The sequence below is a fragment of the Hyunsoonleella flava genome (genome assembly GCF_004310325.1).
Lineage (GTDB): Bacteria > Bacteroidota > Bacteroidia > Flavobacteriales > Flavobacteriaceae > Jejuia > Jejuia flava.
This window is the reverse complement of sequence record NZ_SIRT01000007.1, coordinates 115,344-172,329: the sequence shown is the minus strand read 5'-3', so window position 1 is coordinate 172,329 and position 56,986 is coordinate 115,344. Positions and strand designations below refer to the sequence as shown.

63 protein-coding genes (2 of these 63 only partly in view) are annotated in these 56,986 nt (G+C 34.8%); 29 read left to right on the top strand and 34 right to left on the bottom strand.

Annotated features, from left to right (window positions below):
- Nucleotides 1-342, bottom strand: the 5' portion of a protein-coding gene (locus EYD45_RS10120) for a glycerate kinase (RefSeq protein ID WP_130964422.1). 786 nt of this gene lie to the left of the window's left edge; the window shows 342 of its 1,128 coding nt (coding positions 1-342); it begins with the start codon at nt 340-342; its stop codon lies beyond the left edge, outside the window.
- 79 nt (nt 343-421) lie between these two features.
- Here EYD45_RS10120 and EYD45_RS10115 point away from each other — a divergent pair, with 79 nt between their 5' ends.
- From EYD45_RS10115 to EYD45_RS10105, 3 genes are all read left to right on the top strand, one after another.
- On the top strand, nt 422-1,216 hold the full coding sequence (locus EYD45_RS10115; protein WP_130964421.1) for an undecaprenyl-diphosphate phosphatase: 795 nt from the start codon (nt 422-424) through the stop codon (nt 1,214-1,216).
- Between the two features lie 2 nt (nt 1,217-1,218).
- Nucleotides 1,219-1,908 (top strand): tRNA pseudouridine(55) synthase TruB, encoded by a 690-nt coding sequence (gene truB, locus EYD45_RS10110; protein WP_130964420.1) that lies wholly within the window; start codon nt 1,219-1,221, stop codon nt 1,906-1,908.
- A 157-nt stretch (nt 1,909-2,065) separates the two neighbouring features.
- On the top strand, nt 2,066-2,683 hold the full coding sequence (locus EYD45_RS10105) for a hypothetical protein (protein ID WP_130964419.1): 618 nt from the start codon (nt 2,066-2,068) through the stop codon (nt 2,681-2,683).
- Here the strand turns inward: EYD45_RS10105 and EYD45_RS10100 are convergent.
- The gene (locus tag EYD45_RS10100) at nt 2,667-3,287 is read right to left on the bottom strand and encodes a thioredoxin family protein (RefSeq protein WP_130964418.1); all 621 of its coding nucleotides are present in this window, start codon (nt 3,285-3,287) and stop codon (nt 2,667-2,669) included. The two genes, EYD45_RS10105 and EYD45_RS10100, sit on opposite strands and share 17 nt — an antisense overlap.
- Nucleotides 3,288-3,440: 153 nt before the next feature.
- Nucleotides 3,441-4,061: a thioredoxin family protein gene (locus EYD45_RS10095; protein ID WP_165453920.1), complete on the bottom strand. Its 621-nt coding sequence runs from the start codon at nt 4,059-4,061 to the stop codon at nt 3,441-3,443.
- 198 nt (nt 4,062-4,259) lie between these two features.
- Here EYD45_RS10095 and EYD45_RS10090 point away from each other — a divergent pair, with 198 nt between their 5' ends.
- Genes EYD45_RS10090 through EYD45_RS10080 form a run of 3 tightly spaced genes read left to right on the top strand, consistent with a single transcriptional unit; the run spans nt 4,260 to nt 6,058 of the window.
- Nucleotides 4,260-4,826: a DNA-3-methyladenine glycosylase I gene (locus tag EYD45_RS10090; protein WP_130964417.1), complete on the top strand. Its 567-nt coding sequence runs from the start codon at nt 4,260-4,262 to the stop codon at nt 4,824-4,826.
- Nucleotides 4,816-5,391, top strand: coding sequence for a hypothetical protein (locus EYD45_RS10085; RefSeq protein ID WP_130964416.1), 576 nt, complete (start codon nt 4,816-4,818; stop codon nt 5,389-5,391). The genes EYD45_RS10090 and EYD45_RS10085 overlap by 11 nt, the downstream gene beginning before the upstream one ends.
- Nucleotides 5,378-6,058, top strand: a complete 681-nt coding sequence (locus tag EYD45_RS10080) for a DUF2490 domain-containing protein (RefSeq protein WP_130964415.1) — start codon at nt 5,378-5,380, stop codon at nt 6,056-6,058. Before EYD45_RS10085 ends, EYD45_RS10080 begins: the two co-directional genes overlap by 14 nt.
- A 9-nt stretch (nt 6,059-6,067) precedes the next feature.
- On the opposite strand, the gene EYD45_RS10075 is transcribed toward EYD45_RS10080, so the two are convergent.
- From EYD45_RS10075 to EYD45_RS10060, 4 genes are all read right to left on the bottom strand, one after another.
- Nucleotides 6,068-6,538: a hypothetical protein gene (locus tag EYD45_RS10075; protein ID WP_130964414.1), complete on the bottom strand. Its 471-nt coding sequence runs from the start codon at nt 6,536-6,538 to the stop codon at nt 6,068-6,070.
- A 68-nt stretch (nt 6,539-6,606) separates the two neighbouring features.
- Entirely contained in the window at nt 6,607-7,236 is a 630-nt protein-coding gene (gene aat / locus EYD45_RS10070; protein WP_130964413.1) for a leucyl/phenylalanyl-tRNA--protein transferase, read from the bottom strand.
- Nucleotides 7,237-7,375: 139 nt separating this feature from the next.
- A complete protein-coding gene (locus EYD45_RS10065) occupies nt 7,376-7,753 on the bottom strand; it encodes a DUF3127 domain-containing protein (protein WP_130964412.1) in 378 nt (125 codons plus the stop codon).
- 42 nt (nt 7,754-7,795) lie between these two features.
- Complete coding sequence (locus tag EYD45_RS10060) at nt 7,796-8,665, bottom strand: flavin reductase family protein (RefSeq protein WP_130964411.1); 870 nt, start codon at nt 8,663-8,665, stop codon at nt 7,796-7,798.
- Between the two features lie 122 nt (nt 8,666-8,787).
- On the opposite strand from EYD45_RS10060, the gene EYD45_RS10055 reads away from it, so the two are divergent.
- Both EYD45_RS10055 and EYD45_RS10050 read left to right on the top strand, forming a co-directional pair.
- Nucleotides 8,788-9,945, top strand: coding sequence for a sensor histidine kinase (locus tag EYD45_RS10055; RefSeq protein ID WP_130964410.1), 1,158 nt, complete (start codon nt 8,788-8,790; stop codon nt 9,943-9,945).
- Nucleotides 9,942-10,301, top strand: a complete 360-nt coding sequence (locus tag EYD45_RS10050) for a hypothetical protein (RefSeq protein WP_130964409.1) — start codon at nt 9,942-9,944, stop codon at nt 10,299-10,301. The genes EYD45_RS10055 and EYD45_RS10050 overlap by 4 nt, the downstream gene beginning before the upstream one ends.
- A 2-nt stretch (nt 10,302-10,303) precedes the next feature.
- Here the strand turns inward: EYD45_RS10050 and EYD45_RS10045 are convergent, their stop codons facing one another.
- Together EYD45_RS10045 and greA are read right to left on the bottom strand one after the other, a co-directional pair.
- The gene (locus EYD45_RS10045; RefSeq protein ID WP_130964408.1) at nt 10,304-10,693 is read right to left on the bottom strand and encodes an HIT family protein; all 390 of its coding nucleotides are present in this window, start codon (nt 10,691-10,693) and stop codon (nt 10,304-10,306) included.
- A gap of 6 nt (nt 10,694-10,699) precedes the next feature.
- On the bottom strand, nt 10,700-11,173 hold the full coding sequence (gene greA / locus EYD45_RS10040) for a transcription elongation factor GreA (protein ID WP_130937308.1): 474 nt from the start codon (nt 11,171-11,173) through the stop codon (nt 10,700-10,702).
- 147 nt (nt 11,174-11,320) lie between these two features.
- Here greA and EYD45_RS10035 point away from each other — a divergent pair, with 147 nt between their 5' ends.
- Nucleotides 11,321-11,749, top strand: coding sequence for a Rieske (2Fe-2S) protein (locus tag EYD45_RS10035; RefSeq protein ID WP_130964407.1), 429 nt, complete (start codon nt 11,321-11,323; stop codon nt 11,747-11,749).
- Between the two features lie 136 nt (nt 11,750-11,885).
- On the opposite strand, the gene EYD45_RS10030 is transcribed toward EYD45_RS10035, so the two are convergent.
- From EYD45_RS10030 to EYD45_RS09990, 9 genes are all read right to left on the bottom strand, one after another.
- A complete protein-coding gene (locus tag EYD45_RS10030; protein WP_233702609.1) occupies nt 11,886-13,334 on the bottom strand; it encodes an arylsulfatase in 1,449 nt (482 codons plus the stop codon).
- Nucleotides 13,335-13,514: 180 nt separating this feature from the next.
- Nucleotides 13,515-16,022: a TonB-dependent receptor gene (locus EYD45_RS10025; protein WP_130964406.1), complete on the bottom strand. Its 2,508-nt coding sequence runs from the start codon at nt 16,020-16,022 to the stop codon at nt 13,515-13,517.
- A 324-nt stretch (nt 16,023-16,346) separates the two neighbouring features.
- On the bottom strand, nt 16,347-16,757 hold the full coding sequence (gene arfB, locus EYD45_RS10020; RefSeq protein ID WP_317127936.1) for an alternative ribosome rescue aminoacyl-tRNA hydrolase ArfB: 411 nt from the start codon (nt 16,755-16,757) through the stop codon (nt 16,347-16,349).
- On the bottom strand, nt 16,757-18,304 hold the full coding sequence (locus EYD45_RS10015; RefSeq protein WP_130964405.1) for a DUF4301 family protein: 1,548 nt from the start codon (nt 18,302-18,304) through the stop codon (nt 16,757-16,759). The genes arfB and EYD45_RS10015 overlap by 1 nt, the downstream gene beginning before the upstream one ends.
- A gap of 5 nt (nt 18,305-18,309) precedes the next feature.
- On the bottom strand, nt 18,310-18,873 hold the full coding sequence (locus tag EYD45_RS10010) for an AAA family ATPase (RefSeq protein ID WP_130964404.1): 564 nt from the start codon (nt 18,871-18,873) through the stop codon (nt 18,310-18,312).
- The gene (gene pnuC / locus EYD45_RS10005) at nt 18,834-19,466 is read right to left on the bottom strand and encodes a nicotinamide riboside transporter PnuC (protein ID WP_130964403.1); all 633 of its coding nucleotides are present in this window, start codon (nt 19,464-19,466) and stop codon (nt 18,834-18,836) included. The genes EYD45_RS10010 and pnuC overlap by 40 nt, the downstream gene beginning before the upstream one ends.
- Nucleotides 19,450-19,710, bottom strand: a complete 261-nt coding sequence (locus EYD45_RS10000; protein ID WP_130964402.1) for a thiamine-binding protein — start codon at nt 19,708-19,710, stop codon at nt 19,450-19,452. The genes pnuC and EYD45_RS10000 overlap by 17 nt, the downstream gene beginning before the upstream one ends.
- Nucleotides 19,694-20,434, bottom strand: a complete 741-nt coding sequence (locus EYD45_RS09995; protein WP_130964401.1) for a geranylgeranylglyceryl/heptaprenylglyceryl phosphate synthase — start codon at nt 20,432-20,434, stop codon at nt 19,694-19,696. The genes EYD45_RS10000 and EYD45_RS09995 overlap by 17 nt, the downstream gene beginning before the upstream one ends.
- A complete protein-coding gene (locus tag EYD45_RS09990) occupies nt 20,434-21,060 on the bottom strand; it encodes a 4'-phosphopantetheinyl transferase family protein (protein ID WP_130964400.1) in 627 nt (208 codons plus the stop codon). The genes EYD45_RS09995 and EYD45_RS09990 overlap by 1 nt, the downstream gene beginning before the upstream one ends.
- A 133-nt stretch (nt 21,061-21,193) precedes the next feature.
- On the opposite strand from EYD45_RS09990, the gene ahcY reads away from it, so the two are divergent.
- The 3 genes from ahcY to EYD45_RS09975 all read left to right on the top strand — a co-directional run bounded on the left by ahcY (nt 21,194) and on the right by EYD45_RS09975 (nt 24,289).
- Nucleotides 21,194-22,510, top strand: coding sequence for an adenosylhomocysteinase (gene ahcY / locus EYD45_RS09985; RefSeq protein ID WP_130964399.1), 1,317 nt, complete (start codon nt 21,194-21,196; stop codon nt 22,508-22,510).
- A gap of 273 nt (nt 22,511-22,783) precedes the next feature.
- Nucleotides 22,784-23,821 (top strand): aldo/keto reductase, encoded by a 1,038-nt coding sequence (locus EYD45_RS09980; protein WP_130964398.1) that lies wholly within the window; start codon nt 22,784-22,786, stop codon nt 23,819-23,821.
- A 99-nt stretch (nt 23,822-23,920) separates the two neighbouring features.
- Nucleotides 23,921-24,289: a hypothetical protein gene (locus EYD45_RS09975; RefSeq protein ID WP_130964397.1), complete on the top strand. Its 369-nt coding sequence runs from the start codon at nt 23,921-23,923 to the stop codon at nt 24,287-24,289.
- A 171-nt stretch (nt 24,290-24,460) separates the two neighbouring features.
- Here EYD45_RS09975 and EYD45_RS09970 read toward each other — a convergent pair whose 3' ends face one another.
- The gene (locus EYD45_RS09970) at nt 24,461-26,005 is read right to left on the bottom strand and encodes an Rne/Rng family ribonuclease (RefSeq protein WP_130964396.1); all 1,545 of its coding nucleotides are present in this window, start codon (nt 26,003-26,005) and stop codon (nt 24,461-24,463) included.
- A 316-nt stretch (nt 26,006-26,321) separates the two neighbouring features.
- Complete coding sequence (locus EYD45_RS09965) at nt 26,322-26,612, bottom strand: HU family DNA-binding protein (RefSeq protein WP_116039361.1); 291 nt, start codon at nt 26,610-26,612, stop codon at nt 26,322-26,324.
- Between the two features lie 143 nt (nt 26,613-26,755).
- Between EYD45_RS09965 and mutY the strand changes: the two genes are divergently transcribed.
- Nucleotides 26,756-27,796, top strand: coding sequence for an A/G-specific adenine glycosylase (gene mutY / locus EYD45_RS09960; RefSeq protein WP_130964395.1), 1,041 nt, complete (start codon nt 26,756-26,758; stop codon nt 27,794-27,796).
- Nucleotides 27,797-27,820: 24 nt separating this feature from the next.
- Here mutY and EYD45_RS09955 read toward each other — a convergent pair whose 3' ends face one another.
- Nucleotides 27,821-28,465, bottom strand: coding sequence for a hypothetical protein (locus EYD45_RS09955; protein ID WP_130964394.1), 645 nt, complete (start codon nt 28,463-28,465; stop codon nt 27,821-27,823).
- Between the two features lie 332 nt (nt 28,466-28,797).
- Between EYD45_RS09955 and EYD45_RS09950 the strand changes: the two genes are divergently transcribed.
- Genes EYD45_RS09950 through gldD form a run of 3 tightly spaced genes read left to right on the top strand, consistent with a single transcriptional unit; the run spans nt 28,798 to nt 31,164 of the window.
- Nucleotides 28,798-29,241, top strand: a complete 444-nt coding sequence (locus EYD45_RS09950; protein ID WP_130964393.1) for a single-stranded DNA-binding protein — start codon at nt 28,798-28,800, stop codon at nt 29,239-29,241.
- A gap of 26 nt (nt 29,242-29,267) precedes the next feature.
- Nucleotides 29,268-30,572 (top strand): gliding motility-associated protein GldE, encoded by a 1,305-nt coding sequence (locus tag EYD45_RS09945; protein WP_130964392.1) that lies wholly within the window; start codon nt 29,268-29,270, stop codon nt 30,570-30,572.
- Between the two features lies 1 nt (nt 30,573).
- Nucleotides 30,574-31,164, top strand: a complete 591-nt coding sequence (gene gldD, locus EYD45_RS09940) for a gliding motility lipoprotein GldD (protein WP_130964391.1) — start codon at nt 30,574-30,576, stop codon at nt 31,162-31,164.
- Between the two features lie 127 nt (nt 31,165-31,291).
- Here the strand turns inward: gldD and EYD45_RS09935 are convergent, their stop codons facing one another.
- Entirely contained in the window at nt 31,292-31,798 is a 507-nt protein-coding gene (locus EYD45_RS09935) for a heavy-metal-associated domain-containing protein (RefSeq protein WP_130964390.1), read from the bottom strand.
- Nucleotides 31,799-31,900: 102 nt separating this feature from the next.
- Between EYD45_RS09935 and EYD45_RS09930 the strand changes: the two genes are divergently transcribed.
- The 5 genes from EYD45_RS09930 to EYD45_RS09910 all read left to right on the top strand — a co-directional run bounded on the left by EYD45_RS09930 (nt 31,901) and on the right by EYD45_RS09910 (nt 35,211).
- Complete coding sequence (locus EYD45_RS09930) at nt 31,901-32,776, top strand: DMT family transporter (protein WP_130964441.1); 876 nt, start codon at nt 31,901-31,903, stop codon at nt 32,774-32,776.
- 161 nt (nt 32,777-32,937) lie between these two features.
- Complete coding sequence (locus EYD45_RS09925; RefSeq protein ID WP_130964389.1) at nt 32,938-33,390, top strand: DUF4199 domain-containing protein; 453 nt, start codon at nt 32,938-32,940, stop codon at nt 33,388-33,390.
- 97 nt (nt 33,391-33,487) lie between these two features.
- Nucleotides 33,488-34,180, top strand: coding sequence for a 50S ribosomal protein L21 (gene rplU / locus EYD45_RS09920; RefSeq protein WP_130964388.1), 693 nt, complete (start codon nt 33,488-33,490; stop codon nt 34,178-34,180).
- 37 nt (nt 34,181-34,217) lie between these two features.
- Nucleotides 34,218-34,478 (top strand): 50S ribosomal protein L27, encoded by a 261-nt coding sequence (gene rpmA / locus EYD45_RS09915; protein WP_076698461.1) that lies wholly within the window; start codon nt 34,218-34,220, stop codon nt 34,476-34,478.
- 100 nt (nt 34,479-34,578) lie between these two features.
- On the top strand, nt 34,579-35,211 hold the full coding sequence (locus tag EYD45_RS09910) for an outer membrane beta-barrel protein (protein WP_130964387.1): 633 nt from the start codon (nt 34,579-34,581) through the stop codon (nt 35,209-35,211).
- Between the two features lie 7 nt (nt 35,212-35,218).
- On the opposite strand, the gene EYD45_RS09905 is transcribed toward EYD45_RS09910, so the two are convergent.
- Entirely contained in the window at nt 35,219-35,689 is a 471-nt protein-coding gene (locus tag EYD45_RS09905; protein WP_130964386.1) for a DUF1569 domain-containing protein, read from the bottom strand.
- Between the two features lie 94 nt (nt 35,690-35,783).
- Between EYD45_RS09905 and EYD45_RS09900 the strand changes: the two genes are divergently transcribed.
- The 3 genes from EYD45_RS09900 (at nt 35,784) to EYD45_RS09890 (ending at nt 37,674) form a co-directional block, all read left to right on the top strand.
- Entirely contained in the window at nt 35,784-36,053 is a 270-nt protein-coding gene (locus EYD45_RS09900; RefSeq protein ID WP_130964385.1) for a hypothetical protein, read from the top strand.
- Between the two features lie 323 nt (nt 36,054-36,376).
- Nucleotides 36,377-36,904: a hypothetical protein gene (locus EYD45_RS09895; RefSeq protein ID WP_130964384.1), complete on the top strand. Its 528-nt coding sequence runs from the start codon at nt 36,377-36,379 to the stop codon at nt 36,902-36,904.
- Complete coding sequence (locus EYD45_RS09890) at nt 36,904-37,674, top strand: hypothetical protein (RefSeq protein WP_207303305.1); 771 nt, start codon at nt 36,904-36,906, stop codon at nt 37,672-37,674. The genes EYD45_RS09895 and EYD45_RS09890 overlap by 1 nt, the downstream gene beginning before the upstream one ends.
- On the opposite strand, the gene EYD45_RS09885 is transcribed toward EYD45_RS09890, so the two are convergent.
- The 3 genes from EYD45_RS09885 to EYD45_RS09875 all read right to left on the bottom strand — a co-directional run bounded on the left by EYD45_RS09885 (nt 37,661) and on the right by EYD45_RS09875 (nt 40,039).
- A complete protein-coding gene (locus EYD45_RS09885) occupies nt 37,661-38,137 on the bottom strand; it encodes a very short patch repair endonuclease (RefSeq protein WP_130964383.1) in 477 nt (158 codons plus the stop codon). The two genes, EYD45_RS09890 and EYD45_RS09885, sit on opposite strands and share 14 nt — an antisense overlap.
- A 148-nt stretch (nt 38,138-38,285) precedes the next feature.
- A complete protein-coding gene (locus EYD45_RS09880; protein ID WP_130964382.1) occupies nt 38,286-39,248 on the bottom strand; it encodes an OmpA/MotB family protein in 963 nt (320 codons plus the stop codon).
- Nucleotides 39,249-39,277: 29 nt separating this feature from the next.
- Complete coding sequence (locus tag EYD45_RS09875; RefSeq protein WP_130964381.1) at nt 39,278-40,039, bottom strand: exodeoxyribonuclease III; 762 nt, start codon at nt 40,037-40,039, stop codon at nt 39,278-39,280.
- Between the two features lie 192 nt (nt 40,040-40,231).
- Between EYD45_RS09875 and EYD45_RS09870 the strand changes: the two genes are divergently transcribed.
- The gene (locus EYD45_RS09870) at nt 40,232-43,654 is read left to right on the top strand and encodes a hypothetical protein (RefSeq protein ID WP_130964380.1); all 3,423 of its coding nucleotides are present in this window, start codon (nt 40,232-40,234) and stop codon (nt 43,652-43,654) included.
- Here EYD45_RS09870 and EYD45_RS09865 read toward each other — a convergent pair.
- From EYD45_RS09865 to EYD45_RS09845, 5 genes are all read right to left on the bottom strand, one after another.
- Nucleotides 43,651-44,484, bottom strand: a complete 834-nt coding sequence (locus tag EYD45_RS09865; RefSeq protein ID WP_233702605.1) for a M28 family peptidase — start codon at nt 44,482-44,484, stop codon at nt 43,651-43,653. The two genes, EYD45_RS09870 and EYD45_RS09865, sit on opposite strands and share 4 nt — an antisense overlap.
- 157 nt (nt 44,485-44,641) lie before the next feature.
- A complete protein-coding gene (locus tag EYD45_RS09860; RefSeq protein WP_130964378.1) occupies nt 44,642-45,382 on the bottom strand; it encodes a succinate dehydrogenase/fumarate reductase iron-sulfur subunit in 741 nt (246 codons plus the stop codon).
- 10 nt (nt 45,383-45,392) lie between these two features.
- Entirely contained in the window at nt 45,393-47,393 is a 2,001-nt protein-coding gene (locus EYD45_RS09855) for a fumarate reductase/succinate dehydrogenase flavoprotein subunit (protein ID WP_207303307.1), read from the bottom strand.
- A 9-nt stretch (nt 47,394-47,402) separates the two neighbouring features.
- Nucleotides 47,403-48,080, bottom strand: a complete 678-nt coding sequence (locus tag EYD45_RS09850; RefSeq protein ID WP_130964376.1) for a succinate dehydrogenase cytochrome b subunit — start codon at nt 48,078-48,080, stop codon at nt 47,403-47,405.
- A 187-nt stretch (nt 48,081-48,267) separates the two neighbouring features.
- The gene (locus EYD45_RS09845; protein ID WP_130964375.1) at nt 48,268-50,100 is read right to left on the bottom strand and encodes a T9SS type A sorting domain-containing protein; all 1,833 of its coding nucleotides are present in this window, start codon (nt 50,098-50,100) and stop codon (nt 48,268-48,270) included.
- A 118-nt stretch (nt 50,101-50,218) separates the two neighbouring features.
- Between EYD45_RS09845 and EYD45_RS09840 the strand changes: the two genes are divergently transcribed.
- Complete coding sequence (locus tag EYD45_RS09840; protein WP_130964374.1) at nt 50,219-51,511, top strand: aminopeptidase P family protein; 1,293 nt, start codon at nt 50,219-50,221, stop codon at nt 51,509-51,511.
- 50 nt (nt 51,512-51,561) lie between these two features.
- On the opposite strand, the gene EYD45_RS09835 is transcribed toward EYD45_RS09840, so the two are convergent.
- Nucleotides 51,562-52,884 (bottom strand): aspartate kinase, encoded by a 1,323-nt coding sequence (locus EYD45_RS09835; RefSeq protein WP_130964373.1) that lies wholly within the window; start codon nt 52,882-52,884, stop codon nt 51,562-51,564.
- Between the two features lie 99 nt (nt 52,885-52,983).
- Between EYD45_RS09835 and EYD45_RS09830 the strand changes: the two genes are divergently transcribed.
- Nucleotides 52,984-53,640, top strand: a complete 657-nt coding sequence (locus EYD45_RS09830; RefSeq protein ID WP_130964372.1) for a hypothetical protein — start codon at nt 52,984-52,986, stop codon at nt 53,638-53,640.
- Between the two features lie 3 nt (nt 53,641-53,643).
- Here EYD45_RS09830 and brnQ read toward each other — a convergent pair whose 3' ends face one another.
- Entirely contained in the window at nt 53,644-54,918 is a 1,275-nt protein-coding gene (gene brnQ / locus EYD45_RS09825) for a branched-chain amino acid transport system II carrier protein (RefSeq protein ID WP_130964371.1), read from the bottom strand.
- 35 nt (nt 54,919-54,953) lie between these two features.
- Between brnQ and EYD45_RS09820 the strand changes: the two genes are divergently transcribed.
- Together EYD45_RS09820 and EYD45_RS09810 are read left to right on the top strand one after the other, a co-directional pair.
- Entirely contained in the window at nt 54,954-55,727 is a 774-nt protein-coding gene (locus EYD45_RS09820; RefSeq protein WP_130964370.1) for an alpha/beta fold hydrolase, read from the top strand.
- Between the two features lie 416 nt (nt 55,728-56,143).
- Nucleotides 56,144-56,395 (top strand): hypothetical protein, encoded by a 252-nt coding sequence (locus EYD45_RS09810; RefSeq protein WP_130964368.1) that lies wholly within the window; start codon nt 56,144-56,146, stop codon nt 56,393-56,395.
- Here EYD45_RS09810 and thiL read toward each other — a convergent pair.
- Nucleotides 56,392-56,986, bottom strand: partial view of a thiamine-phosphate kinase gene (gene thiL, locus EYD45_RS09805; protein WP_130964367.1) — the 3' portion only. Its footprint extends 452 nt past the window's final position; only the last 595 of its 1,047 coding nucleotides appear in the window; its start codon lies beyond the right edge, outside the window; it ends in the stop codon at nt 56,392-56,394. The genes EYD45_RS09810 and thiL overlap by 4 nt on opposite strands.

Below are 56,986 nucleotides of genomic sequence, written 5' to 3'. Positions count from 1 at the left end.
TGTACCTAAAGTTGTGGCATTTTTACAATCGAACTCTTCAGGTTTTAAGAGTTTAACACCAGAAGCCTCAGCCATTTCAATAAAAGCAGTTTTTGATGTTACAGCATATAAATAGGATGCTTTTATCGACCTGAAAAAAGGATCTCTAACTATAACATCAATAATTTCACCCTTCAAATAATAATTAATAATTTCAATAGTGCCATCGCCACCGTCGGCTAAAGGTAGTTTTACGATATCAACATTAGGTTTTACCTGATGAATACCCTCTTCCACAGCGTTGCAGAATGCCATTCCTGTGAGCGAGTTTTTAAATTTATCCGGTGCAACAACAATTTTCATTCATCTAAAATACAATTCATTTACTTAAAGTTTAAGGCCTAAAACTTCATTTGTATCACTATTTTAATATTTTTGCGCCATGGATATAATTGACGCTATCATATTAGGCATCATTCAAGGGCTTACAGAATTTTTACCAGTGTCTTCAAGCGGACATTTAGAATTAGGAAAAGCCATTTTAGGCGATAATTCTTTACCAGAAGAAAGCTTACTATTCACGGTAGTGCTTCATTTCGCCACTGCTTTAAGCACTATTGTAGTTTTCAGAAAGGATATTCTGGAAATCATCAAGGGCATTTTAAAATTTCAATGGAACGAGGACATGCAGTTTTTAGCTAAAATCGTTGTATCCATGATGCCTGCGGTAGTTGTAGGATTGTTTTTTGAAGAGCAATTAGAAGCCTTATTTGGTGGAAACATTTTATTGGTTGGTTGCATGTTAATTGTTACGGCTCTGCTTTTATTCTTTGCAGACAAAGCTAAAGACACTAATAAAAAAGTGAGTTTTTCCAATGCCTTTGTCATCGGTATTTCGCAAGCCGTTGCTATGCTTCCAGGAATTTCACGTTCAGGCGCGACCATTTCTACATCCGTATTATTAGGAAACGATAAGACCAAAGCAGCTCGATTTTCGTTTTTAATGGTGGTACCATTAATTTTCGGGAAAATAGCTAAGGATATTTTAAGCGGGGATATTTCAACCGAAAGCCAGAACTTTACTGCGTTATCCATTGGTTTTATAGCGGCATTCATTGCTGGCCTTTTTGCTTGTACTTGGATGATTGCGTTAGTTAAAAAAAGTAAATTATCCTACTTTGCTATTTATTGCGCTATTGTTGGTTTAATCGCTATTGCTTTTGCTTTATTAAACTAAAGATGACCGCTGAAGATTTTCTTTCTGGACAAGTTTTGTTAATCGACAAACCTTTACATTGGACATCCTTTCAAGTGGTAAATAAATTGCGCTGGGAAATCCGTCAAGCTTTCAGCATAAAAAAAATAAAGGTTGGTCATGCAGGCACTTTAGACCCTCTGGCAACGGGATTGTTAGTGATTTGTACAGGAAAAAAAACCAAGGAAATCAATACATACCAAAATCAAATTAAAGAATATACAGGCACTATTGTTTTGGGCAGTACTACACCTTCTTTTGATCTAGAAACTGAAATTGACAACACCTATCCCACAGATCATATTTCGGAAGCCTTAATTTACAAAACTACCGAACAATTCATTGGTGAAATTGAACAATTTCCACCTGTATTTTCGGCTATAAAGAAGGACGGCAAACGTTTGTATGAGTTTGCGAGAGCTGGTGAAAAAGTGGATATCAAATCACGAAAAGTATCTGTTCTTGAGTTTGAAATTACTAAAATTTCAGACCTGAATGTTGATTTTAGGGTGGTTTGCAGTAAAGGCACCTATATTCGTTCCTTAGCAAACGACTTTGGAAAGGCACTAAACTCTGGGGCACACCTTTCGGCTTTAAGACGCACTAAGATAGGTGATTTTTCTATTGACAATGGCATATCTATTGATACCTTCATTGATAGTGTAAAAGACTAAAATCTAAATTTTTACGTATATTCAATTGTAAAAACATTGCTAAAACATCGATTTGCACCTAACAAATCAACATAAAGCCCTATTATTAACCTTGCTTATTACAGGCACGGTGGTACTATCTGTTTTTAACTTAAGTTTGAAAAAACAGAATGAAAGAATGGCTGAAAGCTACTATGAAATAGAGCCAGAGCAAGAACTTACAGAGGAAGACCTAAAGCTTCTTGAAGCACTAGAAAATCAGAATAACGCAAAAGCGGAAACCAACAAGGCCTTTAATGAAACCAAAGACAATAAACACTTTGCACAGGCTTACAAAACTATTGCGCCCCCAGAAGACTATGAACCGCGTTCGAGCAATTTGGATAATTCTGATGTTATTGAGAGTTTTAAATCTAAATATCAAAACACAAATCCTGCAAAACTAAAAAATGAAGATTTATCCTCTTTTAGTAAAGTAAATGATGTATTGAAAAAGCAAAAAGGTGAAGGAGCCAACACAAAAAGCACAGTGAGTTATTCGCTAAAAAACCGTGATGATATTTACATTCCAATACCTGTTTATCTTTGTGAAATAAGTGGTAAAATTGTAGTTAATATTACTGTAAATTCTGAAGGAGATGTTATTGATGCTTATACAAACACGTCATCTACCTCATCAAATGAATGCTTAATTGAACACGCACTTCAATACGCCAAGGATGCTAGATTTAGTAAAGATGCCTCAAAGCCATCTCAAATAGGCTCAATCACTTTTAACTTTATAGGTAAACGCTAGAAGACTGTAAATGATTTAATATTTCAGTAATATCGTCAATCACATTTTGTCCTTTATTATCGTTGTACCAATGTTGCAAATCTTCCTTAAAGCTTTCTGTGAGTCCGCCGTTCATGGCCACAAATCTATTTACGTAACCAGCAGCTTCACTGGGTCTCGGGCCATAGGTATCTAATACTTCACCAGTAGCAGTATCAATAATAATTACTTTCGGAATTGCTTTTTTCCCAAAGGTTAAAAATGCATCCATCAGTTGTGGGTTTTCATCGCGCAGTACTACCCTATAATTAATGTTGGGGTTAATCTCAGCAATTTTATTCAATACAGGTAAAATATGAGCAGCATCACCGCACCAACTTTCTGCAATTACTAACCAAGTTACTTTACTGTTGAATTTTTCGAGTTTTTTTCTTGCCGCTGCTGAAACCTTTAAAGTCTTATCCCAACGCTTCATTCGCCTATCATTCAACTTTGTGTAATTTATCAGTGCCTCTGACTGATTATGGCCAGTGGTTGCGCTTTTTTGCGCTAGTTCTTTAACTAAATCGCGGTATGTATCATATGACATACTGCGTTTAATACCAGATTCAATAATACGTTTCATGATAAATGCTTTTAAACTCAGATAACAAATTTAAGTTGTATTGTAGCGTAATCTGCTGACTTTTATCATGTTTGAAAAAAACAAGGGTACTTTAACAAAAAAAGTAGCCCAAAACGGAGCTACTTTTATAATAGTTGAAAAACCTTTTAAACCTTATATACAAGCTGCGGGCTGAAACTTACAAAGCATTTTTACAATGTCCTCAATAATACTTTGCCCTTTATTTTTGTTATACCAAACTTGTAGATCCTCTTTAAACTCAGGAGTTAATTTACCATGTTCAGCTTTGTAATTATTTACCAGAGCTGTTGCTTCACTTGGTCTTGGTCCAAAAGTATCCAAAACCTCACCTGTTTCATTATCAATCATAATTAACTTAGCAATTGCTCTACCGCCATTAGTTAAAAACATATCCATTAGCGCTACGTTTTCATCCCGAAGTACCAATTTTAAATCAATATTAGCATTTAGTTGCGCCAATTTATTTAAAACCGGAATAACATGTGCCGCATCGCCACACCAACTTTCGGTAATCACCAACCAGGTAACAGATTGATTGAATTCTGAAATCATAGCTTTTGCTTCTTCGGTAACTTTCAAAGTTTTATCCCAACGCTTCATTCGTCGCGCATTAAGCTTTGTATAATTAATCAAGGCTTCTGTTTGTTCTATCCCTGTAGTACCGTTAGTTTCGGCTAAAGTATTGACTAAATTACTGTAGGTCTCATAGGACATACTTCTATCTAAACTCTCTTTAATTGTGGGGTGTATCATTTTTTTTTATTTATTGTGTTCTTTGTCTTATTTAGTATTACATCCTTACGGAATACGATACAAAGTAATGGCTTTTACTATAAACCAAGCGTAACAAAAGTTGCACTATTAGCCTCTTTTTTTTAACTATTTCACTAAAGCTAATAACATGAAATATTCATTAAAAAAGAGTAACTTTAATCCTTAAATTCATTATTTATGACTCAAAAACACAGATGTGGTTGGTGTATAGGCGACCCACTTTACGAAGCCTATCATGATGAGGAATGGGGTCTACCTGTTTATGATGATGATACCTTATTTGAGTTTCTAATTTTAGAGACCTTTCAAGCAGGTTTAAGTTGGATAACCGTATTGCGCAAACGCGAAAATTTTAGAAAGGCTTTTGATAATTTTAACTATAAAAAAATAGCAAAGTATAATCAGAATAAGATTGATGATTTGTTACAAGATGCCGGTATCATCAGAAATAAATTAAAAATAAATGCAACAGTGACTAATGCACAAGCTTTTATGAAAACTCAAGAAGAATTTGGCAATTTCAGCAACTATATTTGGGGTTTTGTGGATGGTAAACCCATAAAAAATGCTTTTGAAGACTATAAAAAAGCTCCAGCCAATACACCATTGAGTGACACCATTAGCAAGGATTTAAAAAAACGAGGTTTTAAGTTTGTTGGCACCACAGTTATTTATGCCCATATGCAAGCAACCGGTATGGTAAATGACCATGAGGTGAATTGTTTTAGATACCATGAAGTATAGTGTTTTTATTTTCTTTTTTTGGATTTCACTCTCTTTTGCTCAAGCTAAGAATGAGAAGGAAGAACGTATTCCGCTTTCTGAATTTCCTAAAATCGCGCAAAACTATTTTAATAGCTTTTCACATAAGGTAAAATATCTAAAGTTTTATCGAGAGACTGATGGTGAAAAACAAAGTTTTGAAGCAAAATTCAAAATAAAAAAATTGTATTACAGTGTTGAATTTGACACTGAAGGTAAGTTAGAAGACGTTGAAATAGTGATTAAAGAAAAGTACATTCCGAAAAGCACCTTTTCTGAAATATCAGGGTATTTTGACGCCAACTATAGAAAAACACGACTGTTGAAAATTCAAAAACAATACGTTAACTACACAAATCGTTCTGATAAGGCTTTTTTACAGCATATCGTTGAACACCCAAACGATAGACACACTCATTTTGAAATAATAGCCGAAATAAAAACTGATGACCTACACGAACTAAGAGAATTTACTTTTGATAAAAATGGCAAATTTGAAGCTTACAGAAAAGTAACCTCATCGTCTTACGAACATGCGTTGTATTAAATCCCTCATTCTTACACTATGCCTTTTTGCTTGTCCGTTTCTTTATGCGCAAGGCAGCATGCAATCTTTGGGAGAAACCGCAGTTTCGGTAAACCACAAAGTTTCTAAAAACTATAGTATTAATTTTGCTGCCAGAAGCAGGTGTTTTTTATACAAAGACAATGTTGTACAATACCAACAACAGCAGGTTGATATATTTCATTTTTCCACGTTTAGTTTAAATTACAATCATAAGTTGAGTTTTGGCGTGTATTACCGCCATAGACATTGGTTTGGTTCTGGAGATAATGAAACCCGTTTCACACAACAATTTAACTACACGAAACAAAAATTGGGTGTGCGTTATGGACACCGTTTTAGAACGGAGCAACGCTTTTTAAACACTAAAAATATCTTCAGACAGCGCTATAGATTTGCAGTCGATTTCCCCTTAAATGGAGAAAAGCTAGATATAGGTGAGGCTTATTTAGTAAATGCAGTAGAAGGTTTATTGAGCTTTAGTAAAACTGAGCCACCTGAAACCGATATTAGGGTATCATCTCAAATAGGATGGCAGGTTTACGAAAAACTAAAGTTACAAATAGGTCTTGAGCATAGAGCTGAAGCCTTTAATTTAGCAACGAAGCATTATTTATTTGTATTGACTACAGCAGTTTTGAGGATTTAGTTACTTCAACTACTCTTTTTTACTTTTTATTATTTTCTTAATCTTTTTTGAAGGCTTTACTTTGTTTTCCTTTTTAGAACAGTAGTCCACTAAAATCTGTTCAGCTTGATTATAAATATCTTCACTACTTAGCTTATCTCCCTCATTTTCTAATACAACTTTAGACATGGCAGCAAAGTATAATCCCAATAAATCCGTATTTCCTTTTGTTAACTCTATCGCCTTTGATCCTATTTCAAAAGTGTAATCTGGCGTACCTTCCATCCATTTCATGATATATTGAATGGACGTTAACCTATTAAGCTCATCTTTATTCGTTGGATTATTAAATAGATAATTTGCACAACTCAAAACTTTTGCCTGTTCTGTTTTATAACTTTCTACCGTTTTGAACTCGTAATTGCTTAATTCAGAAAAATTTTGACCTGTTGATATGTTACAAAATGTAACGATGGCTATTAAAAGAAGTGATTTTTTCATTCAAGTTTAGTTTGATGAATTGTTAATATTAACAAATTTAGATGAATTTTTTTACAAAATCAAAAAAACTATCCCTTCAAAAACCTTAAAAATTCATCCCTTGGCATCTCCTCTGCACCTAAACTGGACAAATGATTTGTAAAGACCTGGCAGTCTATCAACTTATAATCAGTGTTCTGGATAAACGTAATAAAACCAACTTTACTGGCATTGCTTTCTCTGGCGAACATACTTTCCCCTGTAAATATACCGTTACCTAAATCTATACCATAGAGTCCTCCAACTAAGTTGTCGTTACTCCAAACCTCAACCGATGTTGCATAGCCCAAGTTATGTAACTCTGTAAAGGCCATAATCATGTTTTGGGTAATCCACGTTCCTTGCTGTCCACTACGTTTCGCCTCAGCACACGCATTTATCACATCTCCAAAAGCATTATTTACAGTAACCGTATAGTCCTTATTACGCAATACTTGTCGCATGCTTTTGGAAATCTTAAGCTTTTCAGGAAACAATACAAAACGCGGATCTGGACTCCACCATAAAATAGGCTCGTCGCTTTCAAACCAAGGAAATATGCCAGAACGATATGCCAACAACAGTCTTGCAACCGATAAATCTCCGCCTATGGCCAATATGCCTTCTTCGGTGGCTTCGGTTACGTCAGGAAACCAAAGTTCTTCAGTTAAAAATTTCACTACTACATTTAATTTTTATCTTCAGATTGAAGATAATTGCAATTTTTCCATAAAAATAATAAACCTCAATGCTTTTTAAAAACATTGAGGTTTATTTTATGGTATGCCAAAACAAGTTCGGCATAATAATTTTACCTATTTAAAATGGTAAATCATCATGATCGTCTTCATTTAAATCTCCAGCAGGCTCAAAAGCATCAGCTGGTGGTACAGGAGGCACATTATCTCCAGTAGCTGCAGGTTGTAATGCTTCAATTCTCCACCCTTGTACGGAGTTAAAGTATTTGGTTTCGCCTTGAGGGTTTACCCATTCTCTACCACGAAGATTAATGTTAATCTTTACTTGTTGCCCAACTTGGTAATTGTTTAGCAAATCGGTTTTATCTTGCACAAACTCCACTAATATATGTTGTGGATATTGCTCTTCTGTAGTTACCACTACCTCTCTTTTTCTAAATCCGTTACTCCCAAAAGTTTGGGTGTCTCCAATCATTTTAATTCTTCCTTGAACTTCCATTTAAACTATTATTTATTATCTATTCTTATTAATTATTCAATATTATGACAAAAGTATTTTCCAAGCACTCTGTACATCTCCAAAACTTAAATACTTTCGTGCCAATTTGTGCTTTTCTCGGTGGCTAGCTTCTTTTATTTGAGGATAACGCTCCCCTATATCGTTTATAAAACTATCTACTTCTTCCTCACTAGGTAAAGCTTGTACATTACCTAACATTCCTAAATTATTCCCCGTTAAAATCATGCTGTTTTTTACATGGTCTGGAAAATTATCAACACCAATACCTTTCGTCGAAATTGGCTTAGGTATCTCAAAAAAACCTTTGTTTGCTCTACTGTAAAAACTACCTCCTGCTCGGGCTACCAAATCTAATTTCTTTTGATTGATAGTTTCATCTTCATTTAAAAACTCATCATCTATATGAAATTTAACCACTTCGCATATCACAAGATTACCCGCTCCACCTTCGGTTCCTAATTTCACAACATCATTTACTTTACACTCAAATTGAACCGGAGATTCTGCAACACGAAAAGGTTTAACTTCATCTGAATTCAACATGGTTAAACCCGCCTTTTCAAACTCATTTACATCTTCTGCATACTCGGTACTTGCCAAAGACATTTGATATACCAAATCGTAATTCACCACATTAATCACCACCTCTTTTGTATCCTCAACATTCTGTAACGTATGTTTTGTTGTATTATCTCTTACCCGACGTGCTGGCGAAAAAATCAAAATTGGTGGATTTGCACTAAACACATTAAAGAAGCTAAAAGGCGATAGATTAGGATTTTCATTAGCATCAATTGTACTAGCAAATGCAATTGGCCTTGGTGCCACCGCACTCAATAAAAATGCATGTAATTTGCTGGTTGATAAATTGTTTGGAGCGTATGATGCCATTCAGTTTTTTTCAATTTGAACAAATGTAACTATTCTCATACTCATCTAAAAACCGATTTACTAACAACTTGGGCAATAATATTAACAGATTTGCATTATATTACTGGTTAAATAATTTTTGAATGATTTTTACCAAATATTCCAACACATTTCGGTGGATAATGATAGTGCTGTCTTTTATTATCGTTTCCTTGATTTTGTGGAATACCTATGTATTTTTTCAGAATTTTAAGGAAGAGGAGCGTGTAAAGATGAAAAACTGGTCTTTCGCTTCTAAAGAAGCAACTACCACCAGTAACCTTGACGAAAATATAGGTAACCTTCCTATAGAAATACTCCAGAGCAACAAAACTACACCTATGATTATTGTGTATAGAGACGGAAGTTATGACACTAAAAATATAGATGAGAAAATTGTAAAAGATTCTACAAATATCAAAAAACTAATTTCAAAGTTTGAGAACGAATACAAACCCATAAAGGTAACGTACGACAATAAGTTACTGCAAACCATATACTACGGTAACTCGCCCTTATTAAATAAATTAAAATACTATCCTTTAGCCTTATTACTTATTATTTTCCTTTTTGCTAGCGTCATCTACTTTTTTTATAAGAGCAACAAAAATGCGAGCCAGAACAAATTATGGTCTGGTATGGCAAAGGAAACTGCGCATCAAATTGGTACACCGTTATCTTCTTTAATTGGATGGACTGAGTTATTGAAAACAGAAAATGTAAATCCTGAGTATATTACAGAGATTGAAAAAGATATTGACAGACTGCAAACCATTACAGAACGTTTTAGTAAAATTGGTTCTTTACCAACTCTGGCTACTAGCGACATTGTAGAAGAAACCAAACAAGCTTACGAGTATTTAAAGCGACGTTCCTCAGATTTGGTAGCTTTTGAAATTATAGCGCCAAAAGAGAATATTCCAGTAAAAATAAACAAACAACTTTATGGATGGACAATTGAAAATCTTGTAAAAAACGGTATTGATGCCATGAAAGGTAGAGGAAAAATTACTGTTGAGATTCTACAATTAGAAAACAATGTAAAGATAAATGTATCCGATACTGGTAAGGGCATCCCCAAAAAGAATTTCAATACCATTTTTGAACCAGGTTACACCACTAAAAAGCGTGGTTGGGGCTTGGGGCTATCCCTTACCAAACGTATTGTTGAGGATTTTCATAATGGTAAAATTAGAGTGCTCGATTCTACCATAGGCAAAGGCACTACCATTCAAATCAGTTTAAAACGTGCAAACCAATGACAACTGAAGAGCTAATCCCCGTGAAAAAAGTAGGTTTAAAAAACCACTGCCCTGAGTGTTTTAGTAAAGACGGTTTACAACTCACCTTTAAACAAAAATTTGTTGAAACGTCGTTCTATAAATCTATAACAAATCATGTAAGTCAGGAGATATTTTGCAACACCTGTAATAGCATCATTTACCCAGAACGTTGGACAGATGACATAGAGCGTGTTTTTGCATATCACCAAAAGGCGTTTGCACCAAAACCAGCATCAAAAAGCTTCAAAAAAATATTTTGGATATTACTTATTGTAGGATTGATTATTGCTTTTGCATTGGCATTCCTTGCCATATTTAATTTGGAAAAGCTGTAGCACTAAAAATTATCTGCAATAGCCGCAGCGGTTTTTTGAAAACCCTCTGGTGTCATTTTCACTTTTTTAATAAAGCGTGCGTCGTCCATGGAGTGTAACGGAATTAAGTGCACATGTGCATGCGGCACTTCCAAACCTATTACAGTGAGCCCAACACGATTACAAGGTATCGTTTTTTCAATGGCAAGCGCCACTTTTCGGGAAAAACGCATCAAACCATTATAAGTGTCTTCATCTAAATCGAACAACTTATCCACTTCTTTTTTCGGTATGCATAGCGTGTGTCCTTCAACATTAGGATTCACATCCAAAAACGCCAAATAGTCATCTGTTTCTGCTACCTTATAGCAAGGAATTTCGCCGTTTACAATTTTGGTGAAAATTGAAGCCATATATATTTACCTAGAAATTTCAATTACATCAAACTTCATCACGCCATTTGGCACTTGAATTTCAGCAACCTCACCAACAGATTTTCCTAAAAGTCCCTTTCCGATAGGAGAATTTACAGAAATTTTACCCGAAGCTAAATCTGCTTCGCCATCTGCCACTAAAGTATAAGTCATCTCCATACCATTCGTTTGGTTTTTTATCTTCACTTTAGAAAGCACCAATGCCTTAGAAGTGTCCAATTGAGATTCGTCAATAACACGTGCTCCAGCCAAGGCTTCTTCCAATTTTGCAATACGCATTTCAAGCATCCCTTGCGCCTCTTTAGCAGCATCATATTCAGCATTCTCACTTAAATCGCCTTTATCTCGTGCCTCAGCAATAGCCTTAGATGCCTTTACACGTTCCACATCTTTTAGTTGTTGCAACTCGTCTCGTAATTTTTTTAGCCCCTCAGGTGTATAGTAAGATACTTTACTCATAACTTCATCGTTTTAATTAACAAAATCCCGAGCTAAACGGGATTCTAATAAAAAAATCCCGCTTACACGAGATTGTACGGCAAATATACAAAATATTTAAGTGCGGTTGAATTTTATCGTAAATTGAGGTCTAATTTTCAAGATTTTATGAGAATACTCGTTGCCCTTATCTGTTTGCTGATGTTTAGTACCTGTAGTAGCAATTCGGTAAATGACGAAAACTGCCAGTTTTTACTAGATATTACTGTAAATGAGTCAGTTAATTTAAATTTCCCGCAATACAGTCAATTACAATTTCCAAGCATCCCTACCTATGTTCCAGATATTGGAAATGGCGGTGTTATAGTAACCAATACAGGTAGCGGTTTTGCTGCTTTTGATGCGGCAGACCCAAACCGTATACTCGAAGCCTGCTCTATTTTAACCATTGAAGGACTCACCGCTGTGTCCAGTTGCGACGATAAAAACGAATACAATTTATTCACCGGTCTACCGGTTAACAATGGCGATTTAAGATGCTCCCTAAGACGTTACCGTACAGAACTAAACGGCAATATTCTAGTAATTTTTAATTAATTTTTTTGGGCGTTACAACGCTTTATAATCCCTAATATTAAGGTTCTAAAATTTTAGTTGTGGCCTGCGGATAATACCCAGCAAAAAACCTAATATTATTATTTATACTTTGTTGTACTATCGTAACTCACCATGCTTACTTCTTTTCATACCCAAAGCTAAACTCTTTTGAATAGGTGTGTTCCCTTTCCATAATATCGAAAATTTTCTTTACGATTTTTGGGTTTTCGGAAGCAACATTATTTTTTTCACCAACGTCAGAAGCTAAATTATAAAGTTCAATTGGCGCTGCCATATTATTGCTCATATTCAAACGTATGCCTTTCCAATCCCCAAGTCTTACAGCTTGTTTTCCTCCTCTTTCCAAAAATTCCCAATATAAGTAATCGTGGTTTTCTTGTTTTTCTCCCAACAATTCAGGTAAGAGCGATATACCATCTGTATTTTTCGGTATATCAATTTCAGCAATTTCACATGCTGTAGGTAAAAAATCCCAAAAAGCCGATATATGATTAGAGGTAGAATTTGCTTTTATTGTATTTGGCCAGTATGCAATCATAGGTACCCGTATTCCTCCTTCATATAAATCTCGTTTATAACCTCTTAGTTCTGCATTGCTATTAAAATAATCTGGGTCTGCTCCACCCTCCTTATGTGGGCCATTGTCTGAAGTAAATATTATCAAGGTATGATCTGCTATTCCAAGTTCTTCTATTTTTTCTCTAATCTCACCTACTTGCTTATCCAATAGGTAAACCATAGCTGCAAACGCTGTGTAAGGTTCTTTTTGCGAACCATATCCTCCATTTTTGTATTTTTCACCATGATCTATACCCTTGTAGGCTTTCTCAGGTAATAATTTCCCTCTAAATTTTGTCATATATGCTTCTGGAGCAACAAGTTCTGCATGAGGAATAATCGAGGGATAATACATAAAAAAAGTAGTGTCTTTATTCTTTTCCAGAAACGCAATGGCCTTCTCATGAATAACGGAAGGAGCGTAAGCATCTGTTTTTCTTCCTTCATTACCTTTTAATATCTCTTTGGTTTGATTATGCCACAAATGATAGGGATAATAGTTATGGCCTATTCTTTGGCAGTTAAATCCATAAAACTCATCAAACCCTTGATTATTCGGATCTCCTTCAGAAGACGGATAACCTAAGCCCCACTTTCCAAAAGCTCCTGTTACATAGCCTTTAGATTGTAAAAGTTCAGCAACCGTTACCGCTGCTGAGTCTAAGGGATATTGTCCTTCTGGTTTAATCTCTCTATTCCCACGAATGAATGTATGGCCAGTATGCAATCCCGTCATTAAAGCAGAACGAGAAGGCGCACAAACAGTTGAGCCCGAATAATGCTGAGTAAAAAACATACCATCCTTTGATAATTGATCAATATTAGGGGTTGGAAACCTTACTTGACCTGTAAAGCCTAAATCACCATAGCCTAAATCGTCTGCCAAAATGTAAATGATGTTAGGTTTCCGCTTTTCACTAGATTCATCAGCCTTTTTTTGGCTTATACAAGCGGTAATTGTAATTGATAGGATGGCTACAACTAATATTCTTATTACTCGGTTCACATTATATATTTTTTCTTGTGTGTTGCCGCACAACTTTTACGAATATGGGGCGTTTTGATGACTTTCATCCGACACTGAACAAAGTTCGCCAATTTTTCTAGCAAAGTCAAAAATCTACATTCAAAAAAAGCGCAGCCAGTTTAATAACTGACTACGCTTTATAATTCCTAGTGTAAGTTCTTAGAACTTAAAAGTTGCGCCCACTAAAAAGTTTGTGGTTGCCTGTGGATAAAACCCAGCACCTTCAATTGTGGTTACAGTACCAGGGTTTGAAAAATCATCATCAAACGTAAAAAAGAATCCATTTGAGATGTATTTTTCACCAAAAATATTGTTTACTAAACCGGTTAAAACAATAGACTTAAAGACAGTTTTTGGTTTAATCTCATATACTATATTTAAATCGTTTACAAAATAGCTATCTAGTTTAGAGCCTTCTGCATCGATATTACCCATGTATTGTTCCCCAACATATTTACTTAAAAAAGCAATAGCTAAATTAGGTGCTGCATTGTATGTTATAGCATTACCAATAACAACATCTGGAGAAAACGCTATATTGGTCTCTCCTAAATTTTGTAGCACACCATCTCTCTTGAAAAACGTTTCTCTGTTTTTATTAGAACTTAGTGTTGCATTAGGCTGAAACATAAAATCTCCAAAGGTTAAATTAGCTTCCAATTCTAAACCTAAGCGATAACTTTTTCCTGTATTATCTCTTATTTGTGCTCCAGAATTATCCAAAGCTCCTGTAGCAACAAGCTGCTCATTATACGCCATGTAATATGCATTGGCATTAAAACCAATATTATTATTTTGGTATCGCCACCCTAACTCAAAATCGTTAAGCTCTTCGGGTTTAATATCTGGATTGTTTTCAAAATCTCCTCTACTCGGTTCTCTATTTGCTCTAGCATAAGACAAATACACATTACTCTTATCATCTACATTATAGGTTAACCCAAGTTTAGGGTTGAAAAAATTATAGGTTTTGTCAATTTCAAAAAGATCTAAATCAGAGTTAATACCACTAGTTTGGTAATTAATACCACGGTATTGCAAATCGCCATATAAACTTAAATTATCGTTTAAACGATAGGTGAGTTTTGCAAACGCACTAAAATCTTTCTTCTCACCATCACCATCGTAATAGCGGTCTCCAAAATTATTATCAACAGCATACTGCTCCCAAATTAATTCTCCAAAATGATCGCCTTTATAATCGCTATATGATAATCCAGTTATAAGATTAACTCTCTCATCTTTATAGTTAAGGTTTGCGTTAATTACATAAAAGTCATTATCCAACCATCGGCGTCTTATATAGTCTTGAGAACTTATAGTTTCACCGTTTACCGTAATAGGATCTTTACCTATAAAATCAAAAGAAGCATCATCAGCAAAAAACACATTAGAGTAATAATAATTATCTACATATTCTTCAAAAAAACCACGCCCATAAGTGTAGTTTAAACCAAGGTTGGTAGACCAATTATTATTCCATCTTTGGTTCCAATGTAGTTGGTAATGGTCTTGCTTATAATTATCTACTTGATTTTCGTAAAACCCTTCAAAATTACCATCATCGTCTAACTGAATACCACTAATATTGTACCTTCTATTTTCATCAATATTCGGATTTGCACCAACCGCAGAAACATCAACAGGATTAAAACCGTACCATGATTGGTATGTAATTTCATGACCACCAAATACAATAGCCTTTATTAGAGTACCATTATTTATATAACTTCCTTGCACAAAGTAACTCTTTAAATCTGAAGTCGCTCTATCGATATAACCATCAGATTTTATTTGAGATAAACGTCCTGCCAATTCAAAATGGTCATTTAATAAACCCGTACTAAATTTTACATTATGGCGTCTAGTATTAAAACTACCGAAACTATGTGAGGTGTCGCCTGAACTTTCGCTTTTTACTGCATCTGTTAGAATATTAATGCTCGCTCCAAATGCACCTGCACCATTTGTTGAACTACCAACACCACGTTGCACTTGTAAATTCTCAACAGAAGACGAAAAATCCTGTAGATTCACCCAAAAAGTTCCTAAACTTTCGGCATCGTTGTAGGGTATTCCATTAATAGTAACATTGGTTGAAGCGCCACTTACACCTCTCACACGAATACCAGTGTAACCAATACCTGCACCAGCATCACTAGTAGTAACTACTGAAGGTAAATAGTTGAGCAGTACAGGAATATCTTGCCCTAAATTTCGTTTTGCCAATTCTTCTTTAGACACGTTGGAGTGAGTAATAGGCGAATCTGCATCTACCCTTACTGCCTTTACCAAAACTTCGTCTAGTTTTTCAGGCTCTTTATCAATTTGCACATTTAGTTCTAAATCTGCGTCTAAATAGAAAGATCTTTCAATTGTTGATGGTCCCATATAGCTAAACACCAACGTATATTGTCCTTTAACTAATTCTAGCTGATACTTACCACTAAAATCAGTTACAGTGTTAGTACTTGTACCTTTCACTAGAACACTTACTCCTGGAAGTGGCTCCCCTTTCTCTGTTTTAAAAATTCCAAATACTTTAAAATTGTCTTGCGCATGAATTTCCGAGCTCAAAAACAAAATACTTAGAGATAAAAATAAAATGATTTTTTGATGAGATTCCTGCCTTCGCAGGAATGACAAATTTTTGAATAAATTTTTCATATCGATTATGAGTTTTATAATCGAATAAAAAGAGGTAATTATTCTTTAAGTTAATAAAATTGTTTTTAAAAGATGAGATGCTGAAACAAGTTCAGCATAACAGCATCTTAATTTCCTAAACAGCATTACCTGTTCTAGGTTCAATGGGTATGATCTCAGCCGTAGAAATTTTAGATTTTAGAATTACGATGTTAGATTCTTGAACTGTAAGTTCGTTAATCCTCAATCGAACATCATCAATCATCAATTCGTTAGCACCCCTTTTTGAGAACGATGCAAATGTAAGAACGAATTCTTAATTATAAATGTTAAATCATGGATTTTTTAATCCACATCAGGCTTCTTTCTATTTGCCTTTTTTTCAGATTGATAGCGTTTGTTCTTTAATCGCTTTCTTATTACCACTTTTGGAATTTTAGTTGGGATACGCTCTTTTTCTTCAACCAAAGAGGATTTAACAAGCTCCAAAAAACGTTGAATTACTATGGCTTTATTTTTATGCTGACTTCGAGATTCGCCACATTGCATTATTAACAGCCTCTCCTTCGTCAATCGTGATTGCAGGTTTTCCTGAAGCAATAATTTTTGAGCTTCATCAAGCACTAAAGATGCCTTTACATCAAATAAAAGCTCAACTTTTGAAGCCACTTTATTTACATGCTGACCTCCACTACCAGAACTCCTGATAGCTTTAAAGTTTAACTCTTTAATTAAGGCTTCTTCATCAAACATCATTAACCTTGGTGAGCTGGTTTTAATAAGTCATTTACAGTTTTTACAGGATTAAAAGTTTCCACGGGTACTTCAACGAAAATGGAGTTCCAATGTGCCATACTGCCATTCCATAGCCCAGGAAGTTCTAAAGCTTGTATATCTACTCCGTTTTGGGTTTTCTTAGTGATAAATGCCGCTTCAGGATCAACATAATCCATTAAATTAAACTTTTCACCTTTATAGTTTTTCACACCACAAACCAAATCCGTCGGGTTGAAGTGAGACGCTTTGTAAACAATGGATTGCTGTTGTTTTTTGCTAAAATCTATCTGAGCAAATTCTACTATTTGAAGTGATATTTCACCGTTTTCATCTTTAACCCAAAACGGACCGCCACCCGGTTCTCCTTCATTCTTAACCATACCACATACGCGAATAGGACGATCAAATTTACTTCTTAGGTAATTTACTTTTTCTTCAAAACTAAAACTTCCAAAATCGGGATCAATATAGACGTTTAGTTGCTTTCTTAAAAAATAGGCCATAGCGGTAATGTCTGCCTCGTCTACATTTCCATTATCCAGCTGATTTAAATACTCAAATACTTGGTTTTGCATTTTCAATAACACTCCAGCCAGTAATTTCTTGTACTTGGAGTCTTGTTCATTCTTTGCTTTCACAACAATATTATCGATGTTTTTTATAAAAAAAATATCGCTATCCAAATCATTTAAATTCTCTAAAAGGGCTCCATGTCCGCCTGGTCTAAACAAAATAGACCCGTCATCGTTTCTAAACACCTCATCATCTTTTGTTAAGGCCAATGTTTCAGTAGCCTCTTTTTGGTATGAAAAAGAAACGTTGAAATTAATGTCACCTTCTTTTTCTAAATCTGCTTTTACTTTTTCAAGTTCTTTCAAAAAATAGCTGTGATGTTTTTCAGAAACCGTAAAATGCAAGTTTGCATTTCCTTTTGATGATGCATACAAAGTAGACTCAAACAAATGCTCCTCAAATGCAGTTATACATTGGTTTTCATACTTATGAAATGGCAACAACCCTTTGGGAAAGAAACTATAATTCAAACCATTTTCATCTAGCATTGTTTTCACAAATTGATAGTATTGCTCTTCAAGACTTAAACTTTCAAAATTTGGAATGTGTTCATTTATGTTGGTACGAACCTCATCGTAAAACGGAAACTCTTTAAGATTTGAGACAAATGTTTCTATTAAATCATCACCATACTTTTCAACATACTTTTTTATATTGTCTTTTGACGCGTTAAATCGATTTAAAAACTGAAACAAAAACTTGAACATTCTTGTAGCCGCTCCAGAAGCTGGTACAAATTTTAAAATATCATTTTGCTCTTTTTGGTCTTCATATAACTGTACAAGGCTATCGATTTCGTTACCTTTGTAAGCGTGTATTCCTCTGCCAATTGTTGCCGCAGCAAGCAGTTTAGAATGCGTCATTCCATTTTTTAAACGGTCAATTTGGGCATTAACATGGTCTAAAGTAATGCCTTTGTTATATATTTGTTCAATGTCCTTTTCTGAAAACATATATTTTATTTTTTAAGCAATTTGTCAATATGGGCTACAGCTGTTTCAAGACGTTCTTTTTTATTTCCTTTCAATAAAACATAAGGTCTTTTATGCTTTATTAATTCATCTTCAAACGCTTTGAACATCACCTCCCTTTCATTAGGTTTATCTCGTAAATCGTCTGCTTCCCATGGAATGTCAATATAGGTTAAAAAATACAAATCGTAAGTATTTTCCAATGCGTATTTTTCAAGAACAGGGTCGCAATTCCCTAGGTAATATGCTTCGGAATAAACCTTAGTTTCTAGCAAATCTGTATCACAAATTAAAACGGTATCGGTCTTTTTAGCGAGCTCATTTTCAAGTTTCATCTGCCCTTCTGCAATCGGCAATAAGTCTTTAGGTTCACAAGTTTTACGTTCGTTATTCCATTTGTTTTGAAGGTATTCGCGGGCATACTCTGGCACCCAAACCGAGTTATAATATCGTGCAAGTTGCCTAGACAAGGTTGTCTTGCCTGTAGATTCAGGACCAAACAACACAACTTTTATGCAGGTGCTAAATTCTTGTTTATACTTTTCTTCCATGCCATATATCCTTGGATGGCTAATATAGTAAAGATTAAATATTGTAGTGATAACATACCCCAACCCCTATATGCATACAAGGGCACTGTAATAATATCAGCAAAAATCCATAGTGTCCAGTTTTCCAATTTTTTGTTTGCCATAAACCACATAGCCGTAAAAAATACCCCTGAGGTAAAAATATCGATGTAATTTGATGGGGTGATTTCCGTCCCATATCCTTTATAAACCAGATAAGTGACTACCATGGTTAACAAAAACATCCCAAACCCAATAAGCTTCTCTTTAGTGTTTGTTCTGGAAATGGGTACCACAAATTTATTCTCTTTCTTTCTCGACCAGTTCCACCAGCCATAGATGCTCATTACCGAATAGTAAAAATTCATCATCATGTCTCCCATCAATTCATCTTGTAAAAAGATGTAAACTGTAATGATAGTTGCCACCAAACCTGTTGGATACACCAAAATATTCTCTCTTTTAGCATAAACCACACTGGCAATTCCAAAAACAAATGCAATGGCTTCAAGGACAATTAATGTTGTTTCCCTATTTCGATATGGCTCTAGAAAGAAATCAAAAATGGGGTTCATAACCGTGTCTGTCAGATTTAACGATTTTCATGTAAAGCAACCCGCGTTCTACAAGTTCGAAAGCTTCTTTTATTTCTGAAGTTAATAATTTCATCACTTCATCATAATCGCCATACACTTGGGTACTCAAAGGGTTTTCAAGCACTTTTAAATTTGAAGCTCTTAATTTTTTTATAAAATGAATGATTGCAGGCTCATAATCGTCATGCAATGGTGTTAATGTTAATTCAACTGATATTTTCATAGTTATCTTTTAGTTCTTCAAAAAACGATTCATCTTCTTCAAACGCCGTTCCAACCACCACTATATTTGCTCCAGCTCCATATGCGTTTTCTACTTGAGCCTTGGTTTTAATCCCACCACCAATAATCAAAGGAATGCTCAATTCATTTTTTACCGCTTTAACAATCTCCTTTGTTAGTGGCAGTTTAGCACCGCTTCCAGCTTCCAAGTACATCAATTTCATTCCTAATAATTCTCCTGCTTTTGCAGTATCAATTATAGTCTGTATGTTGCTTCTTGAAATGCCTTCAGTATTTGTTACTTCTGAAACCGCTGTTTTTACGCCACTTTCAATTAAAATATATCCTGTGGGTATCACTTCCAGATTCATATGTCTCAATTTAGAAACTGCTTCAACATGTTTCCCAATTAAATACTCAGGATTTCTTCCTGATAATAACGACAAGAACAACAGCGCATCTGCCTTTTCTGTAATTTGATAAACATCTCCCGGAAATATTATAATCGGTAAGTCTGTGTACTTTTTTATTTCGCCCACTAAAGCCTCGGTAGTATATTCATCAACAGTGCTTCCACCTACAAAAATGTGAGTAGCCATCGAAACATTTACCTTTTTAATAAAACTTTCGGCATTTCCGAAGGCAAACTTATCAGGATCAATCAATACTGCAAACAAGCGTTCACCTTTACCAATAGCTTTTAATATGTTTTTATAAACACTCATTACGCAATGGCATAGGCACAAGTGAAACCTTCAAACTCAAAAAATTCAATATTATATCGCTTTTTCGCTTCTTTATAATCAATCCAAGCCATAGTTTCAGCATCATCCATATTAAAAGGAATCACTAAACAATGATCCTTAAAACTCAGTCCAGGCTTACAATACAGTTTATACAAGGACTCCTTTACACACCAAATCACTGTTAATTTATTAATGTAATCGTCTGTGTTTTTATCTAGATAATCAAACTCGTAGTCTACAAATTTATGTGCTATAACCGCTATTTTTTTGCGTTGTTTCTCTACATCAATTCCAATAATAGAATCACTAATAATTACCGCAGAAAAGTTAAACGAATGCGATATTGAAATTTGCTTTCCGTCTTTTAAATGAGGTTTACCAAATTCATCATAAAACAAATCTTTATCTGTATATCCAAACTCTTGTAGCAACCATCTTACGCTTAAAAAACCACGTTGGTGCAGTTCGCTTTTCATGCCTAAAACACGTTCCAACGCATTGGGTTTTAAATTTACTTTGGCCAATAATTCATCATAAGACTCTGTTATCTTCCAGATTTTAACAGTAGTTTGTGAATTTGGATGAATGGTTTTGTACAATGGCATTTAATATTCTAAAACTTAATGGTTATCTTTGCACCGCCTAAGGAGGATTACATATTTTGGTAAGCGAATTTAACCAAAATACCCACTAATCCCAATCAACTTTAGGTTTTTAAATAAAAGAAAAAAAGTTACTATGAGTACAAAAACAATTCCTTACGTTTCACACAAAGTAAAAGATATTACACTTGCCGATTGGGGGCGAAAAGAAATAGAGTTAGCCGAAGCTGAAATGCCTGGGCTAATGAGTTTACGTGAAGAATACAAAAACGAGCAACCCTTAAAAGGGGCGCGTATTGCTGGATGTTTACACATGACCATTCAAACAGCAGTATTGATTGAAACTTTACAGGCTTTAGGTGCAGAAGTTACATGGAGCTCCTGTAATATTTTCTCAACACAAGATCAAGCGGCTGCTGCCATTGCTGCCGCGGGAACTGCAGTATATGCTTGGAAAGATATGACTGAAGAAGAGTTTGACTGGTGTATTGAGCAAACACTTTTCTTTGGAGAAGACAGACAGCCTTTAAACATGATTTTGGATGATGGTGGTGATTTAACCAACATGGTTTTAGACAAATACCCAGAACTAGTTTCAGGTATCAAAGGTTTGAGTGAAGAGACCACTACTGGTGTGCACAGGTTGTACGAGCGTGTTAAAAATGGAACGCTGCCATTGCCGGCCATTAACGTGAACGATTCTGTTACAAAATCTAAATTCGATAACAAATATGGCTGTAAGGAAAGTGCGGTGGATGCTATCCGTCGCGCAACCGATATTATGCTAGCCGGAAAACGCGTTGTAGTTTGTGGTTATGGTGATGTTGGTAAAGGTACTGCGGCATCATTTAGAGGTGCAGGTAGTATTGTAACCGTTACTGAAATAGATCCTATTTGTGCATTACAAGCGGCAATGGATGGTTTTGAAGTTAAAAAACTAGAAACTGTTGCTCCAGTTGCGGATATTGTTATTACAACTACAGGAAATAAAGATATTGTGCAAGCGCAACATTTTGAAGCTTTAAAAGACAAAGCCATTGTGTGTAACATTGGGCATTTTGATAATGAAATTGATATGGCTTGGTTGAATGAAAATCATGGACATACCAAAAACACCATAAAACCACAAGTTGATAAATACACCGTAAACGGAAAAGATATTATCATTCTTGCTGAAGGTAGATTAGTAAATCTTGGTTGTGCTACTGGCCACCCAAGTTTTGTAATGAGTAACTCTTTTACCAACCAAACTCTTGCGCAAATCGAGCTTTGGAACAATAGCGATCAATATGAAAACGATGTATATATGCTACCAAAGCACTTAGATGAAAAAGTAGCAAAACTACATCTTGCTAAAATTGGTGTTGAGCTTACAGAACTTCGCAAAGACCAAGCCGAATATATTGGTGTAAAAGTTGAAGGCCCATTTAAGCCAGAATACTACAGATACTAGTATAGATTACTAGATATTTAGAATATTAGATAAAATCCCAAACATTGCTGTTTGGGATTTTTCTATTTGCACGCCTGCCAGCCTGCAGACAGGTTAACACTCCCGATAGCTATCGAAATCGGGATTTCAAACATGATGCCTATTAAGCGGTAAACGAAGTATTAATTCCTTAAGACATAAAAAGCCGTTAAAATCTAAAAAATAGAAGTAGCTGTTTTTTATCTTTGCAAATCTCTAAAACGTCTAATAATCTAAAGTATCTAAGAGTCTACCATGAAATACACAACACTGCCAAATACCGATATAAAAGTTAGCAAAATATGTTTGGGCTCCATGACTTGGGGCAATCAAAATACAGAGGCCGAAGGACATGAACAATTAGATTATGCCTTTAATAATGGTATAAATTTTATAGATACCGCAGAATTATATCCTGTACCAGCAAGTGCTGAAACCCAAGGGAGAACCAGTGAAATCATCGGTACATGGTTAAAGAAAAATGGCAATAGAGATAAGGTTGTAATTGCCTCAAAAATTGCAGGGAATGGCGACTATACAGCGCATATAAGAACAACAGGATTTAGTAAATCATCTATTATTGAAGCTATTGATGCAGAATTGATACGTCTTCAAACTGATTATATTGATTTGTACCAGTTGCATTGGCCAGAACGTGAAACCAATACCTTTGGCACTAGAGATTATAAGCACAACCCAAATGATACATGGGAAGATAACTTTAACGAAATTTTAAGTACGTTGCAAACTCAAATTGAGGCTGGAAAAATTAGGCACATTGGGCTGTCTAATGAAAAAGCTTGGGGTACAATGCGCTATTTAGAAGAAAGTAAAGCGAATAACTTACCGCGCCCCATTACCATACAAAATGCCTATTCTTTATTGTGCAGAACTTTTGAGGGAGATTTAGCCGAGGTGTCTTTAAGAGAAAATATCGGTTTATTAGCTTACTCGCCAATGGCATTTGGCGTGCTTTCAGGAAAGTATATAAAAGGTAATGCTGCAGATAACGCACGATTAAAATTATTCCCAAGGTTTGCACGTTACAGCAGCGAACAAGCAACAGAAGCTGCTAAACAGTATTTAAAAATAGCTGAGGATAATGGTTTAACTCTAGCCCAAATGGCTTTAGCATTTGTAAATCAGCGTCCGTTTGTTACCAGTAATATTATTGGAGCTACCAATTTAGAGCAGCTTAAAGAGAACATCGACAGTATTGATGTAGATTTGAGTGATACTGTTTTAGAGCAAATTAATGAGGTGCATGGTGCTATTCCTAATCCTGCGCCGTAATTTTAGTAACTATTTTGACGGCATACGCAACCTTTAACTGGATTGGACATCTACATACTATAGATATACATCAAATTAATAATGAAAAAGCTAATATTTTTGTCAATAATTTTCTTTGTTTGTTCATGCAACGATGATGATAGGATAGATAACGATTTAATCATTAATTATAATGGATGTGTTAATTTATCAGATACAAAATTTACGATTTGTTTAGATTCTATACAGGACTCTAGATGCCCTACTGGTTTGGTTTGTGTTTGGGAGGGAGATGCTGCCACTTATTTCAGTCTAGATAATGGTCAAAATATAAAATCCATTACACTTCACACAAATACTATTTTTCAACAAGACACTTTAATTGATGGATTAAGGATTAAACTATTAGATGTTTCTCCTTATCCAGATAAAAATGTGGAGCCAGATATTAGTAAATATAAGGCTCGGATAGAGGTTATTCGAGAGTAGGCGTTTTTAACTTTTTGAAATATAACTTTTTCTGGTACAGCAGATTAGGGATTGAGATATTTGTTGGAGCTCCCGACAACGGAGGAGCGACTAGTGAAAGCCCGACCCCTTTTTCGGGGTAACGCCCAAAAAGCAAAAAACCCGCAACTTTAAAAAGTAGCGGGTTTTTAATTATTTAATTCGATTACCATCTTTATCAAAAAAGTGGTACTCTAAATATGTGTAAGCATCGCGGGGTAAAACTTTAACCCATTTTTTGTGTTCTAAAAACCATTTAGAACGTATAGATGGAAAGCCTTTGGTTAAAAAGGCCGCTATAAAAGGATGTGTGTTTAAAGTCAACTTTTTATAGTCTTTTTTAAATAGTCTTTCAAGATCTTGGTTAATTTTTTGCACTATACTTATTGGTGCCTCAACCTCTGCGCCGTTTAAACCGTTGGGGTTTTCCTCTCGGGTTTTTATATTCATTTCTGGGCGTGTACGTTGTCTTGTAATTTGTATCAAACCAAATTTACTTGGTGGCAGTATTTTGTGTTTTGCTCTATCGTCCTTCATTTCTTCACGAAGGTGGTTAAAGAGCTTCTGCCTGTTTTCAGACCTTGTCATGTCAATAAAATCAATTACTATGATGCCGCCCATATCGCGTAAACGCAGTTGGCGTGCAATTTCTGTAGCTGAAATTAAATTAACTTCTAAGGCTGTTTCCTCTTGGTTATTGGATTTGTTAGATCTGTTACCGCTGTTTACATCTATAACATGGAGTGCTTCGGTGTGTTCTATGACCAAATAGGCACCTTTTGTCATGGAAACGGTTTTTCCAAATGAGGTTTTTATCTGTCTTTCAATCCCGAATTTTTCAAAAATCGGAACTTTAGATTGATATAATTTAACTATTGATTCTTTTTTAGGTGCAATTTCTTGCAAGTAATCTTTAATTTGGTAGTACAGTGTTTCATCATCAACTGTTATCCCTGTAAAGGTGTCGTTAAATATGTCTCGTAAGATAGACGAGGCTTTATTCATTTCTCCTAATACTTTACTGGGGTGATGTGCTCTGTACAATTTTTTACACATTGCATTCCATCGCTGGAGCAAATTTTGTAAATCTTTATCTAATTCGGCTACTTTTTTGCCTTGTGCTACCGTACGAACAATAATACCAAAACCTTGCGGCGTGATACTTTTTACCAATCGTTTTAAGCGGTCTTTCTCTTCGCGCGAATCTATTTTTTGTGAAATAGAGATTCGGTTGGAAAAAGGCATTAAAACGATATATCTACCGGCTATGGACAACTCTGAAGTTATTCGTGGGCCTTTTGTAGATATTGGTTCTTTTACTACTTGTACGAGTAGCGATTGATTGGATTTTAAGGCGTCGGTAATTTTACCGTCTTTCTCAATATCCTTTTCAAATGGGAAGTTTTTTAAAGAAAAATCTTTTAGTTTACCTGTGCTTACACGTTTGGTGAATTTTAAAAGAGAAGGTAATTTAGGCCCTAAATCATGATAGTGCAAAAATGCATCTTTATCATACCCTACATTTACAAATGCAGCGTTTAGTCCTGGAACCGTTTTCCGTATTTTAGCGATAAACACGTCGCCAACCGAAAAATTGTTATCATCTTCATCCTTTTGTAATTCAATAAGTTTTCCATCTTTTAATAAGGCAAAATCAACAGCTTCTGAATTAGATCGAATAATCAATTCTTTATCCATTGTGTTAATTTTTATCCCAATAATAATTATCGGAATGGATTAAACATTATTTTTTCACAGGATTTTAATCCGTGGAGTTCAAAACACACCTATTACAGTGCTAAAAATTTATGAACTCATTTCAAAGAACTTTGTTGTGTTTTCAAACAAAAAAAGTAGCTATACTAACTACTTTTTCTGCCTATTTTTTCTTTTTGTGACGGTTAGCGCGTCTACGTTTTTTACGCTTATGCGTCGCTACCTTATGTCTTTTGCGTTTTTTACCACTTGGCATAAATAGTGTCTTTTTAAATTAATAATTTATTTTAAATGCTTTTTACTTAACCTCAACGTTAGTTTTAACACCCTCAACAAAAACTTTTGCAGGTTTAAATGCTGGTATGTTATGAGCTGGGATTTTTATAGTAGTGTTTTTAGAAATATTTCTTCCTGTTTTTTCTGCTCTTGTTTTAATGATGAAGCTTCCAAAACCTCTTAAATATACATTATCTCCACTTTCTAAAGATGTTTTTACTTCTTCCATAAAAGATTCAACAGTTGCTTGAACATCTCCTTTTTCAATTCCTAATTTTTCAGAAATTTTTGCTACTAAATCAGCCTTTGTCATTTTTATTTCTTTTTAATATTCGGGTTATATAAATTTTATAAAGGGATGCAAATATATGCATTTAATATTCAATATTTCAAACCTAATTCACTAAAATTTAAGATTATAAACGTTTATTTTAGCACTTGGTAGAAAATAAATGCATGTCGTTTTCAAAAATTTTAACACGCTGGTATTCAGTTAATAAGAGAAATTTACCGTGGCGTGAAACAAAAAATCCGTATTTTATTTGGCTCTCAGAAATTATTTTGCAGCAAACCCAGGTAAAACAAGGCCTGCCATATTATGAAGCATTTATTACCAAGTTTCCTACGGTTTTTGATCTTGCAAAAGCTGATGAAAGCGAGGTGTTAAAACTATGGCAGGGACTAGGCTATTATTCCCGCGCGAGAAACCTGCATTTTACCGCAAAATATGTAGTAGATGAATTGAATGGTGCGTTTCCGAACACCTATAAAGAACTTTTAAAATTGAAAGGTGTTGGTGATTACACCGCCAGTGCCATTGCATCTATTTGTTACGATGAGTCAACTGCTGTGGTGGATGGTAATGTATATCGTGTACTATCGCGTTGTTTTGGGATAGATACCCCTATTAATTCCACTAGCGGTATAAAAGAATTCAAGGCGTTAGCTCAAGAATTGATTGATACAAAAGATCCTGCCACGTTTAATCAAGCCATAATGGAGTTTGGCGCTACCCAATGTAGACCCAAAAACCCTGATTGTATGTTTTGTCAGTTTCAGGAAAAGTGTATCGCCTATAATGAAGGAAAAGTTGATACACTACCCGTAAAACTAAAAAAGCTAAAAGTAAAGCAGCGGTATTTTAATTTTTTGGTGTTCCTGTCAGAAGACAAACAAACGGTTTTGGAAAAGCGGGAAGGCAAAGGGATTTGGCAGAATTTATACCAGTTTCCTTTAATTGAAACCGAAAAGTCGCTCGAGTATGACGCGTTTTTGAAATTGGTGAAAACACATCCCTATCTAAAAAACAAAACGTTTGAATTACGGCAATATAATAATGCGCCCAAAGTACATAAACTGTCTCATCAACATTTGAACACTACGTTTTGGACCGTTACCACAGAGTCTGTTGAAAATGGAATTCCTTTTGAAAACATTACAGATTATCCTGTACCCATTTTGATTGGGAAGTTTATTGAGGGGTTTGGGGGCTTTTAGCTCAGTTCTTTGCAATACATTTATTTATAATGCAGAACAATAATTAAAAATTAGCACATTATTGATATACATCTTTTCCTTCAATTCATTAAAGGCTTTAAAAAACTCTTGGTTAACAGATTCTAATTCGTTGTTGTAATATTTTTCAATTAAAGAATTCAAATTCATCTTTATTTTTTTAATATCTGCTTTCATACTAAAATCAACAATAGAGATATTACAATTTTCAGCTAATCTATAATCAATTCCTTCTTTTTGGAATTTTTTTACTCCAATTAAATTATAAACTCTTTCATTTTCAATTAATAAAATCTTGTCTCCAACTCCAAATTGTTTTTTTTCAAACAATTTTACATCTATTATTTTTTCGGGACTAAACTTTATTCTATTTCTTGGTAGAAAAAAGTCTAATTCAAAACTTTCAGATAAATTCAAACTATGAACTTCTGTGTATATATAAGGTGTATTATGGAATTCTCTGGAAAAATAATTCAAAAATGATTCTTTGTCACTTTTAAAACCATCTGAATATGTATAATGATAAACATAACCCCTTATTTTTTCATTTCCATTTTGTAATTCTATTTTATATCTAAAAGCTAATCCAGTATCTGCATATGAATTTATACTTAGAATTAATAAAAAAGTTAGAATTAATAATTGTCTCATCTAATAATTTGATAACTATTTTACCACAACGTAATTAACACAATTGCGTTCATCATCAAATATAACCAAATCTTCAATTCAGAATTAGTTTTAATTTTAGGCTTGTGCAGAAAGTAAAAACGTTCATCTTTTTTAAATAGTTAGTAAATAGGTCCGCGTTAGGGATTGCAGCGGCATCCTTTTTTGAGGCACGAGAAAAAGATATAGCGAAAAGCCCGACCCTTTGGGGAACGCCCAAAAAGTAAACATATCTTAAAATAGTCGCATTTTTTTATTAATTTTAGAACAATGCAATATGAATGCGTATTTTTGCGCTCTTAAAAACAAAAATTATGGCTGGGTCTTTAAACAAAGTAATGTTGATTGGCAACTTAGGGGATGATGTGAAAATGCATTATTTTGAAGGTGGTGGCTGTGTAGGGCGTTTTCCTTTGGCTACCAGTGAAACCTACATGAGCAAGCAAACCAATGAGCGTATTACAAATACGGAGTGGCACAATATTGTGGTGAGAAATAAAGGTGCAGAAATTTGTGAAAAGTACTTAAGCAAAGGCGACAAAGTATATATTGAAGGACGAATAAAAACAAGAAAATGGACGGATGATAAGGGCAATGACAGGTATTCCACAGAAATTCAATGTACCGATTTTACCTTTTTAACTACAAAGAAGGACAATGAATCTAATGCTGCAAGTGCATCTGCGCCAAATAACCCTGCCGTAAATGAACCTTCCCCAAGTCAATCCACTCCCGATGATGATGACTTACCATTTTAATTCAAGTATAACTAAAACCAAAGTAATTGGATTCTGAACCCCCGAGTTTACAAATTTTACTTTTAGCAATTGACATTTCAGTTGTATCTGGGTTTGTATTACTGTTTGTACTCCTGTGCTGTTCTGCATTAATTTCTGGCGCCGAAGTTGCTATGTTTTCGCTTACCAAAACTGATATTGACACGCACCCAGAGGCTGAGAGCAGGCCTTTTAAAATTATTCTTCAGCTTTTAGAACGTCCTAAAAAATTATTGGCAACCATACTGGTTGCAAACAATTTTATAAATATAGCGGTAGTGCTTTTGTTTGCCTATTTGGGCGATTTTATTTTTGGTGATGTTACAAACCCAACGGTGAAATTTATCTTGGAAGTCATCGTAGTTACCTTCTTAATTTTACTATTTGGGGAAATTTTGCCAAAGATTTATGCCAGTAGAAACAACTTAAAGTTTGCCAGTATTATGGCTTACCCTTTAAAAGTTTTGGATGTATTGCTATCTCCAATAAGTTTACCCATGCGTAGCACAACCTTGGGTATTCATAAAAGATTGGGAAGACAGAAATCGAATTTAAGTGTTGACCAATTGTCCCAGGCTCTGGAATTAACAAGTCATGAAGACACTTCAAAAGAGGAAAAGAAAATTTTACAAGGTATTGTATCTTTCGGAAACACCGATACGAAGCAGGTTATGCGTCCTAGGATTGACATTTTTGCTTTAAATATTGAGCAAAAATATGCTGAAATCATCCCTGAAATCATCGAGAATGGGTATTCACGAATTCCGGTGTATGAAGAAAATGTCGATCAAATAAAAGGTATTCTTTATGTAAAAGATTTATTGCCATACATTGACAGAAAACAATTTGATTGGACAAGTTTATTAAGAGAACCGTTTTTCGTCCCGGAGAATAAAAAGTTGGATGATTTGATGGCTGAGTTCCAAGAAAAGAAAGTGCATTTAGCTGTTGTGGTTGATGAATATGGTGGCACTTCAGGATTGATTTCATTGGAAGATATTATTGAAGAAATAGTAGGAGACATTAGCGATGAATTTGATGACGAAGATTTAAACTACTCTAAACTTGATGACAAAAACTATGTGTTTGAAGGTAAAACAGCTTTAAAGGATTTTTACAAAGTGATTAAGCTTGAAGACGACGCGATTTTTGAAGATGAAAAGGGCGAAGCAGAAACCATCGCGGGCTTTGTTTTAGAAATTTCAGGAAGCTTCCCGAAATTGCAATCTAAAATATTTTTTAGAGATTACGTTTTTACAATAGAGGCAATGGATAAAAAGCGCATAAAGCGCGTAAAAGTTACAATCAATTAATATGAAAGTTAAATTTGGGGTTTTATTGATTTTACTTTTGATGATGGCATCTTGTGGAAATGAAGATTACGTGCCTAAACCCAAAGCCTTTTTAAGATTAGATTACCCAAAAGCATCTTATAAAATGCAAAGGTTATCAAAAATGCCTGTAGCTTTTGAAGTAAGTAGCTTGGTAAATGATCTTAAAGTAAAACCCTTGCAAAGTACCACTGAAAGTTATGGGGCCAACTTGGAATATAAGCCCTTAAAAGCAACACTTTTTTTAACCTATAAGGCTATTGATGGGAGCGAAAAAAATCTAAACGATTTTTTAAAGGACGCTCAAAAACTTACTTTGGAACATACAAAGAAAGCTGATGAAATTCCTGTGTATCCATATGAAAACAAAGCGCGCAAAGTATATGGTATGTTATCAGAAGTAAAAGGAGATGCCGCATCGCCAGCACAGTTTTATGTTACTGATAGTGTGAATCACTTTCTAACGGGTTCGTTATATTTTCGTGTAAAGCCTAATTATGATTCTATTTTACCTGCTGCAAATTATCTTCAAAAAGATATTCAACGCATTATGGAAACTATAGAATGGCAATAAAAAAGCTTCCCTTTTCAAGGAAGCCTTAACATTTCAACACTTAATTTTAAAAAAGCCTCAACGCATAAGCGTTGATTCCTATTAAACTCTCATTCTCGCTAATACGGGAATCTAGATTTGGAACTTTTTAAGCTTTTTGGGCACAACAGGATTTATCACAATCCGCTTTACATGCCATTTTCTTGCCTTCTTTCGCAGCTTTTTTACAGCAGTCTTTCTCACATCCTGGTTTGCAAACTTTTGCCTTGGCTTCACTTGAAAAAGCCTCTACAGTTTTCATATCGCTCACTTTGTAGATATCGGCAACACTAGTTACTGTTTCCTCTAGGCTATTAGGATTTACTTTGGCTTCATCATATTCTACCATTGCCAATTCGTTTTTAAAATCAACTTTAGCAAACTTAACACCATCCATTTTGGCAATTTTTTTCTGAATAGTAGCAGCGCAACCTATTTCGCAAGTCATACCTTTTACCGTAAATTCTGCTTTTGCATAAGTAGCGTTTGGATCTAATTGTTTTTGCACTGTAGTTTCAACGTCTACAGTCTTTACTTCAGCCTCTTTATTATTTTTACAACTTGTAACTAAAAGTAGACACAAAGCACTGGCGATTATGTATTTTATAGTTTTCATTTAAATTGGGTTTTTAAAATTTATGTTACAAAATTACTAAATAATGTAAATTATTGCGTTAAAAACGAGACTTTTGTGTCTTTAAAACAAAAGGCGCTTGCTATGGCTGGAAATTCCCTTAAATGGGTATATCTTATTATACTATCTCTTATTTGGGGAAGCTCCTTCATTCTTATTAAAAAAGGTTTAGTAGGCCTAACACCTGTTCAACTTGGGGCTATTCGCATTATTTTTACGGCTGTTTTCTTATTTATCGTTGGTTTTAAACGTGTAAAATCCATCAGATTAAGAGATTGGAAATGGGTAGTACTTACAGGACTTTTAGGTACTTTTTTTCCATCTTTCCTGTTTGCCTTTGCAGAAACCGAGATAGACAGTTCGGTTGCTTCAATTTTAAATTCGTTGGTACCCTTAAACACTATTATTTTAGGTTTCTTTATATTCAATATTAAATCTACCAAACGTCAGGTTTTAGGAGTTTTCATTGGTTTAGTTGGAACGTTACTGCTTATACTAAATGGCGCATCATTAAATCCAAATCAAAACTACCTGTATGCCGCTTTCGTTATCATTGCTACACTTATGTACGCTGCAAGTGTCAATATTTTAAAGCGTTATTTGCAACATGTAAACGCACTTACCATAGCTGTAGGTAATTTTGTTGCAATTTTCATACCTGCTATCATCATATTGGGTTTTTCTGGTTTCTTTACATATGAAGTGTTATCTGCACCTACCTTAAAACCCGCATTATTGTACATGGTGATTCTGTCTTTATTTGGTACAGCAATAGCCAAAGTAATGTTTAATAGACTGGTACATATCGCTACACCTGTATTTGCATCTTCGGTAACATATTTAATGCCAATAATTGCTGTATTTTGGGGTGTTTTAGATGGTGAGCGTTTTGGGTTTTTACAGGCCGTGGCAACTTTGATTATCTTAATTGGAGTCTATCTAGCGCACAAACGAAAGTAGCTCTCAATTCTGATTAATCTTCCATAAAATTATTAGAAGTCATTTTTTTTTGCGAACTTTAAGTGATTTGAAAAAGTTAAACAGACCAATCTATTTGAATAGTAACAATTGTTGTTACTGGTAAAACGCAATTTTAGAAACAATTAAAAATTTAACTTTTTATGAAAAATTTGATACTTCCAATTCGGTTTGGCTTAGTTACAAGTGCAGTGTTAATAGCATATTTCTTAGTGCTAGCACTATTTAATAAACACACAAATCCCGCATTTAGCTTAGTAAATGCTGCCATTACGCTTTTTGGTATTTACGAAGCAGTAAAAGTGAGCAAACTGCAATTTCCTTCTGAATTTTCATATGGAGAAGGTTTTAAAATTGGATTAATAACAGGAGGTATAGCTACCATAGTTTTTACATTGTTTTTCCTATTATATGCTACAGAAATCAATGCCGACTTTCTTCCTGTTTTGTTAGAGAAAATGAATTGGGGGTTTAAGTCGCATATTGGCCTAATCGTATTCATAGTAGCCATCATGGGACTATCAACTACACTTGTATCTTCACTCACAGTAATGCAACTTTTTAAAAAGAGCAATAATTACGTTGAAAATAAGTAAAACGTTTGTAGATTAATTAATTAGAATTATATTTGCACCCGCCTTAGGAATTTTAAGGTGTTTTAGAATATAAATTAATTAATAAAAACGTTACGCTATGTACGCAATTGTAGAGATAGCAGGGCATCAATTTAAAGTTGAAAAAGACCAAAAAGTTTTTGTTAATCGTTTACAAACAGAAGAAGGTAAGAAAGTGTCTTTCGATAACGTTCTTTTAATTGGAGATGGTGACAAGGTAACTGTAGGCGCCCCAGCTATAAACGGCGCTCAAGTAGGAGCAAAAGTCGTTAAGCACCTTAAAGGAGACAAGGTGATAGTTTTCAAGAAGAAAAGACGTAAAGGTTACCGTGTTAAGAATGGTCACCGTCAGTCTTTAACTGAAATTATTATTGAAAACATCGTAGCTTCAGGAGCTAAGCCAGCTAAAAAGGCAGCACCTAAGAAAGAGGCTAAAAAAGCTGAGCCAAAAGTAGAGGCAAAAGCTGCAGCACCGAAAGCAGAAGCTAAACCAAAAGCTGCACCTAAAAAGCCATCAGCTAAGGCAAAAAAAGATGATTTAAAGAAAATTGAAGGTATTGGACCAAAAATCGCTTCAACATTAGCTGAAGTAGGTATTGCTACTTTCGCTGACTTAGCAAAAGCTAAACCAGAAGCAATTTCTGAAATCATTGCAAACGTTCGTGGTAATCACGTTACCGATACATGGCCAGCACAAGCTAAATTGGCTGCCGAAGGTAAGTGGGACGAGCTTAAAAAATGGCAAGACGAATTAGATGGTGGTAAAGCATAAGCTTTTCATCAAGTTTAAAACATAAAATCGAAGTAAAATGGCACATAAAAAAGGAGTCGGAAGTTCGAAAAACGGTAGAGAATCAGAATCGAAACGCTTAGGTGTTAAGATTTTTGGTGGTCAAGCAGCAATCGCTGGAAACATTATCGTAAGACAAAGAGGAAATACTCATCACCCAGGTGAAAATGTGTATTCTTCTAAAGACCATACATTACATGCCAAAGTTGATGGTATTGTAAAATTTACAAAGAAAAAAGACAATAAGTCTTATGTTTCTATAGAGCCTTTTGAGGCTTAAGGAACCGTTTTCTTTAAAAGTATAAAAACCCTTTCTAATTTAGAGAGGGTTTTTTATTTTAGAATTAATTACCTTTATAATTCAATCAAAATCATTAAAAATGAAAAGAAAAGATACCTTCTATCTTTTGCTATTTTTATTCACATTTTCAGGTCTTTTTTCTCAGGTTAAATTTAATGTAGGAGCTAACTTTGGTGGACAAATCTCTAGCTTAAAGGGAGTGGAGAATGAAACCGAAACTGATTTTAGTTTAGTACCAATGTTTGGTGTTAACCTAGAGCTATGTATAAGTCCTTCTGTTTCCATTATAACAGGTATTAATTTTGAACGTTGGAAAAAGAAGAGAGAAATAAACCTTGACCCATCCGTTTTACCTGAACCTATTTTTAGTTTCACAGAAGGCTATGATTTTTACAACGTTCCATTTCTAATTAGATATAAATTTGGCGGAAATAAAGATTTCTTCATTGATGGCGGAGCATTTATGAATTACTTTAATAAGGGTAGACCAAATGACAGGTTTGGTTCATTATTTATTCAATTTGAAGACTATAATTTAGGGGCAGTTTTAGGCGTAGGAAAAAATTTTGATTTAACTGAAAGGATAGATTTAGCAATTCAATTGAGAAATGAACTTGGTTTTACGGATGTTAATAAATATGAATGGGAGGTTACAGGAGATGTAAAAACAAATACAACAAGGCTGATAGCTACTGTAAGTTATCAATTGTAGTATGTATTTACGCTAAAATATCCCGAACTATTTTCAAATGATGATGGGTGTGCATCTGCAAAAATTTTAAGGTTTGCTTTTTAGAGAGTTTACCGAAAATGAAATGTTTAAAATATACCGTTTCAGGAGATTTTAACAATGCATCTAAATTTGTTTTAGCGGCATGAAGTTGAGCATATAAGTCTTCATCCAAAATTGTTTCAGGCGGCTGTACTATTCTGGGTGCTTTTACTCTTCCCCTTGGAATATAATTTATTGGAAATAAAACCGTACGCCAAAAATTAAATTTTGGTTCATAATCTTTTGGATTAGAATTTATAGTCCATTCACAAACCGCATTAAAGACCTTTAAACTATGGTCTAGCTGCCAACCTATAGTTGCTTTTGAAACAGAGCTATTGTTAAGGTCTTTATTTGAAATGTAACCCTCTATTTCAGATAAAAGTCGTTTTAAAATTTTGATGCGTTCGGTGTTCATAACTTAAAATATTTCAAAAGATATTGATAAAATTCTTAACTTTAGTGTATTGCATTGGCAATTTAGAATATGTTTCACTTAAAATTTTATGCTTATGCTACCGTTTAGATCTGAAATTAGAAACTCCCCAACGCAGCCTACAATTAAGATTTTCTTAAGTGATGAATCCTTAGATGCACGCATTAAAAAGCATTTGGAGCATTTTAAGGAAATAGAAGAAATAGAAATCAGGGAGAGCATCGGTCAAAATAGGGTAAATGAAAACATTACTGTATTTCTAAAGGACGATGTAGATATCAATAAAATGAAAAAATCTATCGATTCTAGTTTATGGTGGTATTTTGAGGAGGATTTGGTGGATTAAAACAAATAATTGCTTTAGTAACAATATACTTCAGTGAGTTTGAGTTATGATATTAATTCAAACTCATTTTTATTAAATCAATTTTATTAATATTAGTCTTTTCTTTCGTTTTTGGATGTCAGAATTCGAAGAAGAATAATGAGCACTTTGCAAATTCTGCACAAATTGTCGATGGCATATCAAAACTTGATATTACCGTTTTAGATAGTTCTAAACTAGGCATCAATTTCAATAAAAGAGAAGATTATAACTCATTAAAAAGTACAATCTTATCACGCAGATCAGGTTTTAAGGAATTATATGATAATAATCCTGTAAAAGCAATGGATAGTGCCTCCAAATTTCTTTACGTTAAATTAATTAATGATATAGTACCGCATTGGTATGATACTACTTGGGATTTTAATGGACATACCAATATTCCTAACGAGGGCGATATTGCCTGTGGTTATTTTGTGTCAACAACTTTAAAACATTTAGGTTTTAATTTAAACAGATATAAAATGGCGCAACAAGCAGGTTTAATTGCAGCTCAAGTTTTACAATCTAAAGATGAATTGAAACGATTTTCAAATCTATCTTTTGAAACCTTAAAGCAGAAATTGAATAGTGTTTATGCTGATGGCATTTACTTTGTAGGATTAGATAATCACGTTGGTTATATTCTTATTAAAGACAAAGAGCTTTATTTTTTACACTCCAGTTATTATGACGATAAAGTAATGATTGAACCTGCGGAAACATCTCCATGTTTCAGTTCAAGCTTTTATGTATTTGCCGAAATAACTACTAATAAAGATTTGATTAAAAAATGGATTTTAAATACTCGTTTAGAAATACCTGTTTCTTAATGAAACAACCCTTACTCATACTATTTTTTGTAGCTTTTAATTTAAGTTTCGGCCAAACCAAATCTAAAGTAAAAACCATTCATGTATTTGTTGCTTTATGTGACAACGCAAACCAAGGTATTGTGCCTGTTCCTGAAAAATTAGGAAACGGTCAGGATCCCAAAAACAATTTATATTGGGGAGCTATGTATGGCATGAAAAGTTATTTTAAGCGAAGTAAAGACTGGGTATTAATATCTTCAACCAAAAACCCAGAACCTCATATCCTAGAGCGAATTTTGTTTAAACATGCTACTAAACATACGTATCTGCTCGCGGATGCCTATGATGGAAAGTATATTAAACAAACTACCAAAGATTATTTGGAAGCCACAGCAGGACGAAACCCTATTGCGATAACAAACAATAAGAAAGTATTGAAGTTTGGAGGTGGTGCGGATTTGATAGCTTATATCGGACACGACGGCTTAATGGAATTTGATGTGTCTGGTAAATTTGAACCGATTAATACAGAAAATAGAGATGCCATTATTCTAGCTTGCGTGAGTAAAAGTTATTTTAAACCATATTTGGAACAAACCAAAGCTAATCCGTTGGTGTGGTCAACCGGATTAATGTCTCCTGAAGCCTATACTTTGAAATGGGCTTTGGACGGTTGGGTGTTAAATGAAACCGATGTAGAAATTCGTGAACGTGCCGCAAAAGCGTATCATCATTATCAAAAATGTGGTATTAACGGTGCTAAGAGATTATTGGTTACTGGATATTGATATCTTCTGTATCCAAATACATCAGTACGTCATTTATACAAGTCTTCAAGTTGTTTTTAATTTCGTGTGTCCAAAATCGAAATATAGTAAAACCCATATCTTTCAATTGTTGGTTGACTTCCCTGTCCCGTTGCATATTTCGTTCTATTTTTGGAATCCAAAACTCGCGATTGCTTTTTAGCCTGGGTTTACGCTCGTCCCAATTGTATCCGTGCCAAAATTCACCATCAATAAAAACAGCTAGTTTATATTTTTTAATGGACACATCAGGTTTCCCAGGAAGCGATTTGCAATCCACCCGATAACGTACACCCGATTTCCATAATGCCCTACGAAAACGCATTTCTGGCTTTGTGTTCTTACCCCTAATCTTGCTCATTATTTTTGAGCGTTTTTTTGTGGTGTAAAAACCAGATGCCTCGTTAAATCTTGGGACTTTTATTTTGGAGTCTTCATAACCCATAGCACTATTAAAAATACTAAATAGGAATTAAAATACCGTAGTTCCTAGATTGAATAGCTCCTAAACTACAAAATCCCAAATCTCGATATTATCGAAACTTAGGATTTAATTAAAGTCTTTATTTGTATAACTCTATTTCTTGAAAATTTTATTGCTCATTCAACAACCTAGAAAGCTCATCCAACTTTGGTGTTAAAATCACCTCTATTCGCCTGTTTTTTGCTTTTCCTTCTTCGGTAGTATTTGATGCTATTGGGGCATACTCGCCACGACCGGCAGCAGTCAAATTTTCAGGGTTTATGGCCGTATTCTCTCTTAAAATATTAACGATTGCGGTAGCTCTCTTGGTAGATAAATCCCAGTTGCTTGTCAAAGCACCATTACCAGAATAGGGGACATTATCGGTATGACCTTCAATTAGTACTGCGATATCTGGGTTTTCAGCTAACACATTACCAAGACTTCTTACCGCCGTTTTTCCATCGGCGTTTACTGCCCAACTTCCAGACTGGAACAATAGCTTATTTTCCATAGACACATATACCTTCCCTCCTCGTTGCTCAACCGTTAATCCTTTGCCTTCAAAGTCGGTTAAGGCGCGCGAAATGGCGTTTTTTAATTGTGTCATCGCCGCATCCTTGGTGGCAATTACATTTTCTAGTTCCGCAATACGATTAGAACGTTCTTCTAAAGCCTTTTTCAATTTTTCTAAACGCTCGTTTTCGGCCGCTAAGGCTTGCTCTTTGGCTTCTAATTGCGCTAAGAGCTCTCTGTTTTTTTGAGAATTTTTAGCAATCGCAGCAGAACTATTCTTTTCCAATGCTGCATAGGAGGCTTTTAAATTATCTAAGTTTGATTTCGTGGCAGCATAATCACTTCGCAACTGGTCGCGTTCTGCAACAGCTTCATCATAAGCTGCTTGCAGCTGCTTCAATTCATTTTCGGCAGCCGTTTTTCCAGCTAATAGCGATTCATTATCCTTAGATAGTTTTCTGTTCTCTTGCTTTAAGGTGGCATACTTGCTTTCTAAATCTTTGTATACTTTTGGCGATACACATGAGGTAACTAGCACCAAGCCAACTATAAGTAATGCAATTTGTTTGATTTTCATTTGGGTTGTTTTTTAACTGATTTATAGGTTTAATTCTCTATTTCTAACAAAATCGGACAGTGATCACTATGCACTGCTTCGGTTAGTATAACGGCTCTTTTTATATTTTCTTGTAATGGTTCAGAAACCATAGCATAATCTAATCGCCAACCCTTGTTATTGGCTCTAGCACTAGCACGATAACTCCACCAGCTATACTCTTGTCTTTCAGGGTTCAAATGTCGAAATGAATCGATAAATCCGCTATCGATAAATTGCCCAATCCACTCGCGCTCTACAGGTAAAAACCCCGATACGCCTTTCATTTTTGGATTATGGATATCTATTTCTTCATGACAAATATTATAATCGCCACAAATCACCAAATTCGGAATATCTTTCTTCAAACCATTTATATACCCCTGAAACATGTCCATGTAATCCAACTTATGTTGCAAACGGGCATCGTTTGTCCCTGATGGTAAATACAAACTCATCACCGAAACACCGTCAAAATCTACCCTCAAATTTCGACCCTCAAAATCCATGGATTCAATACCTGTACCATACTCTACATGATTGGGTTCTGTCTTGCTAAGTATCGCTACACCACTATATCCTTTTTTTTGTGCACTAAACCAATAATGATAGGTATAACCAGCTTCTTCAAAAAGGCTTAAATCTAACTGCTCTTTCATCGCCTTTATTTCCTGTAAACAAATCACATCTGGATCAGCACTTTTTAACCAATCAACAAAACCTTTGTTTATGGCAGCTCTAATACCATTTACGTTATACGATATAATTTTCATATGTTACAATTAGTATTTCAGCTAAAATAAATAATACGTTACTTTTACGCTATAATTAAACAAAGGAGTTTTAACGAATTCTATTAACATTCCGCTAATTACGGAATTAGTTCAACCATCAATTCAAATTTCAATAAATTTAAATTGGGTTTCACTAAAAATATTTTAAGCATATCGTAGTTTAAATACCTGATGAAGTATGTATTGCTATTTACGTTTGTTCTAGTTAGTTTTGGCGGTTTTGCGCAAAACCAAAACAGCAAATACAAAACTAAAAAAGTTGCGGTTAGGGATACTATTTTAGTGGATAGTGTAAGTATCAATTCCAGTTGGTTTTCTGTAAAGACCAAAAACAATATAATTCTAGATGCTTCATATTACGATATTGATTTTTCTAAAGCCAAATTGGTGTTTAAAAAGCCTCTTGCGGGCGACACTATAATCATCAACTATTTAAAGTTCCCTGAATTTCTCACTAAAACGTACAAGCAATTAGATGAAAGTATCATTGTGAAAAATAATGATGGTGCAGATAAACTGTATCAACTATCCCAATCCAATACTTCTAGAAATTTTGTACCATTCGATGGTTTAACTACTTCGGGAAGTATTTCGCGTGGTGTGACTGTTGGAAACAATCAAAATTCAGTTTTAAATAGCGAGTTAGATCTTCAAATTACAGGAAAACTCAATGATAGAGTATCGTTAAGGGCATCCATACAAGATGCCAATATCCCTTTACAAGAAAGTGGTTACAGCCAGCGTTTGGATGAATTTGACCAAGTATTTATAGAACTTTTTAGCGACAATTGGAACATTCGTGCAGGTGATATTGATTTGCAAAACAATAATTCGTTTTTCGGTGCTTTTTCCAAACGTGTGCAAGGGCTTTCCATTAATGCTAACTTAGGCGGTAACGATTCTCAAACCAACGTATTTGCTGCTGGCGCCTTGGTACGTGGGCAATTTACCACGAGCCAGTTTATTGCTCAGGAAGGCAACCAAGGGCCTTATAAACTGCAGGGACAAAATGGCGAATTGTTTGTGCTCATTGTATCGGGTAGTGAAACAGTATATGTAAACGGTATTCCTCTGGAGCGTGGGGAGGATAAAGATTATATTATAGACTATAACGCCGGTGAAATCATTTTCAACACCACATTTCCCATAACTTCTGAAATGCGAATTACCGTAGATTACCAATTTAGCGACAGAGACTATTCGCGCTTAGTGGCTTATGGTGGCGGAAATTACAGCAGTGATAAATTGAAAATAGGGGTTTCAGTTTATTCCGAAAGGGATGCTAAAAACCAACCGTTGCAGCAAAATTTATCAGAGAGCCAAGTGCAGATTTTATCAAATGCTGGTGACGACAGAACGCAGATGATTGCTCCTTCTGAAATTGAGGAATCTTTCAGCGAAAATCGAATTCTATATAGAAAAGATATTATTGGCGGCAATGAAATTTTTGTATTCTCTAATGATCCAAATGATGAACTATTTCGGGTATCATTTACACTTGTGGGACCAAATCAAGGTGATTATGTACTATCCAACACCAGTACTATTAACAATATTTATGAGTATGCCGGAGAGTTACAAGGTAATTACGCACCAATAGTCCAGCTGGTCGCACCCGTAAAATTACAAATGACTGTTGTAAATGGAAATTATACGCCTTCTGAGAAAACCTCAGTTGCTTTTGAAATGGCAGGCAGTAAAAACGATTTGAATTTATTTTCAAATTTAGATGATGATAACAACGATGGCTTTGCAGGAAAAATTAAGGTAGCACAACACCTCATCAAAAAAGATAGTCTTTGGAATATGGATGCCTACGTAAATGCAGATTATATTCAGGATAACTTTAGAAGTATTGAAATTTTATATAATGCTGAGTTTAATCGTGATTGGAATTTGGAACAACCCAGAGGGAATCAACGTGTTGGTGAACTTGGAAGTCAAACATTCCTTAACACAGGCATAAATCTTTTCCACTACAAAAAAGGACGCATTAATTATGAATTTGAATATCTGGATTTTGCCAAAGGGTTTAATGGAAACCGGCATATTTTAAATGCAGATTTACTTTTGAAAAATCTAAGAATTAGTTCACGAACCAGTGTTTTAGATGCCGAATCTAGTATAAACAGATCTTCGTTTTTACGGTCTCATAATGTTGTTGCTTATAACATGAAAAAAAGTTGGGTAGGCGCAAAATTCTCCGTTGAAGACAATGTACAAACTGAAATTGCCACCGAAACCTTAACACCTTTAAGTCAGAAATTCACATCCTATGAGGGCTTTTTTGGCATTGGAGATAGCACAAAGGTTTTTGCTCAATTAGGCTACAAGCATCGCGTAAACGACAGTATTAGAAACAATCAGTTGAAAAAAGTGAATACATCTAACACGTTTTATATAGATTCTCGACTTGTTCAAAATAAAAACACAAACTTATCGCTTTATGCTAATTACAGAACCTTAAATCAAGAAGATGAGAGCATTGAGGACGAAAATTCATTAAACTCAAGGTTGCAGTATAATCAGAAACTATTCAAAAATATTGTGCAATCTAATACAGTTTTTGAAACCAATTCGGGTACTCTACCACAACAGGATTTTACTTATGTAGAAGTAGAACCTGGACAAGGCACCTATACTTGGATTGATTATAATGAAAACGGCATTCAAGAATTGGAAGAGTTTGAAATTGCGCAATTTACAGATCAAGGCACCTATATTCGCGTACTACTGCCTAATAGAGTTTTTATAAAAACACATCAAAATCGTTTCAGTCAAACACTAACGATCAATCCTGCACAATGGCGTGTTTCAGAAAAAAAGTCTCAAAAATTCTGGTCGCACTTTTATAATCAGACCAGTTATCTAATAGACAGAAAAATTCAAAGAAATGGTAGTAATTTCAACCTAAACCCTTTTGAAAGTGATGCTGAAAACCAACTTGGATTACAACTCAACTTTAGAAATGTACTTTTCTTTAATCGTGGCAAACAGAAGTATACCACGTCATATACTTACCTCTCGAACAAATCTAGTAACACACTATCGGTTGGACTCCTGAAAAATAATTTAAGGAGCCATCAGCTAAACTTCAACCATAAAATACAAGAAAGTTGGCTCATAACCTTTCAAACGGCCATTGGCTCCAATGAAAGTTCTAGTGAGAATTTCACCAGTAAAAATTTTAAGTTTGATGAAGCGTTGCTTAATCCAAAATTATCTTACCTATTCAATGAAAATAGTCGTTTTGACATTTTTTATCAGTACACCGTAAAAGATAATACTATCGGTAGCCTAGAATCTTTACAACAGCAAAAATTTGGTTTGGGTTTCAACTTTTCCAAAAATGAAAAAGGGGCTATTAACGGTGAAGTGAACTATTTTTCAAATGATTTTACTGGAAGCCCAAATACACCTGTAGCGTTTCAAATGCTTGAAGGCCTACAACCTGGAAATAACTTTACGTGGACGCTATTAGCGCAAAAAAAGCTTACTAAGTTTCTGGATTTAAACTTAAGCTACTTTGGCAGAAAGACCGAAACTAGCAGAACCATTCATACAGGAAATATCCAATTGAAAGCTTATTTTTAGAAAGCTATTTGGTCTACTGAATTAAACATCAAAATGATTTGATGCACTGCTTCTTTATAAAAATCTGGATGAATATTCTCGAAGTCATCAGTATGCTTATGGTAATCCTTATGATCGGCTACGCCTAAATACAAAAAGGGGATTTGCTTTCTATAAAATGATGCATGGTCTGAGGCATAAGTCCAATCTTCTAAACCATCCGTTCCATCATGACCAAACGTTAATAATATGTCTTTTGACGATTGCTTCACTTCTCGTAATGCATTATTTAAAAGTTCACTGTCTTTTGGTCTCACCATAAATAGTTCTTTTTTATTGCTTCTGCTTATCATATCCATATTAATGTTGAACACCAGTTTCTCCGTTGCAACTATCGGATTATTTACATAATATTTAGATCCCTCCAGCCCTAATTCTTCTGCATCAAAAGCAGCTAAAATGACGGAATGCCTTGGTGGGAACTTCTTAAAATATTCCGCGAAAGCGATAAGGGCAGATACCCCTGAAGCATTATCATCTGCACCGTTGTGAACTATATTATTTTGAATGCCTAAATGGTCGTAATGTGCACTTATAACAATATACTTATCTGGATTTGAAGTACCTTTTACAGTTCCTAAAATATTGGTACCTTGATAATCTTTATTGGCATAAGAAAAATTGAAGTTTTGCTCAAATAAAGTATCTAGTGGCTTAACATCGAAGTTTTGAAATTGTTTAATAATATAAGTTCTAGCCTTTTTTGAACCATTAGTGCCAGTCTTTCGGCCTTCATACGTATCAGATGATAAAATTTGAAGATGTTCCAGTAACATATCTTTACTAAACATCGATTTATTCTGGCTACAGCTAAACTGCCCAAAAGTTATTAAGACAAGCAGTAGCAGGCTTTTAAATTTCAACATAATTAAACATAAATGATGTAGAAGATAAAGAAAAAAGGCTCATATGTGGAATATGAGCCCTTTTTAATTTATATATTTATTATTAAATAGATGCTTTTAAAAGCTCTCTATTCATTCTTGCAATATTATCAAGAGAAATGCCTTTAGGGCATTCAACTTCACAAGCTCCAGTGTTCGTGCAATTACCAAAGCCTTCCAAATCCATTTGAGCTACCATGTTTTTAACACGGTCTGCTGCCTCAACTTGTCCTTGAGGTAACAAGGCATACTGAGAAACTTTTGCTCCAACAAATAACATTGCAGAACTATTTTTACAAGTAGCTACACAAGCACCACAACCAATACATGTTGCAGCATCCATAGCTTCATCTGCCGCGTGTTTTGAAATAGGAATTGCATTTGCGTCCTGCGTATTACCAGAGGTATTCACAGAAATGTAACCTCCTGCATGTTGGATTCTATCAAAAGCACTTCTGTCTACTACTAAATCTTTTATCACTGGGAATGCAGCTGCTCTAAATGGTTCTATTGTAATCGTATCACCATCGTTGAACATTCGCATGTGCAATTGGCATGTTGTGATACCTCTATCTGGACCGTGTGCTTCACCATTTATATACATAGAACACATCCCACAGATACCTTCACGACAATCATGATCGAAAGCTACTGGTTCTTCACCTTTAACTACCAATTGTTCATTCAAAACATCCATCATCTCCAAAAAAGACATATGCTCCGAAATTTCAGTAACTTTATAATCTACCATTTGACCCTTTGAACTTGAGTCTTTCTGTCTCCAAATTTTAAGTGTTAAATTCATAGCATCTTTTTTATTTATAACTTCTTTCTTTTACTTCAATATTTTCATATTCCAAGGCTTCTTTATGCAAAATAGCATCTTTAGGTTCACCTTTATATTCCCATGCAGAAACAAATTGGAATTCCTTTCGACGTTTTGCTTCACCTTCAGGTGTCTGATATTCCTCTCTAAAGTGTCCACCGGCAGATTCCTCTCTAACTAAGGCATCTTTAGCAAACAACTCCCCTAATTCTAAGAAATCTGCAACACGTCCTGCTTTGGCTAACTCTTCATTATACTCATTAGCGCCGCCTGGAACTGAAACCTCTTTCCAGAACTCTGCCCTAAGTTCAGAAATCTCTTTAATAGCTTCTTTCAATCCAGTTTCATTTCTAGACATTCCACACTTATCCCACATTATCTTACCTAATTTCTTATGGAAGTAATCTACAGATTTAGAACCTTTATTATTCACAAAGAAATCTATGCGTTCTTGTACTGATTTTTCAGCCTCATCGAATTCTTTGTTGTCAGTTGGGATTTTGCCTGTTCTAATATCATCTGCCAAATAATCACCGATGGTATATGGTAACACAAAATAGCCATCGGCTAAACCTTGCATAAGCGCAGATGCTCCAAGTCTATTAGCTCCATGGTCTGAGAAATTTGCTTCACCGATACAATACAATCCAGGAACTGTAGTCATCAAGTTATAATCTACCCAAACACCGCCCATAGTATAATGAACCGCTGGATAAATCATCATTGGAGTTTCGTAAGGGTTTTGATCTACAATTTTCTCATACATTTGGAAAAGGTTTCCATATTTAGCTTCAACTATGGCTTTACCTAATTCGTATATTTTTTCTTTTGAAGGATTTGAGATATTATGGATTTTAGCTTGTTCTGTTCCATAACGATTGATGGCATCCGCAAAATCTAAATATACTGCTTCACCAGTGGCATTTACTCCAAAACCAGCATCGCAACGTTCTTTAGCTGCTCTAGAAGCTACATCACGAGGTACTAGGTTTCCAAATGCTGGATAACGACGTTCTAAGTAGTAATCTCTTTCTTCTTCAGATAAATCCGTTGGTTTCTTCTTTCCTTCTCTAATCGCTTGAGCATCTTCTAATTTAGCCGGTACCCAGATACGCCCGTCATTACGCAACGATTCGGACATCAAAGTTAATTTCGATTGATAATCGCCTGAACGTGGAATGCATGTTGGGTGTATTTGTGTGTAACAAGGGTTAGCGAAATACGCGCCTTTTTTATGAATTTTCCATGCTGCAGTAACATTACTTCCCATAGCATTGGTTGATAAGAAATACACATTACCATAGCCCCCAGTACCAACAACCACGGCATGGGCTGAATGACGCTCAATTTCTCCAGTTATTAAGTTTCTTGCTATAATACCTCTAGCTTTTCCATCAATAATAACAACATCTAACATTTCGTGACGGTTGAACATCTCAATCTTGCCACGAGCAATCTGACGGTTCATTGCAGAATAAGCTCCTAACAATAATTGCTGACCTGTTTGTCCTTTAGCATAGAACGTTCTTGAAACAAGTACACCACCAAAGGAACGGTTATCAAGTAATCCACCATAATCACGTGCAAAAGGTACACCTTGCGCAACACATTGATCTATAATATTCGCAGACACCTCAGCTAAACGATACACATTGGCTTCTCTAGAACGATAATCACCTCCTTTTACAGTATCATAAAACAATCTATATGTAGAATCCCCATCGCCTTGGTAATTCTTTGCTGCATTAATTCCACCTTGTGCTGCAATGGAGTGTGCACGACGTGGAGAATCTTGATATGCAAAAGCTTTTACGTTATAACCTAATTCCGCTAACGTTGCCGCTGCAGAACCTCCTGCTAAACCAGTACCGACTACAATTACGTCAATATGGCGTTTATTCGCTGGATTAACGAGGTTGATTTTATTTTTATAATCTGTCCACTTATCTTGAATTGGACCTTCTGGTACTTTTGAATCTAAAGCCATAATTATTTAAGATTAATGGTGTGGATTTAAGTGATGATAGACAGCAATAATAATAAACCCTAAAGGGATCAAAATTGAATATGCCTTACCAATTTGCTGCATTGTTTTTTGACGTCCTGCTGTTGACCCCATGGATTGAAATGCCGATGTAAAACCATGTGCTAAATGTAAACCTAAAAGCACAAAGGAAATAACGTATGCACCCACCCGAAGTGGATTATGAAACTTTTCAACTAATTCATGAAAATAACGATACTCGCCATTATGCATTCCAGACATGTCGCCTTGAATATATTTTACATTTAATTCTGGAAACCAGAAATCAATAAAGTGCAATACGATAAAAGCCAAAATTACTAGTCCGCTATAAATCATGTTTCTACTCATCCAAGAAGAGTTAGCACTACCATTATTTCTAGCATAGCTTACACCATTTGCCTTTTTGTTTTGCAATTCTAAGATAAAGCCCATAACAAAATGGAATACTACCCCAAAAATTAAAACGGGCTGCAAAGCAAATTGTACTAATGGATTGGTTCCCATAAAGTGCGATAGCTCATTAAATAAATCAGCACTAAAAAGTGATGTAATATTAACCGCTAAATGAATTATTAAGAAAAACATAAGAAAGAATGCAGATAGCGCCATGGCTACTTTCCTTCCAACTGAAGATTTAAAAAATCCGGCCATTGTTGTGTTTATTTATAAGATACACAAAGGTAGCCATGGAAGCTTTCTTAGACAAATAACAAATGTCATGTTTTTATTATTTAGAATGATTTTAATTAGAATATTGCCAATACTCATAAATACAAGGTTAAAAACAAAAGGCACCCTAGTTTTAGGATGCCTTTTTGAGATGGTAATCTTTATTTTCTTAATCAATCACTAATTTCTTAGTTACTGAAGCTTCATCAGAAGCAATTTTTATAAAATAAACTCCAGAAGAAACATTGGAAAGACTTATAGTTTTAAGTTTAGAACCTTCAGAGATATCATAATCTACAATATTACGTCCACTCAAATCATATAACGATGCGCTTTTTAGTGTCAAATATGATCCGTTCTTAATAAACAATTGTGTTTTAGCTGGGTTAGGGTAAATACTCACACCTTGTTCAAGTACAGAATCTTCTATACTTAAAGGACATGATGCATCTGTCATTGCAGAAAGCACCAAAGTAGGACAAGGATTGGAACCCGTACTTCTATCTTGAATTAAATTTGCAGCTGTACTGTTATTAACAGTAATTAATCTTTGAAACTCTCCACTATTAAACGCATAGTGCATAACATCCTCGGCATTGTTACCAACTGTATTATTGTTAGGATCTATTATATGAGCTAATTGATGGCTATGCCCCAATTCATGTAAAGCTATACTTTCAAAATCAATTTGTCCACTAGCCGGTGTACCAGTACCTACATACCAATTAGTAGTGTCATTAAAAACTAAGTCTAGTTCTGAAACATACCAATTAAATGAGCCAGCACCGTCACCACAGCCTGAAAAATACGAGTAGCAAACACCTAAAGTTCCAGAATCTAATTCACTACCATTATCAAATCGTATAACATTGGTACCATCTGTTCCAGACCCAGCAGCATCTACTGCTGTACCCGTAGGGCCAATTTCATAATTAATGCCTGTTTCACAAATCCAATTATTGAAAGCTCGCATAAAAGCTGCCTTTGCACCTGGCACTTCTGTGTCATCAAAAAATTCTGTTTGCATACGCCATGTCATGCCTCCACTAAAATTTTGCCCTACATGCTGCACTTGATATGCAGTATCAGGATTTCCTCCAGCATCTGAAATAACATTTATTTCGGCATATAGCACTGTTAATGTTGATGACTCAGGAGATAGAACACCATTATCATCTCTAACTCTAATAGTACCAGTTCCTGCGTCGGAAGGCACATAAACTACTATTTGATCATCCGCCCAACTTACAACGTCTGTATCTAAAGCATCAATAAAGGATGCACCTCCATCATCAGCATTTCTAAATTGTACTTTACCTTGCACAGTACCAAAGCCAGAACCGGTTATAGTTAACGCATCTTTTGTCCCTGCTGACACTGAAGTCTTATTCAAAGTAAGTGCACTTGGAGGCAAAAACACCTTTCCATTGTTATTTTTCGCCGACTTTGCGCTAGCGTCAAACGATTTTAATTCTACAATATTAGATTTCGAATAACGTTGGATTTCGTCATAAAAACTTCCTACAATATTTTGCTTCCTAACAAAAGGCGTAACTGCAATATCCTCTGAAAGATTATACTTGTAAAAACCCTGAGTTAACCCACTAGGCTTAAACTTTTTTACTTTTGAATTTGAAGTCTTAGAAAACGAAATATTGTTATTGTTTAAAACAAAAACACCTATATCTCCTTTACGAAGTTTTAAACTTGGATGGGCAACTAATGCTTTTAAACCAACCGTTCCGCCAACAGTAATCACCTCTACTGTACGAACAGCACTACCTTTAAAAACTTTGTACACTTCAATAGTATTAATAGTATAAATTAATTTATGGGCATCATCCCATACAGATCTCTTTGCAATAACTTTTCCCTCAACAACTAAATCTGATTTTTCGATTTGTGTTTGAAGGGGTACTCTTTCCAAGAGTGCCTGGGAATTCAAATTGGCAAGCCCAGTTAAACATAGTAGCAATATGCTCAAAAATGTAATTTTTCTCATTCGTTTTGGGTTTTTAATATTTATTAATCGGGTTGAGGGAAGAATCAAATATAACAAATAATAATCTACTTTTTTATTTATACATTTACATCAGTCGGAAAATTAATGTACTCATAACATGAAATATCTACCTATAAACAATCAACTTTTTATAAAAAACCGAAAAAAATTTGCTTCTAAAATGAAGCCAAATAGTCTAGCTGTTTTTAATTCCAACGATATATATCCTATCAGTGCAGACAGTACCATGCCCTTTCAACAACATAGAGATATTTTTTATTTGAGCGGTGTAGATCAGGAAGAGAGTGTTTTAGTGATATTCCCTGATTGCCCTAAAGAGAAGCATCGAGAAATTCTCTTTTTAAGGGAAACCAACGAACATATTGCTATTTGGGAAGGCGAAAAACTAACCAAAGAAATGGCCTTTGAAACCAGTGGTATTAAAACAGTGTACTGGTTACAAGATTTGGAGAAAGTACTGTTTGAAATAATGACGCAATGCGATACGGTTTACATAAACACCAACGAACATTACCGCGCTACCGTTGAAGTACAAACACGTGAAGATCGTTTTACTAAATGGTTAAAGGACAAATATCCGGCACATTCTGTAGCCAAAAGCAATCCTATTTTACAACAACTACGGTCTGTGAAAGAGGATATTGAAATCGATTTAATTCAGAAAGCTTGTAACATTACAGAAAAAGGATTCAAACGTATTTTAAATTTCGTGAAACCAGGTGTAAAGGAATATGAAATTGAAGCAGAATACATTCATGAATTTATTAAAAATCGCTCCAAGGGATTTGCTTACACACCCATTATCGCATCAGGAAACAACGCTAACGTCCTTCATTATATTGAGAACAATCAGGAATGCAAGGCGGGGGAATTAATTTTGATGGATGTAGGGGCTGAATATTCAAATTACGCCAGCGATATGACCAGAACCATTCCTGTTTCAGGTCGTTTTTCTGAAAGACAAAAAGCAGTATATAATGCCGCTTTAAGGGTGAAAAATGAAGCAACAAAAATGCTAGTTCCGGGAACGGATTGGGCTGAATATCATGTTGAAGTCGGTAAACTGATGTCTTCGGAATTATTAGGCCTAGGCTTACTCGACAAAGCGGATGTTAAAAATGAAGATCCTGAATGGCCAGCCTACAAAAAATATTTCATGCATGGCACAAGTCACCATATGGGATTAGACACTCACGATTATGGCATCTTAACTGAGCCTATGCAAGCCAATATGGTATTTACTGTGGAACCAGGCATCTATATCCCTGATGAAGGTTTTGGCGTAAGACTGGAAGATGACGTTGTAATCCTAGAAAAAGGTGCACCATTCAATCTTATGAAAAATATTCCTATTGAAATTGAAGAGATTGAAGAACTCATGAACGCATAAAAAAAGGGAGGCTACGCAACCTCCCTTACCATCAAAAACACTGACTTTTATTATAGAGTGACTAATTCAAATAAATAACTATTTAGTTTTTGAAGTGTTTTTACCTTGTTTTTGGTGTCAACAAGTAAAGAAATGTTGTTTCGACTTCCGCCGTATGAAATCATTCTGATGTTTACATCTTTTAGAATTTTAAAGAGTTTGTGTGTACCCTCATGATCTACAATAGCGTGTCCTACCAAACAAATAATACTTTGATTGTTATCCACTTCTATGGTGGCGAAGGTTTCTAGTTCTGAAACAATTTGCTGTAAATTTTTATCATCATCAATAGTTAATGATACCGCTACTTCTGAAGTGGTAATCATGTCGATAGAGGTCTCATAGATTTCAAAAATCTCGAATACTTTTTTTAAGAAGCCATGTGCCTGTAGCATTCTACCCGACTTAATCTTTATCGCCGTAATATTATCCTTTGCTGCTATAGCTTTTATACCAGTTTCAAAGTGACTACTCGTTATTGATGTCCCTTTTGCTGCAGGATCCATGGTATTTTTCAAGCGTACAGGAATACCATCTTCCCTTACCGGCAATACGGTTTGTGGGTGTAAAATTTTGGCTCCAAAATAGGCTAACTCCGCTGCCTCATCAAATGATAAATCTGAAATTGGTTTTGTACCTTCAACAAAACGAGGGTCGTTATTGTGCATTCCATCAATATCTGTCCAAATCTGTACCTCTTCGGCTTTTATGGCTGCCCCAATAATGGTTGCCGTATAATCGCTCCCGCCACGTTGTAAGTTCGAAACCGCATTGGTTTCATCTAAACAAATAAAACCTTGCGTGATATAGATTTCAGCAGTTTTGGCACTATCCAGAACCTCGGTCAACTTACTTTCAATACTGTCAAAAGCAGGTTCTTTATTTGCATCAATTCTCATAAAATCTAGAGCAGGAAGTAATGTTGAGCTCATCCCTTCTTGCTTTAGATAATTGCTAAACATGTATGTTGACATCAATTCGCCCTGAGCCAAAATTTCATTATCTAAAACTTGAGAATATGATTTGTACGTAGACTCAATTAAAAAATTAAAGCGTTCTGAAATGTACCTATTTGTATCATTATTTAATGAAGTATCTGATAAAAGTTCATCAATGACTTTGATATACTTACCATGCAAGGCGTTAATACTTGAAAGAGCCTCATCAACATTTTTGCACTCTATATTCCTTGCAATATCAACCAAACTATTTGTGGTCCCTGACATTGCAGAAAGCACAACTATTTTACGCTCTCCGTCATTAATAATGTTTTTTACATTAGCCATGTTCTTTACTGAACCTACCGATGTACCTCCAAACTTTAAAACTTTCATGTTCACATAATTAGAAGTACAAAAGTAGAATTCAAATGTAAACATAAGGTGTTTTTACAAAAAAACGTTTATTTTTGCACAAATTGTTAAATAATTAACATGAAGACTGTTTCGAACTGTGTTGAAGATATTTTAATCACCCAACCTTATTTAGAAGAAGCATTGGCTAGAAACATCATTAATTTTAGCGCTTTGGCTGTAGAGCTTACCGAACCCATCAGTAAAATGCTAAAAAAAGACGTGAAGCCAGGAGCTATTATGATGGCGCTTCGGCGTTACAATCCGCCGCCTACTTTGGGTAATACTATCAAAATGAAACGTGTTATCCAGAATCTTGGAGATATTACGGTACGTTCCAATCTTACTGATTTTACAGTAAAAAATTCGTCTACTCTTATTGATAATCACGCGAAAATATTGGAGCGTATCAATCAGGAAGATAAATTATTTTACACCTTTACAAGAGGCATCCATGAAAGCAACCTTATAGTTTCCAGTAGCTTAAACGATTTTGTTAAAGAGCACTTGCAAAACGAATACTTTATTGCCATTCAAGAAAACCTATCGGCTATTAGCATTAATTTACCTCAGGATAATTCTAAAATTGCGGGACTGTACTACCATTTCTTTAAACGATTGGCTTGGGAAGGGGTGGTATTATACGAAGTAATTTCAACCACCAACGAATTCACCATTTTAGTTGAAGATGAGTACGTTGACAAAGCTTTTACCGCAATTAAAAGGGTAAAAGCCTAATAACTACCTTTTCAGCTTTACGAATATGTTTACCAATATAAAAGTGGCGATAGCTGGCAAAACCCATCCTAAATTTTGATGTGCGAAAGGAATTGCTGTTTTTATTCCTTCAAGATTTTCTGCAGGTATTATAAATCCTAAAAAATCTGGAATACTAAAAATAAACGTTACTAAAACCACCCATCTAAACACAAGTTTTGTAGCTAATTTTTCAGGAAGAACGTTTAAAATTATTAGCACTATACAAAGTGGATAAATAAACATTAATACTGGTAAAGCAACATCTATTATATACTTTACGTCCATTTGCCCTACCACAATACCAACAACACAGAAAAAAATGGCAGCAAGTAAATACGTGTGCTTAAAGGTTTTGAAATAAGTTTTGAAAAAATCTGCAAAACTAACAACTATAGCGACTGCTGTTGTAAAACATGCTAGAGCAATCAAGACACTTAAAAAAGCTGACCCCGTATTTCCTAAAGTTTTTGTTGCTAGTCCAGAAAGTAAATCTGTTCTAGTTATATTTTCATCAAAATGTGAATTGTAAAAAGCTCCAATAGCAATTAAACCTGTATAAATTATAAATAGACCTATCATAGCTATTAAACCAGATTTCGCAATCATTACTTTTTTATCAGCAAAGGACATGTTGTCTTTAGATCTGTTTATAGATACCAAAACCACACCACCCATAATAATGCCCGCCATTGCATCATAAGTCTGATAGCCTTCTAGCATACCACCTATAACTGGCAACTCAAAGCTTGATGGATTCATTTCGCTTACAGGAGAAAAAACACCAATAACGATTATAGTTAATATGATTAAAACAATTATTGGGGTTAGATATTTACCAATGATACTTAACACTTTATTTCTGTTCATCACAAAAACAAAAACTAACACAAAATATACAACACTGGTAAGTAAAGAGCTTGTTCCAAAAAAAGGGGCAATTGCCATTTCATGGGTAACTGCCGCAGTTCGAGGACAAGGTAAAGTTACAGTAATAGCAAACATGCTAAAACTAAAGATAAGACTAAAAATTGGTGATACTTTTTTTCCAAAATCAAAAAAAGTACCCTGTAATCTGGCATGCGCAAAAATAGCTAGTAAAGGAATTATTGTTGTTGATATAATAAACCCAAGAGTTACCAGCCACCAGTCTGATCCCGATTTAAAACCTAATAGTGGTGGTAAAATTAAATTCCCAGCCCCAAAAAAGCCAGCAAATAATGCAAAACCAAACACAAAGGTTTCTTTAGTTTTATTCATAGTATGATTTTATCTTTGACCAAGATAAATTAAAAATGATTTTAGAACATAAAGGCATCACTATTTTTTACACCGATAAAGGTTGTGGAGATGCTATCGTTTTACTACATGGCTTTTTAGAAAACTCTACTATTTGGAAACCATTTGTTCCAGCTTTATCGCAAAACAATAGAGTTATTTGCATCGATTTATTGGGTCACGGTAAAACAGGCTGCTTAGGATACATCCATTCCATGGAACTTATGGCAGAAGCCGTTGAGGCTGTTTTAAAGTATCTAGACGTATCACGATATTCTATTTTCGGGCACTCCATGGGTGGCTACGTTGCATTAGCTTTAACTGAAAAGCATCCAGAAAGAATAGTAGCTTTAGCATTAATTAATTCAACAGCTCAGTGCGACTCTACAGAGAAAAAGCAAAATAGAGACAGAGCAATTCTTACTGTAAAAGAAAATTATAAGACATTTATACAAATTGCAATTCCAAATTTATTTACAGCTAAGAACAGGTTAATTTTTTTGGATGAAATTAAGCAGTTGAAAGAGGAGGCTCTAAAAACGCCTTTACAAGGTATTGTAGCAGCTTTGGAAGGTATGAAAATCAGAAAAGACAGAACGGCATTGTTAAAACTCGATGCTTACAAGAAGCTTATGATTATTAGTAAACAAGATCCTGTTTTAGATTATAAAGGTATCATCAATCTAACAAAAAATACAAATATTGATGTTGTGGAATTTCCAGACGGACACATGAGTTTTATTGAAAATAAAGAAGAATTACTACAAGAAATAATGCATTTCATCGAATAATTAAGCTTTATGTCGAAAATTATGTATTTTTTTCATAATTTTAAGTCCTCTTAATCAACATAAAACTTAACCTATGCAAAACAAAAGTACTAACCATGCTTTCATTCCTAAGATGTATTGCAGCCTTTTTGGTCATGACTATCAAGTCTCTAAAAAGGTAACCCGACACGTTAAAGAGTACACTTGCACACATTGTAAGAAACAATTAACCACAAGCAGTAATGGCAATTTGGTTGAACTTACCCCTAAGTTTAAAGAGATAAATGCTATACTAGAACGTATTCATCAATCAAGAATGAATCGTTTAAAGAAAAAAACATTCGCTTCGTCGATTTGTTAACCAGTTATTAACATTTTATGGTTCGTTTTTAATACTTTCACGATTCTCTCACTAAAATTATTAATATGCGAACAAAATGAAAAACATTCAATGTAAGGTGTTTGGACATGATTATAAAGTGTCTCGACATGTAACGTATCACGTAAAAGAATACACTTGCAGCAATTGCAAAAAGGAACTCACCACAAACAGCAAGGGAAATTTAACAGAACTCACCCCAAAATTCAAAGAGATTAACGACGTGTTGGAACGCATCCATGCGAAAAGGAGAATGCGCCTTAAGAATTTCAACAAAAAGCAGAGTGAAAATCTTCTGGCTACGGCTTAGTCTTCAAAATTTTTCCAGCCCTGAGCTTTTAATTCAATTTTGGTATCGGCCCTTGTTACCAAATGCTTACCTGCAGATTTCTCGGTAACATACCCTATAACAGATAAGTTTGGATTGCCTTTAATCTTGGGATAATCCTCTTGACTTATGGTCATCAATAACTCATAATCCTCTCCACCATTAAGTGCTACTGTAGTACTATCGATGTTAAACTCCTCACATGCAGAAATCACCTGGGGGTCTAAAGGAATTTTGTTTTCATACAAATCACATCCTACATCGCTATGCTTACACAGATGCAATATCTCAGAGGACAAGCCATCGCTTATATCTATCATGGATGTTGGCTTAACACCTAAATCTTGTAGCAACTTCACAATATCCTTTCGTGCTTCTGGTTTTAATTGGCGCTCTATGATATAAGTATACATGCTTAAATCAGGCTGATTTTTGGGGTTTACTTTATATACTTCTTTTTCTCTTTCTAAAACCTGAAGCCCCATGTAGGCGCCACCCAAATCTCCGGAAACCACTAATAAATCATTGGGTTTTGCTCCTTCTCGGTAAACCACATCATTTTCAGATACCGTG

Bases quoted from the DNA above. Each gene is read 5' to 3' on its own strand.
- EYD45_RS10115 (WP_130964421.1), top strand. From the start codon at position 422: ATGGATATAATTGACGCTATCATATTAGGCATCATTCAAGGGCTTACA.
- truB (WP_130964420.1), top strand. From the start codon at position 1,219: ATGACCGCTGAAGATTTTCTTTCTGGACAAGTTTTGTTAATCGACAAA.
- EYD45_RS10105 (WP_130964419.1), top strand. From the start codon at position 2,066: ATGGCTGAAAGCTACTATGAAATAGAGCCAGAGCAAGAACTTACAGAG.
- EYD45_RS10100 (WP_130964418.1), bottom strand. From the start codon at position 3,287: ATGAAACGTATTATTGAATCTGGTATTAAACGCAGTATGTCATATGAT.
- EYD45_RS10095 (WP_165453920.1), bottom strand. From the start codon at position 4,061: ATGATACACCCCACAATTAAAGAGAGTTTAGATAGAAGTATGTCCTAT.
- EYD45_RS10090 (WP_130964417.1), top strand. From the start codon at position 4,260: ATGACTCAAAAACACAGATGTGGTTGGTGTATAGGCGACCCACTTTAC.
- EYD45_RS10085 (WP_130964416.1), top strand. From the start codon at position 4,816: ATGAAGTATAGTGTTTTTATTTTCTTTTTTTGGATTTCACTCTCTTTT.
- EYD45_RS10080 (WP_130964415.1), top strand. From the start codon at position 5,378: ATGCGTTGTATTAAATCCCTCATTCTTACACTATGCCTTTTTGCTTGT.
- EYD45_RS10075 (WP_130964414.1), bottom strand. From the start codon at position 6,538: ATGAAAAAATCACTTCTTTTAATAGCCATCGTTACATTTTGTAACATA.
- EYD45_RS10065 (WP_130964412.1), bottom strand. From the start codon at position 7,753: ATGGAAGTTCAAGGAAGAATTAAAATGATTGGAGACACCCAAACTTTT.
- EYD45_RS10060 (WP_130964411.1), bottom strand. From the start codon at position 8,665: ATGGCATCATACGCTCCAAACAATTTATCAACCAGCAAATTACATGCA.
- EYD45_RS10055 (WP_130964410.1), top strand. From the start codon at position 8,788: ATGATTTTTACCAAATATTCCAACACATTTCGGTGGATAATGATAGTG.
- EYD45_RS10050 (WP_130964409.1), top strand. From the start codon at position 9,942: ATGACAACTGAAGAGCTAATCCCCGTGAAAAAAGTAGGTTTAAAAAAC.
- EYD45_RS10045 (WP_130964408.1), bottom strand. From the start codon at position 10,693: ATGGCTTCAATTTTCACCAAAATTGTAAACGGCGAAATTCCTTGCTAT.
- greA (WP_130937308.1), bottom strand. From the start codon at position 11,173: ATGAGTAAAGTATCTTACTATACACCTGAGGGGCTAAAAAAATTACGA.
- EYD45_RS10035 (WP_130964407.1), top strand. From the start codon at position 11,321: ATGAGAATACTCGTTGCCCTTATCTGTTTGCTGATGTTTAGTACCTGT.
- EYD45_RS10025 (WP_130964406.1), bottom strand. From the start codon at position 16,022: ATGAAAAATTTATTCAAAAATTTGTCATTCCTGCGAAGGCAGGAATCT.
- arfB (WP_317127936.1), bottom strand. From the start codon at position 16,757: ATGATGTTTGATGAAGAAGCCTTAATTAAAGAGTTAAACTTTAAAGCT.
- EYD45_RS10015 (WP_130964405.1), bottom strand. From the start codon at position 18,304: ATGTTTTCAGAAAAGGACATTGAACAAATATATAACAAAGGCATTACT.
- EYD45_RS10010 (WP_130964404.1), bottom strand. From the start codon at position 18,873: ATGGAAGAAAAGTATAAACAAGAATTTAGCACCTGCATAAAAGTTGTG.
- pnuC (WP_130964403.1), bottom strand. From the start codon at position 19,466: ATGAACCCCATTTTTGATTTCTTTCTAGAGCCATATCGAAATAGGGAA.
- EYD45_RS10000 (WP_130964402.1), bottom strand. From the start codon at position 19,710: ATGAAAATATCAGTTGAATTAACATTAACACCATTGCATGACGATTAT.
- EYD45_RS09995 (WP_130964401.1), bottom strand. From the start codon at position 20,434: ATGAGTGTTTATAAAAACATATTAAAAGCTATTGGTAAAGGTGAACGC.
- EYD45_RS09990 (WP_130964400.1), bottom strand. From the start codon at position 21,060: ATGCCATTGTACAAAACCATTCATCCAAATTCACAAACTACTGTTAAA.
- ahcY (WP_130964399.1), top strand. From the start codon at position 21,194: ATGAGTACAAAAACAATTCCTTACGTTTCACACAAAGTAAAAGATATT.
- EYD45_RS09980 (WP_130964398.1), top strand. From the start codon at position 22,784: ATGAAATACACAACACTGCCAAATACCGATATAAAAGTTAGCAAAATA.
- EYD45_RS09970 (WP_130964396.1), bottom strand. From the start codon at position 26,005: ATGGATAAAGAATTGATTATTCGATCTAATTCAGAAGCTGTTGATTTT.
- EYD45_RS09965 (WP_116039361.1), bottom strand. From the start codon at position 26,612: ATGACAAAGGCTGATTTAGTAGCAAAAATTTCTGAAAAATTAGGAATT.
- mutY (WP_130964395.1), top strand. From the start codon at position 26,756: ATGTCGTTTTCAAAAATTTTAACACGCTGGTATTCAGTTAATAAGAGA.
- EYD45_RS09955 (WP_130964394.1), bottom strand. From the start codon at position 28,465: ATGAGACAATTATTAATTCTAACTTTTTTATTAATTCTAAGTATAAAT.
- EYD45_RS09950 (WP_130964393.1), top strand. From the start codon at position 28,798: ATGGCTGGGTCTTTAAACAAAGTAATGTTGATTGGCAACTTAGGGGAT.
- gldD (WP_130964391.1), top strand. From the start codon at position 30,574: ATGAAAGTTAAATTTGGGGTTTTATTGATTTTACTTTTGATGATGGCA.
- EYD45_RS09935 (WP_130964390.1), bottom strand. From the start codon at position 31,798: ATGAAAACTATAAAATACATAATCGCCAGTGCTTTGTGTCTACTTTTA.
- EYD45_RS09930 (WP_130964441.1), top strand. From the start codon at position 31,901: ATGGCTGGAAATTCCCTTAAATGGGTATATCTTATTATACTATCTCTT.
- EYD45_RS09925 (WP_130964389.1), top strand. From the start codon at position 32,938: ATGAAAAATTTGATACTTCCAATTCGGTTTGGCTTAGTTACAAGTGCA.
- rplU (WP_130964388.1), top strand. From the start codon at position 33,488: ATGTACGCAATTGTAGAGATAGCAGGGCATCAATTTAAAGTTGAAAAA.
- rpmA (WP_076698461.1), top strand. From the start codon at position 34,218: ATGGCACATAAAAAAGGAGTCGGAAGTTCGAAAAACGGTAGAGAATCA.
- EYD45_RS09910 (WP_130964387.1), top strand. From the start codon at position 34,579: ATGAAAAGAAAAGATACCTTCTATCTTTTGCTATTTTTATTCACATTT.
- EYD45_RS09905 (WP_130964386.1), bottom strand. From the start codon at position 35,689: ATGAACACCGAACGCATCAAAATTTTAAAACGACTTTTATCTGAAATA.
- EYD45_RS09900 (WP_130964385.1), top strand. From the start codon at position 35,784: ATGCTACCGTTTAGATCTGAAATTAGAAACTCCCCAACGCAGCCTACA.
- EYD45_RS09895 (WP_130964384.1), top strand. From the start codon at position 36,377: ATGGATAGTGCCTCCAAATTTCTTTACGTTAAATTAATTAATGATATA.
- EYD45_RS09890 (WP_207303305.1), top strand. From the start codon at position 36,904: ATGAAACAACCCTTACTCATACTATTTTTTGTAGCTTTTAATTTAAGT.
- EYD45_RS09885 (WP_130964383.1), bottom strand. From the start codon at position 38,137: ATGGGTTATGAAGACTCCAAAATAAAAGTCCCAAGATTTAACGAGGCA.
- EYD45_RS09880 (WP_130964382.1), bottom strand. From the start codon at position 39,248: ATGAAAATCAAACAAATTGCATTACTTATAGTTGGCTTGGTGCTAGTT.
- EYD45_RS09875 (WP_130964381.1), bottom strand. From the start codon at position 40,039: ATGAAAATTATATCGTATAACGTAAATGGTATTAGAGCTGCCATAAAC.
- EYD45_RS09870 (WP_130964380.1), top strand. From the start codon at position 40,232: ATGAAGTATGTATTGCTATTTACGTTTGTTCTAGTTAGTTTTGGCGGT.
- EYD45_RS09865 (WP_233702605.1), bottom strand. From the start codon at position 44,484: ATGTTTAGTAAAGATATGTTACTGGAACATCTTCAAATTTTATCATCT.
- EYD45_RS09860 (WP_130964378.1), bottom strand. From the start codon at position 45,382: ATGAATTTAACACTTAAAATTTGGAGACAGAAAGACTCAAGTTCAAAG.
- EYD45_RS09850 (WP_130964376.1), bottom strand. From the start codon at position 48,080: ATGGCCGGATTTTTTAAATCTTCAGTTGGAAGGAAAGTAGCCATGGCG.
- EYD45_RS09845 (WP_130964375.1), bottom strand. From the start codon at position 50,100: ATGAGAAAAATTACATTTTTGAGCATATTGCTACTATGTTTAACTGGG.
- EYD45_RS09840 (WP_130964374.1), top strand. From the start codon at position 50,219: ATGAAATATCTACCTATAAACAATCAACTTTTTATAAAAAACCGAAAA.
- EYD45_RS09835 (WP_130964373.1), bottom strand. From the start codon at position 52,884: ATGAAAGTTTTAAAGTTTGGAGGTACATCGGTAGGTTCAGTAAAGAAC.
- EYD45_RS09830 (WP_130964372.1), top strand. From the start codon at position 52,984: ATGAAGACTGTTTCGAACTGTGTTGAAGATATTTTAATCACCCAACCT.
- brnQ (WP_130964371.1), bottom strand. From the start codon at position 54,918: ATGAATAAAACTAAAGAAACCTTTGTGTTTGGTTTTGCATTATTTGCT.
- EYD45_RS09820 (WP_130964370.1), top strand. From the start codon at position 54,954: ATGATTTTAGAACATAAAGGCATCACTATTTTTTACACCGATAAAGGT.
- EYD45_RS09810 (WP_130964368.1), top strand. From the start codon at position 56,144: ATGAAAAACATTCAATGTAAGGTGTTTGGACATGATTATAAAGTGTCT.